General features: G+C 48.6%; 53 protein-coding genes and 1 pseudogene. 29 read left to right on the top strand and 25 right to left on the bottom strand.

Annotated features, from left to right (window positions below; genetic code table 11):
- From BZG77_RS15165 to BZG77_RS11000, 4 genes are all read right to left on the bottom strand, one after another.
- Nucleotides 1-92 (bottom strand): transposase (locus tag BZG77_RS15165; RefSeq protein WP_338012824.1); only part of this gene is annotated, 92 nt, incomplete at its 3' end.
- Between the two features lie 43 nt (nucleotides 93-135).
- Nucleotides 136-924, bottom strand: a complete 789-nt coding sequence (locus BZG77_RS11015; protein WP_077647275.1) for a tyrosine-type recombinase/integrase — start codon at nucleotides 922-924, stop codon at nucleotides 136-138.
- 371 nt (nucleotides 925-1295) lie between these two features.
- Complete coding sequence (locus tag BZG77_RS11005) at nucleotides 1296-1802, bottom strand: GNAT family N-acetyltransferase (RefSeq protein ID WP_077647274.1); 507 nt, start codon at nucleotides 1800-1802, stop codon at nucleotides 1296-1298.
- Complete coding sequence (locus BZG77_RS11000; RefSeq protein ID WP_021023794.1) at nucleotides 1793-2059, bottom strand: type II toxin-antitoxin system TacA family antitoxin; 267 nt, start codon at nucleotides 2057-2059, stop codon at nucleotides 1793-1795. The genes BZG77_RS11005 and BZG77_RS11000 overlap by 10 nt, the downstream gene beginning before the upstream one ends.
- Before the next feature lie 224 nt (nucleotides 2060-2283).
- Between BZG77_RS11000 and BZG77_RS10995 the strand changes: the two genes are divergently transcribed.
- Genes BZG77_RS10995 through BZG77_RS10970 form a run of 6 tightly spaced genes read left to right on the top strand, consistent with a single transcriptional unit; the run spans nucleotide 2284 to nucleotide 7159 of the window.
- A complete protein-coding gene (locus tag BZG77_RS10995; protein ID WP_108743983.1) occupies nucleotides 2284-3060 on the top strand; it encodes a DUF3450 domain-containing protein in 777 nt (258 codons plus the stop codon).
- Entirely contained in the window at nucleotides 3057-4406 is a 1350-nt protein-coding gene (locus BZG77_RS10990; RefSeq protein WP_077460840.1) for a MotA/TolQ/ExbB proton channel family protein, read from the top strand. Before BZG77_RS10995 ends, BZG77_RS10990 begins: the two co-directional genes overlap by 4 nt.
- On the top strand, nucleotides 4403-4951 hold the full coding sequence (locus BZG77_RS10985) for a MotA/TolQ/ExbB proton channel family protein (protein WP_077460841.1): 549 nt from the start codon (nucleotides 4403-4405) through the stop codon (nucleotides 4949-4951). Before BZG77_RS10990 ends, BZG77_RS10985 begins: the two co-directional genes overlap by 4 nt.
- The gene (locus BZG77_RS10980; protein WP_021023790.1) at nucleotides 4951-5358 is read left to right on the top strand and encodes an ExbD/TolR family protein; all 408 of its coding nucleotides are present in this window, start codon (nucleotides 4951-4953) and stop codon (nucleotides 5356-5358) included. The genes BZG77_RS10985 and BZG77_RS10980 overlap by 1 nt, the downstream gene beginning before the upstream one ends.
- Nucleotides 5355-5987, top strand: coding sequence for an energy transducer TonB (locus tag BZG77_RS10975; RefSeq protein ID WP_077647272.1), 633 nt, complete (start codon nucleotides 5355-5357; stop codon nucleotides 5985-5987). The genes BZG77_RS10980 and BZG77_RS10975 overlap by 4 nt, the downstream gene beginning before the upstream one ends.
- Nucleotides 5987-7159, top strand: coding sequence for a tetratricopeptide repeat protein (locus BZG77_RS10970; RefSeq protein WP_077647271.1), 1173 nt, complete (start codon nucleotides 5987-5989; stop codon nucleotides 7157-7159). The genes BZG77_RS10975 and BZG77_RS10970 overlap by 1 nt, the downstream gene beginning before the upstream one ends.
- 146 nt (nucleotides 7160-7305) lie before the next feature.
- Here the strand turns inward: BZG77_RS10970 and cspE are convergent, their stop codons facing one another.
- The 4 genes from cspE to BZG77_RS10950 form a co-directional block, all read right to left on the bottom strand.
- Nucleotides 7306-7518, bottom strand: a complete 213-nt coding sequence (gene cspE / locus BZG77_RS10965) for a transcription antiterminator/RNA stability regulator CspE (RefSeq protein ID WP_021023787.1) — start codon at nucleotides 7516-7518, stop codon at nucleotides 7306-7308.
- A gap of 318 nt (nucleotides 7519-7836) precedes the next feature.
- Nucleotides 7837-9831, bottom strand: a complete 1995-nt coding sequence (tkt, locus tag BZG77_RS10960; protein ID WP_077647270.1) for a transketolase — start codon at nucleotides 9829-9831, stop codon at nucleotides 7837-7839.
- Between the two features lie 98 nt (nucleotides 9832-9929).
- Nucleotides 9930-10880: a transaldolase gene (tal, locus tag BZG77_RS10955; protein ID WP_077647269.1), complete on the bottom strand. Its 951-nt coding sequence runs from the start codon at nucleotides 10878-10880 to the stop codon at nucleotides 9930-9932.
- A gap of 180 nt (nucleotides 10881-11060) precedes the next feature.
- The gene (locus BZG77_RS10950; RefSeq protein WP_077460847.1) at nucleotides 11061-12077 is read right to left on the bottom strand and encodes a sugar-binding transcriptional regulator; all 1017 of its coding nucleotides are present in this window, start codon (nucleotides 12075-12077) and stop codon (nucleotides 11061-11063) included.
- A 353-nt stretch (nucleotides 12078-12430) separates the two neighbouring features.
- On the opposite strand from BZG77_RS10950, the gene BZG77_RS10945 reads away from it, so the two are divergent.
- Nucleotides 12431-15004 (top strand): EAL domain-containing protein, encoded by a 2574-nt coding sequence (locus tag BZG77_RS10945; RefSeq protein ID WP_077647268.1) that lies wholly within the window; start codon nucleotides 12431-12433, stop codon nucleotides 15002-15004.
- 99 nt (nucleotides 15005-15103) lie between these two features.
- On the opposite strand, the gene murQ is transcribed toward BZG77_RS10945, so the two are convergent.
- On the bottom strand, nucleotides 15104-16027 hold the full coding sequence (gene murQ / locus BZG77_RS10940; RefSeq protein WP_077647267.1) for an N-acetylmuramic acid 6-phosphate etherase: 924 nt from the start codon (nucleotides 16025-16027) through the stop codon (nucleotides 15104-15106).
- A gap of 9 nt (nucleotides 16028-16036) precedes the next feature.
- A complete protein-coding gene (locus BZG77_RS10935) occupies nucleotides 16037-17149 on the bottom strand; it encodes an anhydro-N-acetylmuramic acid kinase (RefSeq protein ID WP_077647266.1) in 1113 nt (370 codons plus the stop codon).
- Nucleotides 17150-17292: 143 nt separating this feature from the next.
- Here BZG77_RS10935 and nagZ point away from each other — a divergent pair, with 143 nt between their 5' ends.
- Complete coding sequence (gene nagZ / locus BZG77_RS10930) at nucleotides 17293-18297, top strand: beta-N-acetylhexosaminidase (RefSeq protein ID WP_077647265.1); 1005 nt, start codon at nucleotides 17293-17295, stop codon at nucleotides 18295-18297.
- Between the two features lie 84 nt (nucleotides 18298-18381).
- Here the strand turns inward: nagZ and BZG77_RS14845 are convergent, their stop codons facing one another.
- The 5 genes from BZG77_RS14845 to BZG77_RS10910 form a co-directional block, all read right to left on the bottom strand.
- Nucleotides 18382-18558, bottom strand: coding sequence for a hypothetical protein (locus tag BZG77_RS14845; protein ID WP_158009955.1), 177 nt, complete (start codon nucleotides 18556-18558; stop codon nucleotides 18382-18384).
- Nucleotides 18559-18698: 140 nt separating this feature from the next.
- Entirely contained in the window at nucleotides 18699-19553 is an 855-nt protein-coding gene (gene hdfR / locus BZG77_RS10925) for an HTH-type transcriptional regulator HdfR (RefSeq protein ID WP_077647264.1), read from the bottom strand.
- A 121-nt stretch (nucleotides 19554-19674) separates the two neighbouring features.
- Complete coding sequence (locus BZG77_RS10920) at nucleotides 19675-21141, bottom strand: lactate dehydrogenase (RefSeq protein WP_077647276.1); 1467 nt, start codon at nucleotides 21139-21141, stop codon at nucleotides 19675-19677.
- An 18-nt stretch (nucleotides 21142-21159) separates the two neighbouring features.
- Nucleotides 21160-21870, bottom strand: coding sequence for a purine-nucleoside phosphorylase (gene deoD / locus BZG77_RS10915; protein ID WP_077460852.1), 711 nt, complete (start codon nucleotides 21868-21870; stop codon nucleotides 21160-21162).
- Nucleotides 21871-21882: 12 nt separating this feature from the next.
- The gene (locus tag BZG77_RS10910) at nucleotides 21883-22062 is read right to left on the bottom strand and encodes a XapX domain-containing protein (RefSeq protein WP_077647263.1); all 180 of its coding nucleotides are present in this window, start codon (nucleotides 22060-22062) and stop codon (nucleotides 21883-21885) included.
- A 481-nt stretch (nucleotides 22063-22543) separates the two neighbouring features.
- On the opposite strand from BZG77_RS10910, the gene BZG77_RS10905 reads away from it, so the two are divergent.
- From BZG77_RS10905 to BZG77_RS10890, 4 genes are all read left to right on the top strand, one after another.
- The gene (locus BZG77_RS10905; protein ID WP_021023773.1) at nucleotides 22544-23458 is read left to right on the top strand and encodes a siderophore ABC transporter substrate-binding protein; all 915 of its coding nucleotides are present in this window, start codon (nucleotides 22544-22546) and stop codon (nucleotides 23456-23458) included.
- A gap of 136 nt (nucleotides 23459-23594) precedes the next feature.
- Nucleotides 23595-24515 carry an ABC transporter permease gene (locus tag BZG77_RS10900; RefSeq protein WP_025744503.1) on the top strand — a complete coding sequence of 307 codons (921 nt, stop codon included), beginning with the start codon at nucleotides 23595-23597 and terminating at the stop codon, nucleotides 24513-24515.
- Nucleotides 24508-25455 carry an iron chelate uptake ABC transporter family permease subunit gene (locus tag BZG77_RS10895; protein ID WP_021023771.1) on the top strand — a complete coding sequence of 316 codons (948 nt, stop codon included), beginning with the start codon at nucleotides 24508-24510 and terminating at the stop codon, nucleotides 25453-25455. Before BZG77_RS10900 ends, BZG77_RS10895 begins: the two co-directional genes overlap by 8 nt.
- A 5-nt stretch (nucleotides 25456-25460) precedes the next feature.
- Nucleotides 25461-26249: an iron ABC transporter ATP-binding protein gene (locus BZG77_RS10890; protein ID WP_077460853.1), complete on the top strand. Its 789-nt coding sequence runs from the start codon at nucleotides 25461-25463 to the stop codon at nucleotides 26247-26249.
- Between the two features lie 38 nt (nucleotides 26250-26287).
- Here BZG77_RS10890 and yddG read toward each other — a convergent pair whose 3' ends face one another.
- On the bottom strand, nucleotides 26288-27202 hold the full coding sequence (yddG, locus tag BZG77_RS10885) for an aromatic amino acid DMT transporter YddG (protein WP_077647262.1): 915 nt from the start codon (nucleotides 27200-27202) through the stop codon (nucleotides 26288-26290).
- Nucleotides 27203-27258: 56 nt separating this feature from the next.
- On the bottom strand, nucleotides 27259-31002 hold the full coding sequence (locus BZG77_RS10880; RefSeq protein ID WP_077647261.1) for an EAL domain-containing protein: 3744 nt from the start codon (nucleotides 31000-31002) through the stop codon (nucleotides 27259-27261).
- A 338-nt stretch (nucleotides 31003-31340) separates the two neighbouring features.
- On the opposite strand from BZG77_RS10880, the gene BZG77_RS10875 reads away from it, so the two are divergent.
- Together BZG77_RS10875 and BZG77_RS10870 are read left to right on the top strand one after the other, a co-directional pair.
- Nucleotides 31341-32936, top strand: coding sequence for a methyl-accepting chemotaxis protein (locus BZG77_RS10875; RefSeq protein WP_274532602.1), 1596 nt, complete (start codon nucleotides 31341-31343; stop codon nucleotides 32934-32936).
- 16 nt (nucleotides 32937-32952) lie between these two features.
- A complete protein-coding gene (locus BZG77_RS10870) occupies nucleotides 32953-33699 on the top strand; it encodes an SDR family oxidoreductase (protein WP_021023766.1) in 747 nt (248 codons plus the stop codon).
- Nucleotides 33700-33791: 92 nt separating this feature from the next.
- Here BZG77_RS10870 and BZG77_RS10865 read toward each other — a convergent pair whose 3' ends face one another.
- The gene (locus tag BZG77_RS10865) at nucleotides 33792-34301 is read right to left on the bottom strand and encodes an outer membrane beta-barrel protein (RefSeq protein WP_021023765.1); all 510 of its coding nucleotides are present in this window, start codon (nucleotides 34299-34301) and stop codon (nucleotides 33792-33794) included.
- A gap of 220 nt (nucleotides 34302-34521) precedes the next feature.
- Here BZG77_RS10865 and BZG77_RS10860 point away from each other — a divergent pair, with 220 nt between their 5' ends.
- The 5 genes from BZG77_RS10860 to BZG77_RS10840 all read left to right on the top strand — a co-directional run bounded on the left by BZG77_RS10860 (nucleotide 34522) and on the right by BZG77_RS10840 (nucleotide 39773).
- Entirely contained in the window at nucleotides 34522-35109 is a 588-nt protein-coding gene (locus BZG77_RS10860) for a nucleoside triphosphate pyrophosphohydrolase family protein (RefSeq protein ID WP_077647259.1), read from the top strand.
- Nucleotides 35110-35457: 348 nt separating this feature from the next.
- Nucleotides 35458-36231: an enoyl-ACP reductase FabI gene (gene fabI / locus BZG77_RS10855; protein ID WP_077647258.1), complete on the top strand. Its 774-nt coding sequence runs from the start codon at nucleotides 35458-35460 to the stop codon at nucleotides 36229-36231.
- Between the two features lie 43 nt (nucleotides 36232-36274).
- Entirely contained in the window at nucleotides 36275-37696 is a 1422-nt protein-coding gene (locus tag BZG77_RS10850; protein ID WP_077647257.1) for a bifunctional enoyl-CoA hydratase/phosphate acetyltransferase, read from the top strand.
- A 3-nt stretch (nucleotides 37697-37699) separates the two neighbouring features.
- Nucleotides 37700-38893 (top strand): acetate/propionate family kinase, encoded by a 1194-nt coding sequence (locus tag BZG77_RS10845; protein ID WP_077647256.1) that lies wholly within the window; start codon nucleotides 37700-37702, stop codon nucleotides 38891-38893.
- Nucleotides 38894-39083: 190 nt separating this feature from the next.
- Complete coding sequence (locus tag BZG77_RS10840; protein WP_077647255.1) at nucleotides 39084-39773, top strand: hypothetical protein; 690 nt, start codon at nucleotides 39084-39086, stop codon at nucleotides 39771-39773.
- Nucleotides 39774-39790: 17 nt separating this feature from the next.
- On the opposite strand, the gene BZG77_RS10835 is transcribed toward BZG77_RS10840, so the two are convergent.
- A complete protein-coding gene (locus BZG77_RS10835; protein ID WP_077647254.1) occupies nucleotides 39791-40498 on the bottom strand; it encodes an SDR family oxidoreductase in 708 nt (235 codons plus the stop codon).
- A 34-nt stretch (nucleotides 40499-40532) separates the two neighbouring features.
- Nucleotides 40533-41264, bottom strand: a complete 732-nt coding sequence (gene fabG / locus BZG77_RS10830) for a 3-oxoacyl-ACP reductase FabG (protein WP_077647253.1) — start codon at nucleotides 41262-41264, stop codon at nucleotides 40533-40535.
- A 207-nt stretch (nucleotides 41265-41471) separates the two neighbouring features.
- Between fabG and BZG77_RS10825 the strand changes: the two genes are divergently transcribed.
- The 4 genes from BZG77_RS10825 to BZG77_RS10810 all read left to right on the top strand — a co-directional run bounded on the left by BZG77_RS10825 (nucleotide 41472) and on the right by BZG77_RS10810 (nucleotide 46901).
- On the top strand, nucleotides 41472-41816 hold the full coding sequence (locus BZG77_RS10825; protein WP_077647252.1) for a hypothetical protein: 345 nt from the start codon (nucleotides 41472-41474) through the stop codon (nucleotides 41814-41816).
- A gap of 415 nt (nucleotides 41817-42231) precedes the next feature.
- Nucleotides 42232-43317: a 4-hydroxyphenylpyruvate dioxygenase gene (hppD, locus tag BZG77_RS10820; protein ID WP_077460864.1), complete on the top strand. Its 1086-nt coding sequence runs from the start codon at nucleotides 42232-42234 to the stop codon at nucleotides 43315-43317.
- A gap of 144 nt (nucleotides 43318-43461) precedes the next feature.
- Entirely contained in the window at nucleotides 43462-45732 is a 2271-nt protein-coding gene (locus BZG77_RS10815) for a response regulator (protein WP_077647251.1), read from the top strand.
- A 161-nt stretch (nucleotides 45733-45893) separates the two neighbouring features.
- On the top strand, nucleotides 45894-46901 hold the full coding sequence (locus BZG77_RS10810; protein ID WP_077647250.1) for a sphingomyelin phosphodiesterase: 1008 nt from the start codon (nucleotides 45894-45896) through the stop codon (nucleotides 46899-46901).
- A gap of 79 nt (nucleotides 46902-46980) precedes the next feature.
- On the opposite strand, the gene BZG77_RS10805 is transcribed toward BZG77_RS10810, so the two are convergent.
- Complete coding sequence (locus tag BZG77_RS10805) at nucleotides 46981-47877, bottom strand: MFS transporter (protein WP_274532601.1); 897 nt, start codon at nucleotides 47875-47877, stop codon at nucleotides 46981-46983.
- Between BZG77_RS10805 and BZG77_RS14740 the strand changes: the two genes are divergently transcribed.
- The 4 genes and pseudogenes from BZG77_RS14740 to BZG77_RS10795 all read left to right on the top strand — a co-directional run.
- Complete coding sequence (locus BZG77_RS14740; RefSeq protein WP_108743981.1) at nucleotides 47857-48303, top strand: hypothetical protein; 447 nt, start codon at nucleotides 47857-47859, stop codon at nucleotides 48301-48303. The genes BZG77_RS10805 and BZG77_RS14740 overlap by 21 nt on opposite strands.
- Before the next feature lie 20 nt (nucleotides 48304-48323).
- A complete protein-coding gene (locus BZG77_RS15245; protein ID WP_108743980.1) occupies nucleotides 48324-48770 on the top strand; it encodes an IS3 family transposase in 447 nt (148 codons plus the stop codon).
- Entirely contained in the window at nucleotides 48701-49141 is a 441-nt protein-coding gene (locus BZG77_RS15240) for a DDE-type integrase/transposase/recombinase (protein ID WP_108743979.1), read from the top strand. Before BZG77_RS15245 ends, BZG77_RS15240 begins: the two co-directional genes overlap by 70 nt.
- Nucleotides 49086-49480 (top strand): annotated as a pseudogene (locus tag BZG77_RS10795) (transposase); the annotation flags it as partial. The gene BZG77_RS15240 and the pseudogene BZG77_RS10795, both read left to right, overlap by 56 nt.
- Nucleotides 49481-49568: 88 nt before the next feature.
- On the opposite strand, the gene BZG77_RS10790 reads toward BZG77_RS10795, so the two are convergent.
- Both BZG77_RS10790 and BZG77_RS10785 read right to left on the bottom strand, forming a co-directional pair.
- Entirely contained in the window at nucleotides 49569-49874 is a 306-nt protein-coding gene (locus BZG77_RS10790) for a DUF496 family protein (protein WP_077647248.1), read from the bottom strand.
- A 281-nt stretch (nucleotides 49875-50155) separates the two neighbouring features.
- A complete protein-coding gene (locus BZG77_RS10785) occupies nucleotides 50156-51085 on the bottom strand; it encodes a chemotaxis protein CheV (protein WP_025744876.1) in 930 nt (309 codons plus the stop codon).
- Nucleotides 51086-51500: 415 nt separating this feature from the next.
- Here BZG77_RS10785 and BZG77_RS10780 point away from each other — a divergent pair, with 415 nt between their 5' ends.
- Nucleotides 51501-52445, top strand: a complete 945-nt coding sequence (locus BZG77_RS10780) for a chemotaxis protein CheV (RefSeq protein WP_077647247.1) — start codon at nucleotides 51501-51503, stop codon at nucleotides 52443-52445.
- Nucleotides 52446-52925: 480 nt separating this feature from the next.
- The gene (locus BZG77_RS10775) at nucleotides 52926-54284 is read left to right on the top strand and encodes a hypothetical protein (RefSeq protein WP_077647246.1); all 1359 of its coding nucleotides are present in this window, start codon (nucleotides 52926-52928) and stop codon (nucleotides 54282-54284) included.
- Here the strand turns inward: BZG77_RS10775 and BZG77_RS10770 are convergent, their stop codons facing one another.
- Both BZG77_RS10770 and BZG77_RS10765 read right to left on the bottom strand, forming a co-directional pair.
- Nucleotides 54285-56210 (bottom strand): putative bifunctional diguanylate cyclase/phosphodiesterase, encoded by a 1926-nt coding sequence (locus tag BZG77_RS10770; RefSeq protein ID WP_077647245.1) that lies wholly within the window; start codon nucleotides 56208-56210, stop codon nucleotides 54285-54287.
- Between the two features lie 89 nt (nucleotides 56211-56299).
- The gene (locus BZG77_RS10765) at nucleotides 56300-56698 is read right to left on the bottom strand and encodes an oxidoreductase (RefSeq protein WP_108743982.1); all 399 of its coding nucleotides are present in this window, start codon (nucleotides 56696-56698) and stop codon (nucleotides 56300-56302) included.
- Nucleotides 56699-56958: the final 260 nt, after the last annotated feature.

Here is a 56958-nt window from a genome sequence, read left to right as displayed (position 1 = left end):
GCTTCGATAATCGTGTAGTTTTGTTCGAGAACAAGCTCAGCGGCTTCACGTTTAAATTCAGCGCTGAAAGTACGTCTTGTGCGTTTGGTCATGGTTTCACCTGTCATGCTATGAGGCGTATCTTAACACCTCTAATCAGGTGGCCAAATTCACTATGCCACTACACTTGCTGGCGCGTCGGCTCGGAAACACATAGTCTGAACCACAACCTCGGATTTTTAACTCTTCTAACCAGGTAACGACTACTGGCGCTAAAGGAATATCTAACGCAACGCCGGTTTTACTGCGCTCTTTAGGGAGCATCCATACCCCTGCTTCTAAATCAAACTCTTGCCACTTCGCTTCACATAGCTCTGATTTTCGAACCCCCAAGCAAACCAATAACGCACAAGCTAGATAGTTATCGCGACCAAAACTAGCTTGATATGCCTTTGCCGTAGAAAAAAACTGGTTTAGTTCCTCTGGGGTCAAGGCTCTATCCTTGCTGTGCTCAACACCACCAGCGTCTCTTACTGTAAAAGCTGCCGCTGGGTTGCCGTTCATAAGATCGAGTTTGATGGCATGGTTAAAGAGTTGTTTACAGTAACCTAATGCATCATTCGCTATTGTAGGCCTGCCGGAATTTGTAATCGCATTAATAGTAAAACGAATATCWCGCGCTGTGACTTGGTCCAGTAAGATCTCACCAATATGCGGCGCAATATCTTTTGTGTAGATGCGTTTAGGAATATCGGGGTATTTGAGACGTTTAACGAGAGTGGGGTACCAATCTTCGAAAAGGTCGTTCACTGTTTTTATTTGTACTTGTTGGACTCGTTTTCGTTGCAAGAGCGGGTCATACCCATCCCGCAGTTGTTTCATCTTGGCGGCAGCGTCTAATCGAGCATCCTGGAGCGATACATCGCGTACCTTCCCGATACTCATCTCTCGTCGCTTTTACCTCGTTCCCACGCTCCGGCGTGGGAATGCATATGGAGTGTGAATCATGGGGAGAAGCCGCTATAAAATCACCGAGCCTCACTTACCGCACTTCGTCACCTTGACCGTGCTGCACTGGATCCCGGTATTCACGCGCCCGGTCACTGTCAATATCTTGCTGCGCGCAATGTTAAACAAATTCTGGATCAATTGGCGTTTTATAAAAAAGCCCACAAAGGTGACCGCGCTTATCAGTTTTGGCAGGAGCGTGGGAACGAGAGAAAACACCTCGGAAAAAACAGCGTATTGATCACTCGTTCCTACTCTCTGGCGTGACAATGCATAAGGAGTTTGAATCATGGCAGCGAGTCATCACCTCAGTCTATGGACAATGATTTTTCGATATCACAGATGCGTGCCATGAGTACTAAAGGGTCAAACGTTGACGCTTTGAAGCCAAATTTTTTGTAGAACGTTTGCGCACTGGTATCAATGGCATGAACTAAAATGCCCGCGCCACCAACAGCGTTCATTGCTTGTATTGAGCGAATGATACAATCTTTTAAAAGACCGGCCGCAATGCCTTGACCTTGATAGGCGTTATCCACCCCAAGCCTTGCTAAAATCACCATAGGAATCGGGTCAGGGCTATTTCTCCGTAGTGAGCTAAATGCGTGCTCTCTCGATACTGAACCCATGGCAATGGCATAGTACCCAATCACTTGGTGGGCTGCTGTGTCATTGGCAACATACACTCTCGCGGTTCCGCGCTTTTGGCTCTTTAACGCCTGTTTTCTTAACCATGTATCGAGTGCTTCAATGCCACATTGAAAGGCATTAATCTGGTGCTCATCAGTCAGTAGTGTGGGGGCACTTATTCCCAAGGCGCTTTCCTATTGAACAGATCCTTCACGCCTTCAAGCGCTCGCGGCTCTGCACGAAGTTCGTTGTCGAAAGCTTCAAACGCCTTTGCTTCAAGGACAAAATCCCGTTGTTCGGCCAGTATGCTATGCGCTTCATTAAGCGCTGCTTGCTGAATGAATACGGTTCTATCGACTTTTTTCAAACTTGCCGCAGCATCGATAATGTCTCTTACCGATGGCTGTACCCGCATGTTGATTGGCGCTGTTTTTGTGGCCATAACACCATCCTGTGTATCTATTTAATATACACTCTAAATGGTTTTTGTATATAGTCAATAGATATACGTTGTCATTTACGGATAAGCCGCAATATTCTCCGAGCTCCTTTACTGCTAGGCTAGATCTTTTTCGCCAAACTCGGTACATTACACGCAAATAGAAACTATTCTCACTTTTGTTTGGGGCGAAAGCCCTGTCATTAAGCATGTTTGCAGATATCACCATGATAAAATCGTCTTCTTCTCGCCTTGCTTGGGGAGTGGCCGCTTGTTTGGCCCTGACGCCCGTTGCCAGTGCGGATCAGCTCGAACAGGCGCAAGCCATCGAGGGTAACACCACCCAAGAAGCGGCTCAGTCGCAATCTCGTATTAACCGCCGCGCGGACAGCAGTTTAGCCATGCGCCAAGAAATTGAACAAATCCAGGCGCAAATCAGTAACCTCGAAATCTACCGCGATCACTTACAAAATTTAGTCAGCAACCAACAGGCAGAAGCACAAAGCCTGCGCGATCAAATCACCGAGATCAAAGAGACGCGTCAAGGCATTGTGCCGTTGATGTATCGCATGCTCGGCGGGCTTGAGCAGTGGCTTGCTAACGACATTCCGCTCAAAGCCGATCAACGTCAAGCACGTGTTGAAAAACTGAAGGCGATGATGGGCCGCGCCGATGTGGCGGACTCAGAAAAATTCCGTCGTATTCTTGAGGCATATCAGATAGAGCGTGATTACGGCAGCAAACTCGATGCCTACCAAGATACCATTGCGCTTAACGGCCGCGATCATCAAGTGGATGTCTTGCATCTGGGCCGTGTGTCGCTGGTGGCGCGTCGCCTCGATGGTCAGCAGCATTGGGTGTGGAGCACCCGCGATGAAACCTGGGTCGAGCTAGATGCTAGCGCCGGTGAAGCGGTGGATAAGGCCTTTGCGGTGGCACAAAAACAAGTGGCCCCGTCGTTGTTATCTTTGCCATTAAGTGCCAACCAAGGGGTGAAATCATGAGCTGGAAAACCCTGATTGCCGCCGCCTGTTTGGTCGCGGTTGCCCCTTTGACTCACGCCGATGATTTGGTCGGACAAACCGAGCAAGCTCAGCAGCAGGCACGTGAGCACAACCAAGCGCGTGAAGCACAATTTGCGATGACGGAACGAGAGCTGCGCCAAAAGCGTGATCAGCTCAAGGCAACCCGGAATGCGCTGGAGACGGAAACCGAAAAACTCAGTGATACTTTTAGTGACAACGAGCAGCAATTGGCGTCGTTGGAAGACAAACTTCGCTTAGAGTCGGGCAGTTTAGGTGAGCTATTTGGCGTGGTGCGCCAAGCGAGTAAAACTATTCAAACCGATGGCGTGTCCAGCTATGTGGCGATCACTCAGCCGGCATTTAATCAAACCGTCTCGGATATTGTCGCGGCCGATACATTGCCATCACTCAAGCAGCTCAATGCCCTATGGCAAGGGATGCTGACCCAAATGCAAACCAGCGGTGAGCTGCAAACCGTGTCGTTACCGGTGGTAAATGCGCAAGGTGTGGCATCGGAGCAAGCGGTGGTGCGTGTGGGCAACGTCGGCTTAGTGAATGATCAAGGTTACCTAAATTGGCAAACCGATCGCCAAGTCGCCGTGCCGTATCGTGCCCAACCGGACAATACGTTAACCACGTCAACCCTTGAGCAAGCGGTGTCTTCAGTGGGTGAGACGGTACTGATTGATCCGGCCCGTGGTACGTTGCTCGGCCAGCTAGAAAACGCGCCGAGCCTGGGCGATCGCTTCGCACAAGGCGGCTTTGTTGCCAAAGTGATTGCCACCTTGTTGGCCGTCGGCTTGCTCATTGCGCTATACCGCGGGGCAGTGTTGCTGTCGATTCATGCCAAAATGCATCGCCAATTGAAGCACCCAGACACCCCCGAGGATAACCCGCTTGGCCGTGTGCTTAAGGTCTATCACGATGCGCCCCAGCGTGATGTCGAATCGCTCGAGTTACGCTTACTTGAAGCGGTGGTCGATGAGCAGCACGGCTGTGAAAAAGGCCTGTCGATGCTCAAACTCTTGGCGGCGCTTGCCCCTATGCTAGGCCTGTTGGGGACGGTGACAGGGATGATCGAAACCTTCCAGGTGATCACCCAGTTTGGTAATGGTGATCCGAAAGTCATGGCCGATGGGATCTCAATGGCCCTGGTGACCACGGTATTGGGTCTGATTGCGGCGATTCCCTTGCTGTTGGCGCATAATATTCTCAGCGGGCAGGCGGACCATATTCGCGGCATGCTCGAAAAACAAAGCATTAGTTTAGTCGCCGAGCAAGCGGAAACCACAGACAATCAGGCGGCAATCGGACCAACGGCATGATAGACGTCGAGTTATTCTCACAGCTGAATCAGCAAGACTTGGGGAGCACCTTGCGCCACTTTATGGCGGAAGGTGGCCCGGTGTTGTGGTGGCTCGGGGCGGTCGTGTTTGTGTGTTGGTTGCTGGTGATTGAACGGCTGTTGTATTTGTTCTCTCGCTTTCCCGCACAGCGTGATGCATGGGTGCGTGCTTGGCAGGCGCGCGCCGATCAGCGCTCTTGGTATGCCCGAGCCATTCGTCAAGGGGTCTTGTTTCAAGCCCAGCAAGAGTTGGGGCGCTATTTAGGATTTATTAAAGCCTTGGTGGCGATTTGCCCGATGCTCGGATTGCTTGGCACGGTGACCGGTATGATCTCTGTGTTTGATGTGATGGCAAGTCAAGGCACTAGCGACCCACGTTTGATGGCATCAGGGATCTCCATGGCAACCTTACCCACCATGGCGGGAATGGTTGCGGCCTTAGCTGGGATGTTTGCCCATGCTCGTTTAGTTAAAGCCTGTCAGCGCCGCGAAATTGCGCTCGAGCAGGCGCTTCGGAGTCAGTAATGCGATTGATTCGAGCCCAAAAACAGCGCGAAGAAGCGCAAGTTGATTTAACCTCCATGTTGGACATTGTGTTCATCATGTTGATCTTTTTTATTGTCACCAGCTCATTTGTGCGCGAGTCAGGCGTTGAAGTGAACCGTCCAGAAGCGAGTCACGCCACCAGCCAGAAAGAGGCCGGTATATTTATTGCGGTGACGGCCTCTAACGAGATCTATATCGATAAACGTCTCGTGGATGTTGAGCGTGTTGAAGCCACGCTAGAGCACTTATTGCTGGATAAACCGGATGCGTCTTTGGTGATTCAGGCTGATGAACTGGCGTATAATGGCACGGTCGTTAAGGTGATGGATGCGGCAAAAGGGGCGGGGATTGGCAGTATTGCGTTGGCAACGGAGTCACCGCAATGAAGCGATGGTTGATTTCAATGCCGGTGGCGTTGGTATTTACCTTAGGGCTTTTTATGTTGATGGCATTGATGGTAGGTCATAGCAGTCAACGTCCGCAGGAAACATCGTCGTCAACGCGCATCGATATTTTTATGCAAGAGCCGGATACCGAGGTGCAGCGTCGCCAGCGAACTGTGCCAGAGCGGCCTAAACCGCCCGAAGTGCCTGACACGCCCACGCCGGTGACGCAGACGCAATCGCAGTCTACCCCATCACCACAGCCTGATATGCCTAATTTGGATCTGCAAAGTGGGATCCAAGGGGTGATGGTACAAGCGCCTTCATTGGGTGAGCTAAATCTGAATACCGGCCCCAATAACCAACAAGCGATGCCATTGTTCCGGGTGGAGCCCAATTACCCGCCGCGTGCGATGCGCCGAAACTTAGAAGGCTATGTGGTGGTGCGTTTTACCATTGGTCCATCGGGTCGCCCGCAAGATTTAACAGTGGTCGATGCCAATCCACCGCGTGTGTTTGAACGTGAGGCATTACGTGCACTACGGAAGTGGAAATATGAGCCGAAAGTGGTCGACGGTAATGCGGTGGCGCAACCCGGGCAACAGGTCAAATTGGAGTTTAATTTACGCTGATGTGGAAAAGACTATTTATTGGCGCGTTGCTATTGATGTCGGTGCCTGCTGCCGCGCAGCTTTCGCCATCGGTGGCACGCGCGATTGAAAAAGCACAAACTCTTGAGCAAGATGCAAAACTGGGTGAAGCCATTGCGCTGCTCGATAATTTGAGTGTCAGTCGGGCGTATGACAAAGCGTTTGTGGATCGCTCATTAGGGGTGTTTTATTGGCAATATGGCAATAATGACCAAGCCATTGTGTATATTCAGCGTGCGGTGGACAGTGAGCAGCTGCAAGATGCACAAGCGTGGCAAACCAAGCGCATGTTAGCCGATTTATTGCTGATCGATGGCCAGTATGCGTCGGCGCTGCAATATTACTATCCGTTGGCTCGCGCGATCCCCAAAGAAAAGGCGGATCAAAGTGAAGATGTGTGGCTGCGCATTATGCAGGCACATTATCAGCGCGAACAGTGGAGCCAGGTATTAAAGGCGTATCCCGATTATCAAGGTGTGGTCACAAGCACTGCCAGTGTATCGGCCTTATCACTTAAATTAGGGGCTCAGCTTCAGCTTGAGCAATGGCGTGGTGCCACACCGACGCTGAAAGCGTTGATTAAGCGCGAGCCTGACAATAAGCAGTGGTGGCGGCAACTGGCCGGAAACTATGTGCGATTGCAACAGCCAAAAGAGGCAATTAGCACTTACTTACTGGCGCAGCGCCAAGGTATTACCCTTGAGCCAAGCGAACAGCGTACGGTTGCCCAGCTCTATGCCAATGAGGGCGTACCAGAGCGTGCGGCGCAATGGCTAAAACGTTTACCCGCCTCAGAGCAAGATGCGCAAACGCTGGCGCAACAGGCAAGCCTTTGGCAGCAGGCTCGGGAATGGCCACAAGCGATCGGGGCATGGAAACAGGCGGTGAAAAAAGACAGCCAATACCACTGGCAACTCGCGTTAATGCAGATCCAACAAGGTGAGTATCAGCAAGCGCTTACTTCGCTTGAGCATGCTGGTAAAGGCGCTTCGGACAAAGATATTGCGTTGGCTAAAGTCCAAGCTCACTACAAACTGAAGCAGTATGAGCAGGCACTGAAACAAGCGCGTCTTGCCAAACAGATTGCGCCGGATGATGCAGTAGAAAGTTGGGTGACCTTTTTGAAAAAGCGTCAACAAATGCAGAAGAGCTAACAAAAACTAACTAACAAAAAGCCCCAGCCATTTGGCATACTGCCTGGCTGGGGCTTTTTGGTTTTGTGTCGATATACGGGCTATTCCCGAATCATAGACACAAAAAAAGGACGCCTAGGCGCCCTTTATCAATCAGACTCGGTTTCTTATGCTACAGAAACGTCAGACGCCTGTGGGCCTTTTTGGCCTTGCTCAACGGTGAAGTTCACACGTTGGCCTTCAGTAAGGGTTTTGAAACCGTCACCAACGATAGCACGGAAGTGTACAAACACGTCCTTTTCACCGTTGTCACGAGTAATGAAACCGAAACCTTTCTCTTCGTTAAACCACTTTACGATACCAGTTGCTTGATTAGACATAATCATTCTCTCTTAAATTACAAAAAATAGGATAGCTTTGAACGGAGTCGATGACATGTCTAGAAGCGAAAGTGGGTAACGTTAGAAACTCTATAATATTGATAATAGCGCAGCTTATGTTGACTTTTACTTGATGAATCATTGACGCTCCGTGTTCCAGAGCTGACACCACAATACAGCAATCCACCCACATGTAAAGCCTTTATGATCATTTTTATCAGATTGTAGAGTGAGTGCCTTAACGGGGGTAGGGGAAGCCAAAAAAGGCCAGTCATCGTTGACTGGCCTTAGCAGGGTTAACGTGCAATCAGTGTGCTGTTAAGACAGCAGCTCTTCTGCGGTGTTAACCACGTTTTCAACGGTAAAGCCGAACATCTTGAACAGCTCGTCAGCGGGCGCGGATTCACCGAAGGTGGTCATCCCGATGATGCGACCGTCTAGGCCAACGTATTTGTACCAGTAGTCAGCAATACCCGCCTCAATGGCGATACGGGCGGTGACGTTTGATGGCAATACCGACTCGCGATAAGCGGCGTCTTGCTTATCAAACAAGTCAGTGCTTGGCATAGAAACCACACGGACTTGCTTGCCTGCTTCGCTTAGCTGAGCCGCTGATTCAACAGCCAGCTCTACTTCAGAGCCAGTCGCAATAAAGATCAGGTCAGGTGTTCCTGCACAATCTTTGAGGATATAACCGCCTTTGGCAATGTTCGCCAATTGGGTCTCGTCACGCGCTTGCTGAGCCAGGCCTTGACGCGAGAAGATCAGCGCACTTGGGCCGTCTTTACGCTCTACCGCCGCTTTCCAAGCTACTGCCGATTCGACTTGGTCACAAGGGCGCCAGGTGCTCATGTTCGGTGTCTGGCGCAGGTTAGCCATTTGCTCGACCGGCTGGTGAGTTGGGCCATCTTCACCCAAGCCAATTGAGTCGTGGGTGTAAACCTGAATGTTCTGCGTTTTCATCAGTGCCGCCATGCGCATGGCGTTACGCGCGTATTCCATAAACATCAAGAAGGTTGCGCCGTAAGGGACAAAGCCACCGTGCAGAGCAATACCGTTGATAATGGCGGTCATGCCGAACTCGCGCACACCATAGTGCAGGTAGTTGCCGCTCGCGTCGTCTGCGGTGATCGCTTTCGAGCCTGACCACATGGTCAAGTTAGACGGTGCCAAGTCGGCTGAGCCACCGAGCAGTTCTGGCAGCAGTTTGCCGAACGCTTCTAAGACGTTTTGCGACGCTTTACGTGATGCGATCTTAGCTGGATTGGCTTGCAGATCCGCAATCAGTTTTTGAGTTTCGCTGTCCCAGTTGCTTGGCAGTTCACCGTTCATACGACGGGTAAACTCGGCGGCAAGCTCAGGGTATTGTGCTTGATATGCGGCAAACTGCTCGTTCCAAGCGGCTTCTTTAGCTGCGCCGGCTTCTTTGGCGTCCCACTGTGCATAGATGTCTTGTGGGATCTCGAAAGGCGCGTGCTCCCAACCCAGGCATTCACGTGTAGCTTGGATTTCGTCATCACCCAGCGGCGCGCCGTGACAATCGTGGCTGCCTGATTTATTTGGCGAGCCATAACCGATGGTGGTTTTGGTGCAGATCAGCGTCGGTTTGCCGGTTTCGGCTTTCGCCGCTTCAATAGCTGCTTGAATCGCATCCGCATCGTGGCCATCGACAGCGGGGATCACATGCCAACCGTAAGATTCAAAACGCTTCGCGGTGTCGTCAGAGAACCAACCCTCAACGTGACCGTCGATTGAGATGCCGTTGTCATCCCAGAATGCGATCAATTTACCGAGACCTAGCGTGCCCGCCAGTGAGCACGATTCGTGAGAGATGCCTTCCATCAAGCAGCCATCACCCAAGAATGCGTAGGTGTGGTGATCGACGATGTTGTGACCGTCACGGTTAAACTGTGCTGCCAGTGCTTTTTCAGCAACGGCCATACCGACCGCGTTAGTGATCCCTTGGCCAAGTGGACCGGTTGTGGTCTCGATGCCAGGGGCATAACCATACTCTGGGTGACCCGGTGTTTTTGAGTGCAACTGACGGAATTGCTTCAGATCGTCGATAGCAAGATCGTAGCCAGTCAGGTGCAGCAATGAATAAATCAGCATTGAGCCATGGCCGTTTGAAAGCACAAAGCGATCACGGTTAGCCCAATCTGGGTTTTGTGGGTTGTGATTCATGTGGTCACGCCACAGTACTTCGGCGATATCGGCCATGCCCATTGGGGCGCCTGGGTGACCAGATTTGGCTTTTTGAACACCGTCCATCGAAAGGGCGCGGATGGCGTTGGCTAACATTTTGCGTTCCATGTGTTTACCTACAGGTTGAACAGGTGAAATAGAAGAAAACGATATCATAAAAGCGGCCTAAACCGCTTTTATTGTGTTAAATCACGCTTTGGGTTGGATCACAGTTGTTCGCGAATCATGTCTTCAAGTTTACCTTGATCGACCGCGAAGTTTCGGATGCCTTCAGCAAGTTTTTCGATAGCCATCGGATCTTGGTTGTGTTCCCACAAGAATTCCGCATGGGTCATGGCTGCTGGGCGTTGCTCGGTGGCGCCTGTGTCTTTTAGCTTCACAGGCATATCGCCTTCAGTATCGCTTAGTTCTTGCAACAGTTGTGGGCTGATCGTGAGGCGGTCACAGCCGGCTAATTCTAGGATCTCACCGGCGTTGCGGAAGCTTGCACCCATCACAACGGTGTCGTAGCCGTGTGCTTTGTAGTAGTTGTAAATGGTGGTAACGGACTTCACGCCTGGGTCTTCTGCAGGCTCAAAGTCACGGCCTTCTTTGGCTTTGTACCAATCCATAATACGGCCAACAAATGGTGAAATCAGGTAAGCGCCGGCTTCTGCGCAGGCACGTGCTTGTGCGAACGAGAATAATAGCGTCAGGTTACAATTGATACCTTCTTTTTCCAGGATTTCAGCGGCACGAATGCCTTCCCAGGTTGACGCCAGTTTGATCAGGATACGATCGTTGCTGATCCCCGCTTCGTTGTACATGCTAATCAGTTTACGTGCTTTAGCAACGCTTGCATCGGTGTCATAGGATAAACGGGCATCGACTTCTGTGGAGATGCGACCCGGAATGACATTAAGGATTTCTTTACCGATGTTTACTGCGAGGCGGTCACAGGTATCGGCGACTTGTTGGTCGACATCACTGCTGTGTGATTTCGCATACGCAATCGCTTCATCAATCAATGGCGCATACTCTTTGATTTGCGCGGCTTTCAGGATCAGCGAAGGGTTGGTGGTTGCGTCTTGCGGTTGGTACTTTTTAATCGCTTCGATATCGCCTGTGTCTGCGACAACGGTGGTTAGGGCTCGGAGTTGGTCCAGTTTGTTGCTCATCTTCACTCACCTTCTTTACGTGGTAGGCCCAGACGCCGAGTTACGTGCTAACGCTTGATCTGAATATGAACAGATGCAACGCGTCTGAGCAAATGATGTGACGATCTTTGAGTTTTTTACGCCACTTGTCAATTGTATTGCGATATAAAGAGAGTTACGTCTCACTCTTTTGTCACGAATTTACTCATCCTGTTGAAATGTGAACACGCTTTCATCAGGTGCAGGCTCCGACATATTCAGCAGGGCCATTGCGCAGCTTGCACTGGTCGCGAGTACATCGATAACGCCCGTTCTCAGCGCACCGAGTATCGATAAGGCTTTGCGACTCTCGCTCGCCATGGCAATAACACTCGGAATACGTGCCAAATCTGGCATCGCCAGTCCAACCACACGGCCACGCATCAGGTTATCCGTAGGTTGTCCGTCAAGTCGGAAGAAATCAAAACCGCCGATGTCTCCGACAATACCATGATTCACCCGTGCTTCAACAAACTCGCGTGCGGTAAAGCAACCCAATTTGACCATATGACTATTCTCATCCATATCGCCAATGCCGACCAGTGCAAACTCTGCTTTTCTGGCTTGGTTCAAGGTTTCACTGATATTCGGATGGGACACGAACACCTGTTGAATCGACTCATTATCCACATACGCTGGGGCGTATAGGGTTTCACTGCTCCCCCCAAACTTTTTGGCTAATCGTCGACAGATATGATCGGCATTAAACGCGTCACCGCTGCGGTGTGTGCCGCCTATTGCGCAAACAAACCGGGCTTGACGATGCGAGACAACACCCGGATGATCGGCGACCGCTGCGACATTTTGACCTTGGCCCACCGCAACCACCATGCCATCGTTAAGGTTACCGTCAAGATAAGAGGATACCAAGGTCGCGACTTGTGTACGTTGTTCTTCGGCGCTCGGTTGGTCGAGTGAAATTAAGGCGCGTTTAAGGTTAAACCTGGCCATCAATCGCTGTTCGAGCTGGGCACTGTGTACGGGATGGAATTTGACCGTGATTTCTACAATACCTTCTTCACGCGCTTTACGTAAAAGACGGCTTACTTTGGGGCGACTGATTTTATATTTGCGAGCAATTTCTTCCTGAGTCGCGCTTTGTTGATAGTACAAAATGGCGATTTCAGTTAATAAGTCGGTGTCTTCGTGATAGTGATCAGGGGGCGTTGATATGCTCATGCTCGATGGTCTCGCGACTGAACGGTACCTTAGGTTGCGTTTAAAGGCACGATGAATGCAATGCTTACCAGTATACGCCTGTTATATAAATCGAACAAATGTTCTGTTGTGATACCAATGTTCATAAGCTGTCACGGTGCTCGGTGCTCGGTTATCGATTGGCGAGAATATCGTTGAAATCGCAAGCAAACGAGAATGCGTGGTGTGCTCTGTTTGAAAAAGTAGCCATTGCTATCTAAGTTTATTAGTGCTCGTTCAAACAAAACTACTAGAGGTTGTGTAGAAGAGACTCGCGGCTACGTAGAAAAATAGCATGATGGCGAGCTTGTCTTTGGCTAAGGGAGTGTGGCTTGATGCACGCACTACAATCACGACAACCCCTGATCTGGGGGGCGACATTGCTCGCATTACTCGCCTTGAGTACGTTCGGGGTGTGGATTGCTGATCTCAGTGAGGGTACGACCGAAGAGCAGCCTCTTCTTGACGTAAACTATAGTTACTTTGTTGACGAGACGAACGAGCTATCACTGGATTATGTAATGGCACATGCCCCTTTCACGTCGGTATCAGAGCCAACCCACATTCCATGGAAATTAGCTTACCAAACGTACTGGATCAACATCGGCTTTGACTATACGGGCCTCACTGAGCGGCCGATACATGTGATCACTGATAACCCTTCAATTGATTATCTTGACGCTTATCACGTCCTCGATGGTGAACAGATTCGCTCGCGTGTAAAAGCTGGCGATATTACACCAGAAAGACTGAACCGCTTGCCCTTGCCGTCCTCTGTGCCCGTGACCTTGCTCCCTGAGCATGCTAATCAGCTTTTGATCAAAGTAACGTCACGAGATATGGCAACCATGCCACTATGGGTGATGGATCATGGGCGCTATGACCATTTCGCCAAATCACTACATTTGGTATGGGGCGGATTTATGAGTTTTGCCATGCTGATGGCACTCTATAGCGCCGGTGTCTATGTATACAGTCGGCAGCGCGTGTACTTAATTTATGTGTTTGCAACTGTGTTGAGTGCGTTAGTGGTGAGTGTGAATCATGGCTTTAGTCGTTACTTTTTCCCTGATTTTATCCAGATATTTATCAGTAATCACTTGGTGGCACTCACTGTTTGTTTATTAACGGTCGGGTTATGGTTTACCTATTTTTTCTTAGATTTTACGCGTAGTCCTATTCATCAACGCGCGCGATCTCTATTTTTAATCACGACGGGTGGGCTGCTCGGTCTCGCATTACTGAGCTTTATTACGCCGGCTTATATGTCTGCCTCTTTTGTTCTCATTGCACAAATCCCAGTCTACGGAGTGATTATTTATTACTTGTGGCAGCAATGGCAGCCGAGTAAATACTGGTTGTTTCTATTTATTTTGTGTTGGCTACCCGCAATGGCTGGCGGACTGACATTCTACGCACTGATGCTGAATTACATTGAGTACACTCTGTTGTCAAGTTATGTCTTGATGCTAGCGCTTGCGCTAACCATGATTCTATTTTCTCTGGCGCTTGCCGAGCGGTTTCGTTTTCAAAGGATGCAGGAAATGCGAGCGCTGACGCATGATACCTTGAGTTGCCTTCCTAATAACAACGTATTGCACATGGTGATCAGCGACCTCATTAGCCGCAACAACAATTTCAATTTGTGTTGTTTATCGATTGATAACTATAGCAATTTATTACCTTACCTAGATGAAAGTGCACGCGATGAATATATCAATGCGATTGCTGCACGTATGAATGACACCTTAGCGGTTCAGCCGGTACAAGCGATCAAAACGGACAGTGATATGCCCAACCACCGCCTGGGCTGCCTAAAAGAAGGGGTGTTTGCTTTTTTAATTGAGGATGTGGATCTCAAGACGTGTGACCAGGTGCTAACTGCTGTGGTTGATAGCTTAAATGGTGATTTATGCGTGGGATCCTTTGTTACGCAAGTCAATGTGCGTATCGGTGTTTGTCACTATCCAACCGATGGTGATCATCCAGGGTTACTCATTAGCCGAGCGCTAAATGCCATTGACCAGCACCGCCGTTTTGCTGGCAACTATGCGCACTTTAATTCCCATGAACAGCGAGACCATCAGTTACATGTCTCGCTCGTCACGGATTTAAGAGATGCGATTGAGAATGATGGGTTGGAGCTCTATCACCAACCGCAAATTGATTTACGCACAGGCTCTATCCATGGCTCAGAGGTGCTGGCACGTTGGACGCACCCAGAGTATGGCCAGATATCGCCTGAGGTGTTTGTACGAATGGCCGAGGACGTCGGGATTATTAATAGTCTTACCCTTTGGGTGATTAAGCGTGCTTTTCAGCAGCAAGCGCAGCTTATTAACCGTGGCCACTGTCGCCGGCTTTCAGTCAACATTAGTGCGTCTGATATCTATATCCCTGATTTGGCCAATCATGTGGTTGAATTGGCTCGAGAGTATCATATACCCACGAATTTAATTTCACTTGAACTGACCGAATCGATCATGGTGGAAGATTACAATTGGCTCAAGCAGTTGATTGAAGATCTATCGGCAAATGGTATTGAAGTCTCTACCGATGATTACGGGACAGGGTATTCGTCTTTGTACTTTCTATCTCAATTGCCTTTTACTGAGCTTAAGATTGACCGCAGCTTTGTGCGAGATCTTCCCAAAAGTAGCCGCCACCAAAGTATTGTTCGTGCAACCACCGATATGGCGCGATCGTTAGGGGTGATGGTGGTTGCCGAAGGGGTTGAGAGTGAAGAGGCCGAGAGCTTGCTTCGGCGTTATGGTGTGGCCGTTTCGCAGGGCTACTACTATTCACGCCCCTTACCGTTTAGCCAATACCAAGCGTACGTGGAACGTATGGACAGTGCGCAGCCGAGTACAGTAATACGTGAACGAAATCGGCGCTCTACCTCTGGATAAGTGGAGCTCAAAAAGCGTAAGCTGTTTGCGAGGCTGTCGTTTACTAGCGCTGTCATTTGCAAGCGCTATTGTTCGCAAAAGCGACGTATATTATGAGGATCAGCGTTGTGGTGTCATCGCGAGTGCATCGCGTAAATGTCCTTTGGCTTGCTCAAGGTGCTTTCTTGCTAAATGTGGATCCTGCCCGGTTAACACCATAAAAATGGCTACCTTAACCTCACCGTCGGCATGGGACAGAGCCTGAACCGCGGTCGCTTCATCACAACCTGTCGCTTCCATCACGATCAGGGTTGAGCGTGTCACCAGTTTTTGATTGGTGGCTTTTACATCGACCATTAAGTTTTGATAACACTTACCGATTTTGACCATGGCGGCAGTGGTTAATAGGTTTAGTACTAACTTTTGCGCGGTGCCAGACTTCATACGGGTTGAGCCGGTGAGCGCTTCTGGGCCGACCTCGGGCGTTATCGCGATATCAGCATACGCATTGATCGCGGCGTTGGGGTTACATGATAAGGCGATGGTGACAGCACCTTGTTGCTTAGCAAATTCAAGCGCGCCGACCACATACGGCGTTCGGCCACTGGCGGCAATACCGACGACAACATCTTTCGAACTGATGTGTTGGGCGTCTAGATCCGCGACACCTGCCTTTGGATCATCTTCCGCTCCCTCTTGGGCGATAAACATCGCTTTTTCGCCTCCGGCAATAAGGCCAATTACCTGTTCATGTCCGACCCCGAATGTAGGCGGGCACTCAACGGCATCTAATACACCCAGGCGTCCACTGGTGCCCGCGCCAATATAGATAAGCCGGCCTCCCGCGTTAAACCCGGTTACGATGTGGTCGACAGCGTCAGCGATAGCGGGAAGTTGTGATTGGACTGCAAGTGCGACGCCTTGGTCTTCGGCATTAATCATAGTCACCAAGCCAAGTGTATCTTGCTGATCGAGTCCGTAAGTGTGGGGATTACGCGTTTCGGATAATAAATGCTTGAGTTGTTCGACGCTGGGGGGTGTCATTGATATTCCTTAATAGGGTAGATAGATGGCACCTAAGCAACACGCTTGGCTGGCGCCGGTCACGGCAGGGACGTTGCCAGGCTGGTGGTTGAGTGTTTGTTTAGCAAGCCATGCAAAGGCAATGGCTTCCATATCGTCACAACGGATCCCGACTTCATCGGTTTGAGCGATTGCCCAGTTGGGCATGGCTTGTTGCAGCGCGAGCATTAACGTTTGATTATGTGCTCCCCCACCACAAACAAAGATGCGTCCGCGCTTTAGCGGTCGTATGGCTATGGCGATACTCTCAACGGTGAGTGCCAACAGTGTTGCTTGTACCTGATCGGGGGAGAGCGAAAACGCGAGCAACTGACGGTCGAGCCAGTCGAGGTTAAAATATTCTCGACCTGTGCTTTTGGGCGCAGGGCGAGAAAAGTAAGCGTCCGACAGTAGCCGGTGGAGCAGGGGCTGATAAGGCGCACAGCTTGCCGCCCATTCACCATCTCGATCATAGGCTTGATGACGATGTCGTTGTGTCCACGCATCCATTAGCATGTTACCGGGTCCGGTGTCGTAGCCATCTAAAGGATGATCAGGGCATATCATTGAGACATTGGCGATGCCGCCGATATTGACCACCGCAGTCGGTTGTTCGCTATCGGAAAAGTAATCGTTATGAAATGCGGGCACCAGTGGTGCACCCTGGCCACCATACGCCATATCTTTGCGACGAAAATCGGCAACAGTGGTGATACCGGTTCGAGCGGCAATCACATTGGCGTCGCCAAGTTGCATGGTAAACGGATAATCCCCACTTGGCTGGTGATACACCGTTTGTCCATGACACCCTATCGCGGCGACATGCTCAGGCAATAAGGCGGCGTGTTCGAGCAAGGTATTAATCGCCGCGGCATAACATTCGCCTAAGCGACGATCGAGCTCACCGAGGGTTGTCACTGACACAGGCTGACCTCGGCTTAACGTAATCACCGTGGCTTTGATGTCTTGCGGTATCGGATCACTGTGTCGCGCAATTGACTCGACCTGACCGGCTTGGGTAAACCTGACAGCGACGGCATCGATATTATCTAAACTGGTTCCTGACATGACACCAATATAGATATCGGCTCCAGAGTATGACATGTGGCTGTTCCTTGCATAATGACGACGGTACGATAGCAGTAATGCGCAATGGGTATACACAAACAGCGAGTATAAACAGATTGCGATATCTCGCAAAGTGCTTGATTATTCGTCTGTGATAAACGCAGGATGAAGGAGACATAATGGGACCCGTTTGGCTCGATGTGCACGCAGAGCAAATCGATAATGAAGAGAAAGAAATTCTCGCGCATCCGAGCGTCGGTGGCGTGATTTTGTTTGCCCGCAACTATTACGATTCCGCGCAGCTTCGCGCACTGACACAGGCTATTCGTGCGGCGGCAGGCCGAGATATCTTAATTGGTGTGGATCAAGAAGGCGGACGCGTTCAACGCTTTCGAGAGGCGTTTACGCCGATCCCGGCCGCACAGTCTTATCATGCACTTGGTGCAGCCACAGAGATGGCTGAGCAAGCCGGATGGTTGATGGCCGCCGAGTTAATTGCGCATGGGATTGATTTGAGCTTTGCACCTGTGCTTGATCGCGGCTTTGCGTGCGCTGCCATTAAAGATCGCGCGTTCGGTGAAGAACAACAGGTGGTGACGCAATACGCCAGCGCCTTTTCAATGGGTATGCGCCGTGCCGGCATGGCAACGACCGGGAAGCATTTTCCGGGGCATGGTGCTGTGTTAGAAGACTCTCATTTAGTCACCCCTGAAGATCCGCGTGATATTCTGCAGTCGTCTGATTTCGCTATTTTTAAAGCGTTTATTGAACAAGGCTTATTGGATGCGGTTATGCCTGCGCATGTGGTCTATCCGCAGCATGATACACAGCCTGCCAGTGGCTCACGCTATTGGCTAACTCATATTTTGCGTCAGCAACTTGGATTTAAAGGGATTATCTTCTCGGATGACTTAAGCATGGGTGGGGCGCATGTGTTTGGTGATGCCCCTTCTCGTGCTAAGGCAGCACTGGATGCAGGGTGTGATATGACGCTGATCTGCAATGATCGCGCAAGTGCGGTGTCGGTTTTAGATGCGTTACCGATTCAATCCGTGCCAATGGCAGATGCACTCCGCGTACGGACGCCGATTGATTGGCAGACACTCAAGCAAAACCCACTGTGGCAAACGACGCATGCCGTATTAACGGCGTTCAATACCCATTGGCGAACGATGCAAGCCTAACACCGTCTCGGTGATAAGTGGCAACAAAAAGGCAACGCCGACGCGTTGCCTTTTTTAATTTTGACGACAAACGTATCAACGCAGTTAGCGGTCATCACCGAAGTAGCTGTCCTCTTGCTGAGGTCGGTGCGCGCGTTTGCTTTGACGTTTTTTGCCTTTTTTACCGTGTGACATATCGTCATCAAAATCGTCGTGGTGGCGAGATTTAAACTTCTCTTTTTGTTGAGAGCCGTGTTTTAACCATTGATCCCACTGTGCCATGGTGGTGCTTTCCTAACGCTTGTTGATTTTTAAGGCTACGTGTAGCCGGATGATTAGGCAGTATGTTGTTGCCTAACAATTTTAAGATAGCCGAAAAATGCCCCACCGACTAGTGAAATTCGCCGCAAACGACCGTTTTTTTAACCGGCGTAAAGCTGACCGTTTGATTCTATTAACTGACTGATTAAATTGCTTTTATCGTTGCTCGTCAGCCAGATAAGGTGAAGAGGATGGGTAAGCGCTTGTACTTTATCAACTAAATGAAGTCGCTTGCTGTCTAGGTACTGTTGAATCGCCAAGGAAGGCAGAAATGCGATGCCGCCATGTGTGAGCAAATAGTTTAACGCTAGGTGGCACGACTGGGTATGTAACACCGGTGGGCGCTGTAACTGCGCTATTTGGCTTTGTGCACTCGCAAATTGTGTGCCCCAGTCAAGATAGATAAGCGGTAGCTCATCACTCTTATCCAGATGAAGATGAGCGACGTGGCTGACCAACTGTAATTGATAATTGCCAAGGTGATGAGACTGCAGCCCTTCAAGTTTTGGTAACTCTGACGTTAGGCCCGCGTCGATGCGCTTCTCAATTAAATGGCGAGCGAGTAATTGCCTTGGCGTTGATTCAGCACGGAGTAGCCAGTCGGTATGGTCTGCACCTATCTGATTTATCCATGCGCTTACGCCATCAAGCTCCCATAACATCGGTGACGCCCCAAATGTTAATTGGGTACTGGCGGCTTGTATGGCACTGACATCGTGTTGCGCACGTTGCCAAGTTTGCAGCATAGTTTCTGCATAGGGAAATAAACGCTCACCTGCTTCTGTGAGGCGAACATTATTGCGCTGACGAATAAACAGTGCGGTGCCTAACTGCGTTTCAAGTTGGCGAATACGAAAGCTGACTGCGGATTGGGTCAGATAAAGATTATCCGCCGCATGACCGAAATGGCGGGTCTTGCTGACTTCAATAAATGTACGCAGCAGTTGAATATCCAATACCTATATCCTCGTGACTGGCTTTTTAGTATCGAGATCAATAACGCGAAACATCGGTATCGTCAAGGAAGACGACACAGACGCTAGGTTGAACTATCGATAACTATCGGGCGGCGAGACGTTAAAGCATGAGATCCGCAAGTGTGAGCGGACGATCGGTTAATCCAAGACGCTGAGCAGGTGTGACGTGGGCGTGATCTTGCCAACACAAATTGTGCCAGGCACGGTAAATATCAAGTAACGGCAGTAACCCTCCAGGGCGTAAACGGCGTCGTGGTTCATTAACCAACAGTGCAAATTGCTGATGGAAGTGTTGTTGATATTTCTTCATCGCATCACAGCTTGCATGGGTTAACCAATAGGCTTCTCTGCCCTTATTTTGCCCATGATCGCAAATGGCTTTGCTCCCTGCACCGCTGCGCGTAAACGCCCAGCGATCGCGCCACCAACTGAGTAACACAATATCAATTTTTTCTGGCTCTGAGCCGGGTTGCCAATAAGGATCTTGCTCGACATAAACATGGCTAACCCGTTTGTCGCGAATATCGGCCTCGAAAACGGATAAACAAGCCGAGCGCAATAAGGGCTCCTGCGGAGAAAACACCACAATGTGTTGCCAATGATCAATAAAAGGCTTGAGGTTTAAATAATGGGCATAGGTGGTGTATTGAGGACGAATCAGCGTACCACGATTAGGGTAAATAAAGTGCAACGGCTGGGTGTAAGGGTCTTCCACATTTGAGCGTGAAAACACCTCTCGGTATTTTGCGTCAACGCGACCCAGTAAGCCGTCAGGGCGTGTTGTTGGCTCCGAGCGCTGGCCTGCATTGGTGGTCGCCATAAAGCGGCAAGCGTCTTGATACGGATCATGATGCTCGGCGAGATGGTCATGATCATACGAATGATAGTTGACATCTTGAAGCAAAATATAGCCGCTATGCGCCTCTCCGGTCGCTAGCCATTGTACGCCATTTTCGCTGTTAGGTTGCAGCGGTGCATGAACACTCGCGAGGTGGCCTGTTGAGGTATCAGATAAAAAGCGTGTGTCGTACGCGGCAAGTTTTTGTCGACAACGCGCAGCTATTTGATTCAGGTGATCATAAAAGGTCTTTGGGTTGAGAGAAAGCCGACGACAGATCTCTCGCACGGTATGGCCCGTGAAAAGGAAGGCCAGCAACTTTTGTTGCAGCTCACTCTTTTTGTTAATCCCAGACCAACGGTCGACAAAGGTACTTTGACAGCCTTTACACCGATAACGTTGTCTATCGCCGCTGTAGCCAAAGGCATGGTAACAGTGACGGTAGGTTAAGACTGGCTTACCTAAGTGCTCACAGGCGGGGTTGGTACAGGCACATAGTCCATCTGCATGGAGTTGACGTTGGGCTATCAACTCGGCATGAACTTGCTGGTTGTTGAGCAGAGGAGGAAACGCCCCGCATTCTCGGCATACTAGCGTTGGGCGTGCCGGATTAGAGCGCTGAACCAAATAATCTTGCTCATCCATTGACCCGAAGTTAGGACAGGTCAAGGTTTTACAAAAATTCAGCTGCAATTGACCGGCAGCGGGTGGCAATTTACCGCTTGGCACGTTTCCTCCAACCCACATTTACAGGTTGATCGCGGTCTCGAGCGAGACAGTCATCATTTCATTAAACGACTTTTGACGCTCATCTGAGCTCAGTGCTTCACCACGAATAATGTGGTCAGACACGGTCAGGATGGTGAGAGCACGCGCGTTTAGCTCTGCAGCGACACCGTAGATACCCGCTGCTTCCATATCAACGGCAAGAATGCCAAGTTTGTCCATTTTGTTGAACAGATCGGCTTCTGGGCTGTAAAAAAGATCCGCAGAGAATACGTTACCAACGCGCACAGAGACGTTTTGTTTACGCGCTTCACCAACGGCAGTTTCCATAAGATGGAAATCACAAATAGCGGCGAAGTCATGATCGGCAAAACGGGTGCGGTTTACTTTTGAGTCGGTGGAAGCGCCTTGTGCAACGATCACGTCCATCAGTTTGACATCATCTTTTACTGCGCCACAGCTGCCGACGCGAATGACGTTTTTAACACCGTAATCTTTGATCAGCTCATGGACGTAGATGGAGCACGATGGGATACCCATACCGTGACCCATTACCGATACTTTTTTGCCTTTGTAAGTGCCGGTGTAACCAAACATATTACGGACGTCAGTGACCAGTTCCGCGTTTTCTAGAAAGTTTTCGGCAATGTACTGCGCGCGCAGTGGATCACCTGGCATCAGGACTGTTTCAGCAAATGCGCCGTCTGCAGCGTTAATATGTGGGGTAGCCATAGTGTGCTCCAATTATCTAAAGTTACGAGAAAAGCGTTCGATCACGGCTTGATAAGCCATGCCGCCAAGGTAGATACCAACGATGCCCATGATCCCAGAAATCACCGGGGGAGCAGGCAAGGGTAACTTGATCGCGCTGAATAAAAAGCCAACAATGGCGCCAGCGACGACCGCAAGTAAAATTTCGTTCATTATAACCCTCAAACAACTCGTTAGATGCAGTTCAGCTCAATCCGGTACCGAATTTGCGACAGTCTTAGCTGTCTTTAATTATCGTTTCAGTCATACCGCTCGAGATGAGTCTAGTGTATGTAACCAGCCCATATATCCGCGCGATCTTGATCACAACTATATCCATGTTAACCCGTAAACCGGCCAATGATTACTAAATATGTTGATAGTGTCGGTGCAATCGCTTGCGTTGTAACCAAATAGGTCCGATTGGATGGTTTATTCGCGGATAAAAACGGGCAATAGACACAACACTGGCTGATATCTGTCTTTATTTTGCGCAAGATCAAAACAGTTTTAGTAACTGACGCCCTTATCATGATGGTGTGTTGATCCGGCTTTATCAATAGAGTTATGAATATGAATAATTCTCACTTCTATTCGTGACTTAGCGTTTTAATTGCGTTAGCATGCTGCCATCAATTTTTGCGAGGAAAGGGCTATGCAAGCTTTTCGTTCATTTTTCCAATTCATTCTTTTAACCGTTTCTTTGGTATTAAGTGGTCACGCTGCTGCAAAAACCATCCATCATGCCATGGGCACCGTTGAGATTGACGGTGTGCCGCAGCGTGTGGTTGTGCTTGGGCAAGGCAGCCTCGATGTGCTTGACCGCCTGGGGGTTGAACCTGTAGGCGTGGTGAAATCATTGATGCCAGATTACTTAGCAAAAACTTACCAAGATGATAAGTATGTGGCGGTAGGGACTGTTAAAGAGCCTGATTATGAGGCAATCTTTACGGCAAAACCGGATTTGATCATCGCAGAGGCGCGTATGGCGTCGCTGATGAGTGAATTAGAAGAAATTGCGCCAACCATTATGTTCCAAGCCGATTATGACCATTATTGGCAGAGTGTTCAGCAAAACTGGCGCATGCTGGGTAATGTCTTCGACAAACAAGAAAAAGTGGAAGCCATTATCGACCAGGTAAATACCAAAATTGCACAAACACATGAAAAAGCGGTGGCAGATAACTTCAACGCGCTTATGGTGATGAGCAACGGTAGTAAAGTGGCGATGTTTGGTGAGAAAAGCCGCTTTGGTCTGGTTTTTGACGAGCTGGGACTAAAACCTGCGAAAAGTGATGACGTAGAAGTGGCTGGATCTCACGGCAACCTGATTTCTTTTGAATACATTGCCGATGCCAATCCAGATGTGTTGCTGGTGCTTGATCGTGAGCAAGCGATTGGTGAGGGACAGGGAAAAGCTAAAGCGCGTTTCGATAATCCATTGGTGAATAAGACACCGGCGCACCAAAATCAACGTATCAGCTACTTAGATCCAACCGCTTGGTATATCACCATGGCTGGGATGACGGCGATGGATAAAATGATCGACGATGTCAATCGTGTACTTTAATCGTTTTTGATGACTCATCGCTTTCTTTATAGATTGCTTTTTTACAGATAAAAGTTGACCCGGGCTTCTCCCGGGTCTTTGTGGTTTCAGACCCAACGGTAGTCGTGTTGTGAAGTATCTTTCTATTCCTATCCTTATGGTGCTGGCGCTATTGTCGATATCTATCGGTGTCGCCCACGTTTCTTTGGATAGTTTGTGGGCCGGTGATTCAGAAGCCTGGACCATTTTTACCACCAGCCGTATTCCGCGCCTGCTGGCTATTTGTCTTGCCGGGGCTGGGTTGAGTGTGGCCGGCCTGATTATGCAGCAGATTTGTCAAAACCGCTTTGCCTCCCCAGATACCACGGGCACTATTGATTGTGCGCTGCTTGGCTATGTGGTTACGCTCGTGGTTTTTAGTGGTGCAAACCAATGGCTTGACCTGACCGTGATTGTCGGTACGGCGATGGCAGGTACTTGGCTATTTGTCCGTTTCTTACAGCGCCTCAAATTTAAAAATACCGTACTTGTTCCTTTGATCGGGATTATGTACGGCAACGTGGTTTCGTCTCTTACTCAGTTCCTGGCTTACAAATACGATTTGATTCAAACCTTACAAGCGTGGACGGTGGCCAATTTTTCATCGGTGTTGGCGGGGAATTATGAAATCTTGTTTGTTGCCATGCCTGTATGTGCCGTGGCCTATGCCTATGCGAGCCAATTTAGCGCCGCCAGTATTGGAGAAAGCTTCGCCAAGAATATTGGTTTGGATTATCAAAAAGTGGTGCTGTTTGGTGTCATGGTGGTTGCCTTGTTGTCGTCGGCCGTGGTGATGATCGTCGGTGTGATCCCTTTTCTTGGCCTGATTGTGCCGAATGTTGTCTCATTGTTCATGGGCGATAACATTAAGCGTAATTTGCCTTGGACCGCCTTTTGGGGGGTGGTACTGGTCTTAAGTTGCGATATTTTAGGCCGCGTAATTATCTTCCCTTATGAAGTCCCTATTGCCATGATTATTTCGATTTTGGGTGGCGTGGTCTTTATCTACTTAGTGATGAGGGATAAAGCCAATGCGTGATGGRCTCAAACTTTCTCTTGTTGCGGTAGGCGTTTTACTGGTCGCCGGTTATTTCTTAGGGCATGGCCTTACCGCGGATAATTATGCTTACTTTCTTTCTAGGCGTACACCGAAGGTGCTTTCGATTGCGCTGGCAGCGATCGCAATATCGGCCTCTTCATTAGTGTTTCAAACCATCACCAATAATCGAATATTGACGCCCTCAATTCTTGGCTTTGATAGTTTGTACGTCTTATTGCAGACCCTGTTACTGGTGATCTTCGGTTCAACCAGTCTGTTTTTGGTGAATGCCTATTTAAACTTTGCGGTGAGTGTGGCATTGATGACGGTGACGGCGAGCGTACTATTTACGCTTTATTTTCGTCGGCATCGCGCTAACGTCTATACCTTGCTGTTAATTGGTATCGTGCTCGGGAGTGTGTTTGGCAGTGTTAGCCAGTTTTTCACCTTATTAGTTGACCCCAGTGAATTTGCGGTACTTCAAGATGCCATGTTTGCCAGTTTCAACAATGCGAATCGCGATCTGGTGTATATCAGTGTGCCGGTGTTAGGGCTGTGTTTGTTGGCGCTTTACCGCTATGCCAATCAGCTGGATGTTTGCTTACTTGGTGAAGATAATGCCACCAGTTTAGGCGTCGATATGCGCGGACTCACACTGAAGGTGATGGTGATCATCGCCATCATGATTGCGGTATCGACGGCTTTGGTCGGGCCTGTATTGTTCTTTGGTTTGATTGTGGTCAGCCTTGCCCGGCAAATGTTTGTGAGCTATCAGCATCGTTTTTTGATTCTTGCGACCAGTGTGTTGGCAGTTTTTTTGTTGTTAACCGGTCAGTATGTTGTTGAGCAGTGGTTCGGGTTTGAAACCACTGTCAGTGTGATTATTAACTTTGTTGGTGGAAGCTACTTCTTGTACCTGCTAACGAAAAACAAGTTTTAACCATTATGATTGAATTAATTGGATTGTCGAAAGCCTACGGGCAAACCCAGGTGGTAAATCAGGCCAGTGCGTTGTTCCCGCCGGGTAAAGTGACCGCGATAATTGGTCCAAATGGTGCGGGGAAAAGTACGCTGCTCTCTATGGCGAGTCGACTCACTGACAGTGATGCAGGTGAAGTCTTGATTGGCGATAAACCGCTCAGTGAATGGAGCAATGAGGCATTAGCAAAAAGGCTGGCGGTGTTGCGGCAGGCGAATAATGTCAATATGCGCTTTCGTGTTCGTGAGCTCGTGGCATTTGGTCGTTTTCCCCACTCTAAAGGGCGACTGACTGCAGATGATGATACGGTGATTGATGAAGCGTTAGCTCAATTAGGGTTAACGGAGTTACAAGACCGCTTTATTGATCAATTAAGTGGGGGCCAACGGCAGATGGCATTCATCGCGATGGTGGTGGCACAAAACACCGATTATATCTTTCTCGATGAACCGCTTAATAATCTCGATATTCGTCACTCGGTGGCGATCATGAAGACGGTCAGAGACCTGGCACATCGATATAACAAGGCCGTGGTGGTCGTGATGCACGATATTAACTTTAGCGCTTGTTATGCGGACAATATGGTCGCGATGAAAGACGGCGAAGTGGTATCGAGCGGTCCCGTTGATGAGGTGGTGACCAAGCCAGTGATGGAGCGTATTTACGAGATTGAGTTTGAGGTTGAACAAATCAATGGTCAGCGTATTTGCCTCTATTATGGCGCGGCAACACCGGCGTTAGCTTTGGCACAGTAAACTGTATCCAGCCGCAAGAGCGGCTGGATACATCGTCACTAGTGTGATTTAGCGGTACTCGAGGTCTTGTTGCTGGTGGTCGGCGCTCGCGTCAGCCACCAGCTTGCCAATGAGCCGAGTGTCACCATCGCCACGCCTTGCCAGAAGGAGAGCGTCAGCTCGGTCGACAAGAGAATCGCTGATAAAAACGTTGATAGGATCGGGATAAAATAAGACAAGGTTGCTAAGAACACCAAATTGCCCTTAAGAATACCAAGGTTCCACAGCCCGTAACCTCCTCCCATTGCCACACCGGCCACGAGCACATAAACTGCCTCCGACCAAGAACCGGAAAGCGCAGGCGCATCAGAGAGTGCAAAACCGACCCAGAGTGTGATGGCCGTTGCTATAAAGAACCACGTGATGCCGTTTTTTCCCTGCGCACTCATGCGGGTCAGATTACAATATATGGCCCAAATGATGGCGCCACTGAAAGCCAGAATATAGCTCAATGGGTTTGAGTGAATATTGGCGACTAAATGATGCCAAGAAACCCCCTGTTTGCCGCCGACTGTCCAGATAACGCCTAAAAACGCGATCATTAAGGCAGGATAAAGCCAAAGGCTGACTTTTTGGCGAGTAATAAGCACGGAAAAGAAGACGGTTAAGCACGGCCACAAATAGTTAATGACGCCCATTTCGATCGCTTGTGTGCGCGTATTAGCCCATGCTAGGGATAACGACAAGCATAATTCGTAGACCACGAATAACACGCCGCCGACAATTAAGTAGCGACGTGGAAAATCGCTGAGTTTGGGCGTACCGACAAAAACCACTAAGCAGAGAGCCGCGATAGTATAAATGGCGGCAGCGCCACCTACAGGGCCAAGTAATTCGGTCACGTGGCGGATCAATGCGACATTGCTGCTCCACAGTAGGATTGCACCACACCCTGCAAGCGTGTATTGATTCATAACAGGCAGTCCAAGCAAAAAGCTTAAATTGCCTATCTTTTCGGCGTCTCGCAACCCTATTCAGCGTCTTTTTGTTTGTTCGATACTTTGTTGGCAAGCAAGGTATCAAGTGACGTGGGATAGTCGATTAAAAACCCTTGCACATAATGAATGCCGATCTCTTGTACGCGCGCGAGTTTTTCTTCATCAGACACCCACTCCGCGACAGTTTTATACCCCATGGTGTCACAGATACTGACGATAGATTCGAGGATCACTCGGTCAATGTCGTTTTCGTTATCGGTGAGGTTGGCAACGAACTGGCCATCCACTTTCACGACATCAACGTTGAAGAGTTTCAAGTAATGGAAAGAACATAGGCCGGCGCCAAAATCATCTAGTGCGATGTTAGCCCCATAGGCGCGTAACTCATCGATAAATGAAACGGCGGTATTTAAGTGACTAATTAAGGCTGATTCTGTGATCTCGAAGCACAAGCGCTCAGCGGGAAAGACAGATGAGGCTAACAGGGCTTTCAAATGTGTTTGGAACTTGGGATCGCTGATTGAGTGCGCGGATAGGTTGAGATTAAATTTAAGGCCAGAGTCGGCCAATTCTTGGGCGCGAGTATTGAGCACATAGTTGGCCACCCACGCATCAATGTCACGAATGTAACCAAAGGCCTCTGCGGCGGGGATAAATTGCCCCGGATTCATGATATTGCCATCCGTGTCAATCATCCGCACTAATAGCTCATACCAGTGTTCAATGGTTGCTCCTTTCGCGGGAGCGACTTGTTGACCATATAGGGTAAATCGATCCTCAGCCAATGCGCGGGTAATTTTTCCGACCATTTGCATATCGTTGTGGCGGCCTTGGGCGAAGCCTGATATATCGTTATAGTCGACGATTTGTCCACGGCCCGCTGACTTCGCTTCATACATGGCAACGTCAGCGCGGCTCATTAAGTCGGACAGAGTTAAGGGGTCATAACCGATATTGACTAAGCCGACACTAGCACTGATGGTGAAAATCCGCTCTTCATAAGAAAAAGAGAGATTCTCGAGGCGACTGATTAAATCGGCAATTGTCTGTTTGGCATCCCGCATATTGCAGTGTGTGAGGAGGACTGCAAATTCGTCGCCGCCGAGTCGTGCAACGGTGTCATCACTGCGAACATTATCAGCCAATGCTCGAGACACTTGGCAGAGAACATCGTCGCCCGCATGGTGGCCGACAGAATCGTTGATGATTTTGAACAGGTCGAGATCGACAAAGGCAAGTACCGACGGGGTATCGTCATGGTGTTGTGTAAGGTGCTTTTCCATGATGGTTTCAAAGGCCCGGCGGTTCGGTAAATGTGTCAGTGGATCGTGGTTAGCGTTGTAGTCGAGTTGCGCCATTAACGCATGTTCTTCAGACACATCACGTAAAATATACACATAGCCTTTATGACTGGTTAACGGCGATACTGCCACGGAGACATAGACGCGATCCCCATTAGCTAACACAAGCTGATAGGCATCTTTTATCTGTGTTTCAAAAAAGGTCGCGGTTTGGTTGTTATGTAAACTCGAGAGCAGCACGCGCTGTTGTTGACGATATAGTTGGAAAATGTCGTCGATGGTTTGTCCAAGGGGTCGATCATCCTCATTGAGAGTCAGTCGCTGTGCCGTATGGTTGAGATAGGCCAAATGACCTTGGTCGTCGGTGGTGATTACGGCATCGTTGATGGAATTCATCACTACGTTTAATTGTTCGCGCTCTTGGGCAAGGGTTTGGTTGAGTTCATTGATTTCAGTATTGTCCCAGTTGGCGCCAATCAATCGTATGGTATTGCCGCTATTATCGATTTGTACACTGGCAAGGGCACGCAGGTAACGCGTTCGACCGTGAGTATCGAGAATCCGGAATTGGGTATCGATACGTTGTTGATATTTTAGGGCTTTGCCGAGTATGCGCTTGACCCTATCGGCATCATCTGGATGTAGGCGATGTTGCCAAGTCACCAATGTTTCTTTACCGTCAGAGACGGGCATATCGTAGAGCGCATACATCTGCGCATCCCATTCGAGCGTAACGTCTGCGACGTTGTACTCCCAAATACCAATGTTAGCCGCTTTGGTCGCGGCTCCAAGGCGGCGGCGTAAGGTATCGGTTTGTTGGTTGGCTAGGTGCTGTTCGGTGACATCGATTACCGTACTGAGTACGGTTTCTCTCTCTTCACCGGTTTGTCGCGCCGACGCTTGCCGTAGATATCGGTAATCGCCCTGATCATTTTGAAAGCGAAATACTTCGATCATACGATCAGTACGCTCTTCAACCAGCAGGCGCATGGCTTGCTCCCAACCGTGTAAATCGTCAGGATGGATTCGGGCGATCCAGGCTTGGTAGGTTTGGATGCTATTTGCACTGATCCCCAATAGTGGCGCTGACCAACCTGAAAACAGAATAACGCCAGTATGAACATTCAATTCAAATACGGCGAGTTTGTTGATATCTAAAGCAAAACGCCAACGTTCTAGCCAGCGTTTTTGCTCTCTCTGTGCCGCTTTCAGTGCATTAATGTCTTCGACTTGGCTGATGAGATGCGTCACATGGCCGGCATGTTTGTCACGGACCGCAGTGACAGAGAGCCTTCCCCATACCTGCTCCCCATCCGCGCGCAGGAAGCGCTTCTCCAGCCGTTTATTATCGGTATGACCCATGATCAGTTCATTAAAATAGTCTTTTAATGCCGCTTGATCGTGCTCGCGGGTAAAAATAGAAACATGGGAGCCAAGCAATACACGCGGTTCACAGGCAAAAAACTGCGCAAGGCTCGCGTTAGCGTCTTGAACGATGCCGCGAGGGTCGAGTATGGCCATACCAATAAGGGAGTTATGCATTGCTTGGGTTAATAACGCATGTTGCTCCAGATGATGCTTTTGATGACGTCGATAGCTATATGCGAATTGTGTCATTATCACCCCGACCATCATGGCGGCACCAGCCATCGCCATGCGAGACAGTGAGGCTTTTTGATCCGCTTCTACTTGAAATGTCAGTGCACCGAGGGCGGATAAAATGTCAAAGCTTAGTAATGTTAACGCGATACAGCCTAAGCCGATCAGGCGGTTTTGCAGTGTTGCCGCCAACAAAAACAGCGCTGTTAGCGCCAAAAACGGGTGAGGTGAAAGATATAACAACAGGCTGATTGCACTGATCGCGGCCAAGCACAGGGCTATCAAGGCGATCCAAAACGTGCTCGATTTCGCAAGTCGATCATTAGGTCGTTCGCTGAGGTTCTCTTTGATGACTAACAAGAGAGGAAATAGGGCGACAAAACCGACAAACTCGCTAATAAACCACCGCAGTAGCAAGTAATCGAACGGTTGATGGGTTCCTATTGACTGAACACTGGCACCGAGTGTCGCACCAAATAGAGAGCTGATGATAAGCGTGGGCGCCAAACCTCGAATAAAGGGCCACATACTCTCGAACGGGTTACCGTAACGTTTGCGCATTAATCGGTAAATGGTGCAACCTAATCCGGCGGTTGAAGTGTTGACAGCCGCCATGCTGGCACTGAGTGAAGCAGGAATCCCCATCATGGTATCGGCATAAAAAACGCCGGTGAAAAAGCCTGCGGCTGCGACAAGCCTCACGTAGCCTGAAAAGCAGCTAAACCCGAATGCGCCGGCAGCCGAGACGTACCAAATCACGGCGAATTGTTCGCTTTCTGGCAGCACCGCTAATGAGAACCATACCAGCGAAAAGCTCATCGTGACTAAAATAAAAAAGGCCTGAATCGATTGGCGAATTCGTCGATGGAGGATCATGGTTCTCTCATTAATAACAATAATCTAGGGAGAGCTTAGCGCATTTTGCGTGGGATTTAATCACGTTTGTGGTAATTATCATACAAAGACACTCTCGATGTTTATGAGTCGCATTTATTTTTGTATCGCAACTGCGTCGCAACAGTTAATCCCCAAGATGTTAGACATACGGCTTTAGTCTAAATTTGATCGTGTTCACCGCGATGACCCAAAAAATATGGCATCTGTAATGGACCAAGGCTGAAAGTCTCTCGGTATTAGCAGGTGTCTGTAACCGTTAGGTTTTTAGCGTACTGAGTATGCTAATCCGTTCTAAAGATAAGGATTATAGGTGGAAAATGACAAGGATCGTAGTGGATAACAAAATGGGATTTTGGGTTGCATTTGGCGTCGTTTGTGCGCTGTCTATATTTGGAGGATGGGTTGTAGTATCGGCGCAATTTACATGGGTTGTGTTGATATTGGCCTGTCAAGCTGTGGGCATAGGTCTTGCCGTAAAGCTCTATCTGTTCCCGCGACACGAGCAAGAATCTGTAGTTGAAAACGCTACACTAGACATTCCTACTGAAACCGTTGGACGATTAGCAACGCGTGCCACAATGAACGCGATGACGGCCGCAGAAGTCTCGCATCGCTCTGACATTTTAACGGGTCGTTTGACAGAGCAGTTTTCTGCGGTGGTAGAGATTACCGATAAAGCGCAACATATTGAGCAAACTCTTTCGCGTGCTTGCCAAGTCGAGACTGAATCGGTTGAGCAAGTGACTCGTATGCGGGATCTTAGTCAGCAGGGTGTAAATGAACTGACCGCATCCATTGCTGAGATGCGAGATATTAACCAAAAAACCGCCGAAACGGTTGCGCGAATTGAAGCTCTGGACGCCAACGTCAATAAAGTCAGTGCCGTCGCACAAGTTATTGATGATATCGCCGAACAAACAAACTTGCTGGCATTAAATGCCGCAATAGAAGCCGCTCGAGCTGGTGAGCAGGGGCGTGGTTTTGCGGTGGTGGCTGATGAAGTACGACAGCTTGCGCAGCGGACTTCACAGAGCACRAGTGAAGTCGCGACAATCATAAAACACATTATGGCAGAGTCGAGTAATGTGATGGCACATATTCAAGCCTTGTCATCCGATGTCGAGTCAGGCACTGAAAATGTTGAGCGTGTCGGGCACATTTTAACCGAGCTTTCTTCGGGAGCCGATCAGGTTGAAGAAGCGGTAAAAGAGATAGCCCATGGGTCATCACAGAATAGCGCCAGTTTAGAACAAATTGCATCGGCGCTGGTACAGGTCCGATCTGGACTTGAAATCAGTGATGAGCAAGTCACGGTCTTGAGTAAAGAAGCCGAGGGATTAATGGATACCGCAGAAAAAACCAATGCGGTTTTTGCTGAGCTCTCCGATGCTAGCCCTCATCAGCGTTTTTTCAAAGCGGCGAGTGTATGTCGAGATCGGATTGAAGCGGCTTTTGAACAGGCCCTTGCGAAGGGCGAGATTAGTCCTTCCGATTTGTTTGACCGCCACTATCAACCCATTGCCAATACGCATCCACAAAAATACACCACCCGTTTCGATACGTTTTGTGATCGATTATTACCGCCGATTCAAGAGCCTATTTTGGACATCGATGACAATATTGTTTACGTGATAGCCAATGACACGAACGGTTATGTTCCCACGCATAATCAACGTTTTTGTCAGCCATTAACCGGTGATTATGCGCAAGATATCACCGGTAACCGGACTAAACGCTTATTTGATGACCGTACAGGTAGGCGTTGTGGGCAACATACTGATACCATGCTGCTGCAAACCTATAAGCGCGATACCGGTGAAGTCATGCATGACCTTTCTGTCCCGCTCTTTGTTGCAGGTAAACATTGGGGCGCAGTGAGAATGGGATACTACCCACCGGTATCAGCAGAATGAGCGAAAAGGAGTAGCAATGAATCCAGTTGCGATTGTAACCGGGGCAAGTGGCGGCATTGGCCGCGAGACGGCGAAGTTATTGGCACAGCGTGGTTATGCCATTTGCATCAACTATTTGAGCAACAGTGAATCTGCTTTTGCGCTTGTTGATGAACTTCAAGCGATTGGAGTAAACGCGATCGCCGTTCAGGCCGATGTGTCGAGTGAAGAAGGTGTCAAGCGGTTGTTCAGTGAAGCGGATAACCGCTTAGGGAATATCACCGCATTGGTGAATAATGCCGGTATCATGTTGCCGCAATCGTCTGTCAGCGGTATGGATGCGGAGCGGATCAACGCGATGTTTCAAGCCAATGTTACCAGTGCCTTTTTGTGCTGCCGAGAGGCGGTGCATCGCATGGCGCAATCTCGTGGTGGTAACGGCGGCGCTATCGTTAATGTTTCCTCCGCAGCGGTTAAAACCGGATCACCCAATGAATACGTTGATTATGCCGCGACCAAAGCCGCATTAGACACACTGACTATGGGGCTAGCGAAAGAAGTGGGCCGTGAAGGGATTCGTGTCAACGCAGTGCGCCCAGGTCCAATTGATACCAATATGCATGCGGCAGGAGGAGAGCCTGATCGTGTCGCGCGTGTGGCTGATAATATCCCGCTTGGTCGTGGGGGGTCGACGCTGGAAGTAGCAGAAATGATTGCTTGGCTGCTGTCAGATAATGCATCTTATTCGACGGGTAGTTTATTTGATGTTGCTGGTGGCATGTAGTCTGCCGTATTTCGATGCTATCACCGCGCGTTATGTCGCGCGGTGGTAATCTATATCGTAACGACCGTTGTTTGGCACCCTGCTATGAGCGGTTAAAAGCCGATACTGGTACCGACACTCACGGAGCTCGTTTCGGCATCGCCGCGATCGGCATAGGTGAGCTCAAAGTTCATTTTAGGTCCGACAGTCGGTTGTAACTCAAAGCCAACCGTGCCGCTGGCGCCCCAACCGATGTCTTTATCCGTCCCAAATTCGGTTTGATAGTAGTTTCCCCCACCACGCAGATAGACACTGCCGATCGTCATAGGGAAGTTAACTTGTACGCCAACGGGAATATAGGTGGACGTCAACGTTGTTTCTGTACCATTGGCGTTATCAAAGTCGGCACTAGTTTCACCATACCCTGAATACAGGCTGGTATAATCGGTCAGCCGCCACGTGCCATTCACTTCCCAGGTGTGACCTGTCTCTGTTTGAGAACCGTATTTAACATCGGTAACACTGGCGCTAGCGCCGATACTGAGTGGCGATGTTTGGGCCTGTGCTGCTGTGGCGAGTAACATGCCCGCACAAAGCGTAGCAAGCGATAAGCGTTTGGTCATAATAACAATCCTTTTGGCCGAGATTCGCCTGACGTGTCTTCTCATTATAAAACGGTAACGGCGAGCAGACACCAAGCTTGAGTAATATTTGCGCTGTAGCGCTAGGTCATATTAAAGAATCTGCGCAATCGATTTTAACTCCCCGCTAGCAGTGCTATTGTATTGCCCCTTGTGTACCAGCATGACGCCATGCGTGTTTGTTTCTCAAAGGGCTTTAAACATGAAATTTGCAGTTCTCGATCAAGCGATTTACGACCACCTTTACCGTGATATTGAAGCCTTTCGAATCACGTTTGACTTGCCTTGTAACGATCCAACCTCATTAGACGACAAAGCAGATGATCTTCATACGGCATTGGCGGTTGAGGAGATGACCGAACTGGCTGAGGCTGACTCACTGGTTGAACAAGTTGATGCTATCGTCGACAGTGTTTATGTCCTCATGGGACGCGCCGTACAGATGGGGTCGCGCGGGTATCGTGATCAACTTGAAGTCAGTTATATGATTGATATTTTAATGCAAATTGCTAATCGACTCGGGATCGATTTCATAACCTGTTGGGACGAAGTGCATAGCAGTAATATGAGTAAAGTTTGCCGCGATGCGCAGGCTTTCGCGGACACCCAAGCCTACTATGAGAAAAAAGGCATTGAGGTTGTGGCAAGCCCCAAAGATGACGGGATTATTGCCAAATGCGCAACAGATGTGACGGTTGACGGTAAATTGATTCGTCAAGGTAAGGTCATGAAGTCCGTGTACTATCGCCCAGCTGATCTTGCAAAATGTGTAATGGCTGAATTGGCTTAAATTCACGCGATATACGCTAGCATAACGCCGCTTTTTCTATAAAAAGCGGCGTTTTTTCGTCATGGGCTCAGAGCTCATTTATCACACGCCTACTTAAATTGAGTAAAAGCTCTCCATTGAGCTTATTGTGCAGGCGTGTCATTAAAGTCTTGCAAAAGTGTCTTTTTTTCTTACAAAGATTGCTTCTCATTTCATCTATAATTTTGCCTTTAGTCCTGATTTGGGTCTAAGTTAAAAGCTTGTGAGTCCTCTAAAGTAGGCAGCACATTTTTTAGTGTAACAGCTCTATGTGTTGAAAGCCTTACGTGGAGCGCCTCACGCTTTCGTTATAAATCTAGGGAGAACATCGTGGAACATCCTTTCTCACTTGAAGGTAAAGTCGGCATTGTGGCGGGCCTGGCGAATGAAAATAGCATTGCCTTTGGCTGCGCCCAAGCGTTACACCAAGCAGGCGCAGACGTACTGGTGACGTATGGGTCACCGAAGGCAGAGCGCTTTGTCACCCCCCTGAAGCCGTCAATGGGGGATCCTGAAATGATGTTGTGTGATGTGCAAGATGACCACCAATTGGATGCGCTATTTGCGCGTGCCAAAGAAAAATGGGGGCGGATTGATTTTGTTGTTCACTCGATCGCGTTTGCGCCGTTAGATGATTTACACGGTCGGGTGGTGGATTGCTCTCGAGAAGGCTTTTCGCTCGCGATGGATATTTCCTGCCACTCGTTCATTCGCATGGCTAAGCGGGCAGAGCCTCTTATGTCAGCTGGGGGCACATTATTTAACATGTCGTACTATGGCGCAGAAAAAGTCGTGGATAATTACAACTTGATGGGACCGGTTAAAGCCGCACTCGAATCGACCACGCGCTATCTCGCCGCTGAACTTGGGCCGCAAGGTATCCGTGTTCATGCCATTTCTCCAGGCCCAATTCGTACGCGTGCCGCCTCTGGATTAAAAGAATTTGAAGCGTTGGCGGTAGACGGTGAAACGCGATCGCCGCTACGTCGACTGGCAAGGGTACAGGATGTGGGGAATGCGGTTGTTTATCTTACCGCTGATGCAGGGCGTGTACTGACAGGGCTAACGCACTACGTCGACGCCGGTCATCATCTTCGTTTTTAAATCAGCGTATTTTTCGACGTTATAGACGATTAAGGAGCTTACTATGACAGGGACACATAACGAGGAGGTCATCGAGAATAAGACGTACGATGAAATTTCAATCGGTGATGAGGCGTTTTTAGAAAAACGTTTAACCATGGAGGACATTAAGCTTTTTGCGATAATGTCCGGTGATGTCAATCCTGCTCATGTGGATGATGACTTTGCCAAAAGCAGCCGTTTCCAAGAGATTATTGCCCATGGCATGTGGGGCGGCGCATTGATATCAACGGTGCTCGGTACCAAGTTACCCGGGCCTGGGACGGTTTATGTAGGCCAAACGTTGGCCTTTAAAGCACCGGTCATGCTTGGAGATGTACTTCGAGTAATCGTACGTGTCGACCAAATGGACGATAAACGCCATCATATTGTGTTTGCCTGTCGCTGCGAAAATCAACGCGGCGATACCGTCATCGAAGGCGAAGCACGCGTATTAGCTCCCACTAAAAAAGTAAGCCGTCAACGGACAGTCATGCCAGAAGTGCGCTTGTCTGAGCGCGGGCAGTTACACGCGATTCTTACCGCAGCGGATCATCCCGATCCCATGCATACGGCGGTTGTCCACCCCGTTGATGACAGTTCTATTCGTGGCGCGGTTGCGTCGGCAAAACAGCAACTAACCATTCCAACGCTAGTGGGGCCAAGAGATAAAATTCTCGCCGCTGCAGATACCGCCGAAGTGGATATTCAGGACTTCGAAATTGTCGATACTCCGCATAGTCACGCGGCTGCAGAGCGCGCCGTGCAAATGGCACGAGCGGGTCAAATTGAAGCATTAATGAAAGGCGCGTTGCATACTGACGAATTGTTGCACGAGGTTGTCAAACGTGAGGGAGGATTGCGTACTGAACGTTGTTTAAGCCATGTAATGGCATTCGATGTTCCGACCTATCCAAGACCGTTATTTATTACCGATGCTGCGATCAATATTTACCCAGGGCTCGCGCAAAAGCGCGATATCATTCAAAACGCGATTGAGCTGGCGCATGCGATCGGGAACCCCCATCCGCGGGTGGCCATATTATCAGCCGTTGAAACGATTAATCCGAAGTTGAATGCGACGATTGATGCTGCCGCGCTGTGCAAAATGGCTGAACGCGGTCAGATCACGGGTGGGGTCCTTGATGGCCCACTGGCCTTTGATAGTGCCGTTTCTGAGGACTCGCGTGCAACAAAAGGTATTGAGTCGCCAGTGGCAGGGCGTGCTGATATCTTGATGGCTCCCGACCTAGAAGCGGCCAATATGCTGATGAAACAACTCAGCTATCTTGCCGATGCCAAAGGCGCCGGTGTCGTGGTGGGCGCAAGAGTGCCCATTATGTTAACCAGTCGAGCCGATGACGCTTTAACGCGAATAGCGTCAAGCGCGCTAGCGTTATTACTGGCGGACTATCAACGAAAATCGCTCGATAAGTCGCGTGTCTAGTGGATGATGAAAAATATACTCGTAATCAATAGTGGTTCGTCGAGCCTAAAGTTTGCGTTGTTCGACGCTGGCGCAATGTCTAATTCTGACAACACGGATCAGCAAGTGTGTGTATTTCGGGGGCAGTTCTCTGGACTAGGGACAGAACGAACCGCGGTGATCATGCATGCCGGGAATCATGCCTATGCCACTGCTCCGGCTGAGGCCAACGATCATCAGGCGGCTATTATGTCGTTACTCGATTGGTTAGGGCAGCATAATGTGCTCGAACGCCTCATTGCGGTCGGACATCGTGTGGTTCATGGGGGGATGCACTATGATTGTGCCACCCGCCTGGACCCGGATAAAGTGACGCTACTGGACGCATTGACGTCTTTGGCGCCATTGCATCAACCTTATAGCCTCGCACCCATTCGAGCGCTAGACGAGCGATTGCCAGGTACGCCTCAAATTGCCTGCTTCGATACCGCCTTTCATGCGAAGCAGCCTCTAGAGGCTCGCCAATTTGCGTTGCCTTATGCGATGTACGATCGCGGCTTTCAACGGTACGGTTTTCATGGGCTTTCCTATGATTATATTTGCCGTTGCTTACCTTCCATGATTCCTAATTATGATCCCCAAGCACGTGTGATTGTGGCCCACTTGGGTAACGGTGCCAGCTTATGTGCGATCCAAGCAGGACAGAGTATTGCATCGACCATGGGGTTTACAGCGCTAGAAGGGTTACCCATGGGGACGCGCAGTGGCGCAATTGATGCCGGATTGGTTTTACACCTCATCGGTGAAGAAGGAATGACGGTCGCTGAGGTGAGCAAACTCCTTTACAAGGAGTCTGGCCTGTTAGGCTTGTCTGGGATCAGCAGTGATATGCAAACATTATTACGTAGTGATAAACCCAGAGCCCAGCAGGCGATCGACCATTATTGTTATCGTATCGCCCGAGAGATCGGGAGTTTGACTGCCGCCTTGGGAGGACTCGATCATTTGGTGTTTACGGCGGGTGTTGGCGAGCATGCAGCACCCGTACGAGACAGTGTCGTGCGCCAATGTGGTTGGCTTGGCATCAGGTTAGATGCATCGGCGAATCAACTGAACCAAATCTGTATCTCAGCCGCTGACAGTGAGGTGGGCGTTTGGGTGATCCCGACCGATGAAGAACGCGTGATCGCGATGGATTGCCTTGATTTATTGCGTTGACACTAGGCTATTCAGAGGCAAGAAAACGATTTTCTCAATCTTGTTCTTCTTACGCGTGATGCTGCAGTCGAAAAGGGAATGCTCGAAAAAGCTAAAAATGTGATATCCCGTACAAAGTTATCTCTTTCAGTCTACGACTGGGCGTGACATGCGTATCCTTAGCGCCAATAAAGGATGTAAGGATAGCACTATGATGCGCGGGTTTTGGGTGGGGTTATTGATACTCAGCCTAACAGGATGTGCACAAAAGCTGAGACGGCCGTTTGATATAAAAAATCTTGCGAAATCAGATATGGATTTGATTACCGATATTCATATCGCCGAAATTCGTCAGATCACCGAACGACTATTGATCAAACTCTATAAACGTAACCCCAGAGAGCTAAAAAAAGTGCCCGGAATGACCATCGACCAACGCGTTCACCAGCTAATCGCGGAGCAGCGTCCCCATAGTGGATTCCGTGAGCTGGGTGGAATGGACGGCATTGCATTGTTGCCGCTGGCATTTTCTACTGAGTTCGAGGGTGATCGTGTATTCGCACTGATGGCCGGTGTCACTGGGATGATAAGCGCTAGCTACAATCACCAGACTGAGTTCTTCTTACTCGATGATATTGATCAGCAAAAGCTTTACAACTGTGCACGTAATCTTGAAAAAATTGCGTGGCTGTTAAATAACCGTCGTGATGATCAAGGTCATTTGCTGTTGCTCAGTAACGGCATGAATGCAAATGGTGTCCCCAATTATAGTTATGAGCGCTTACTGAGTCAGATTATCTTGATCCAAGATATGATGGCACTGATGGTGGCGGACAGTACCAATCGTAATATCAATCAAGTGGTACACAGTATGGCCTCTATGACCTTTTTCCCGATTTGAACGCCACCGCTACAGGCCTACCACGCAATGGTGTTGCCTTGATAATCTAAAAAGTGTCCGCTTTGGCTGTCGGTGAGTGTATCGAGAACTTGCTTGAGCCCTTGCGCCGAGATGTCGGGGGTAATCAGCGCATTAGGACCGCCCATTTGGGTTTGTACCCAGCCAGGGTGTAGGGCGACGGTGCGAATCCCTTTTGGTCGTAAATCAATTGATAAGCTTTTGACGACTGCGTTTAGAGCGGCTTTGGAGCTTCTGTAGATATAACCCCCTCCTGATTGATTATCGCTCATACTCCCCACCTTTGATGAGATGAAGGCGAAAATAGGGGTATGTCCGCTATTGTTGGCAAGCGTGAGATGTGGGATAAACGACTCAGCCATGACTAGTGGCGCGATGGTATTGACCGCTAACACCTCTCGCCACGCCTCTGTGTCCGTTTCTCCTAGCTGATAGCCTTTGGGACCATATTGACCGGCATTATTGATTAGTAAGTGAATGGGCGTGTCACTGAGGTTTGATGCAAGTTGTTGCACTGCGGCGTGGTCTGTCACGTCCAAAGCCTGTATTGTCAGTGAGGCATAATGATTTTTTAGCGTCATTAAATGCGGCGCGGAACTCGGAAAGCGGCAACAAGCAATAACACGCCAGCCATGTTCAAGATACCGCTCGGTAAGGGCTAAGCCGATTCCGCGATTCGCGCCAGTGATAAGAAGTGTCGGGATCATAAAACGCTCAATGTTGTAGATGGAGATCACGTCATTATATGACTAATCCACCATCAACTTTAAGTGTTTGACCTGTGATAAAGCTCGCGTTGTCGCTGGCAAGAAAACTGATCGCATTCGCGATGTCTTGTGCGGTACCCATTCGCCCTAGTGGTGTCTTCCCTTTCATCATGTCGATGACTTTATCTGGTAAGTTGGCGGTCATAGGCGTTTCGATAAATCCAGGTGCGACACAGTTGGCGCGAATTTGTGCGCCATGACGAGCGAGCTCTTTTGACCAGGTTTTTGTCATTGCGATGACACCTCCTTTTGATGCGGCATAGTTGGTTTGGCCAATATTGCCATCGGTACCGACCACTGACGATAAACTGACAATCGCGCCATACTCTTGAGCGAGCATCAGCGGTGCTATCGCCTGTGTCATGGTAAATACCCCTTTAAGATTCACATCAATGACAGCATCCCAATCCTCTTCGCTCATTTTGGTTAGCAAATTATCACGCGTGATCCCTGCGTTGTTAACGAGCACATCGATGGCTGCGTTGTGTTGGTGCAACGTCTGCACCCAGCTGGCGACAGCGTCTCTGTGGCAGACATCGAGCGCCACGGGTTTTATTACGGCATGGTTTTGCCAGTCTTGCATGTTATCTACAGTCCGGTCTAGCGCGTAAACGGTGTGTGCTCCCTGTTCGACAAATGTCTCGACGATGGAACGGCCAATACCTTGAGCGGCTCCTGTAATGACACAGTGTTTACCGGTCAGCATAGTTTTTCTCCTTGTTGTATTGATCAATAGGTTCTTGGGCAGTTGGTCATCTAAGCCTTTGCTTCTTCTCGCAACGTTGCGCCACTGAAAGATCAGCGTGCAACAACTGGGCCAAAGGCAAGTGTCTTAAGCATACATTGTGATATCAATCTGAGGAGAAATAGGCTAAAATTTAATCAAGATGTCACCTAGTTTAAGAAAGGACCTATGCCGACGTCAATCAACTCGCAACCTTTGTCGCAGCAATATATGCAGCGTCAACGTGACCGTCAGGATGATCAGGTCAACGGCGGTCTCAATAACGCGATGAGTGTGCAAGAACGGGCTGAAGTCATCCGTCAAGAGCGGGAGGAGCAAAAAGAGACTGCCGCATCGGGTGAGCAGCGCGAGGATAAACGCGACTATCAAGCTTTAATTGATCGTGTTGCTGAGCAAGAGGCGCAAAAGACAAAAGCGGACGCGTACAATCAGCAGCAACAGGCATTGATGGACCAAGTTCAAAAAACGGTTACCCCCAACGCACAGCAAACCAGCTATAGCTTGAAGGTTTAAAGCTTGAAGATTTAAACCTTGATGGCAGACGGTGTTCAACAGGATCCCACCTGTAGACAGCTGGTTTCCCAACATTCTGCTCATCGGAAGCCATTACCAATCGGCCACGCCTCTCTTGCCTACTTGGTTGGTCGTCGCTCTTCGTAGCGTCGGTGCGTTTATCTGAAATGCCCCGCCCTTTCTCCTGTTTTTGTTTCTTCAATGTAAGCAAAGTGTATAGAGATTATTGAGTCTCTTTACATACCGTTTTGTTTTATAGAATTGATAAAAAACAACTTTTTTAGGTCTTCCCTTTCCTGTTCAGTAAGTATTACAGTATTGGTTAACAGTATTGTAACGGCCTGAGCGTGCTGGATCACTAGTGCTTACTTTGGTGTCATGCTATTCCTACTGGCATCAACAAGGAGGAACCATTATGACATCCACACTGCAAAAACCGGTAAAAACCATTAACCCATTAGGGACAGATGGGTTTGAATTTGTGGAATATACCGCCCCCGATCAAGCCGGTATTGATGCGTTGAAAAGTCTATTCTCATTGATGGGTTTTGCTGAAATTGCCAAGCACAAACACAAGCATGTTTGGCTGTATCGCCAAGGCGATACCAACTTTATTGTTAATGGCGAACCCGAGTCTCAGGCACAAAGCTTTGCAGAGCATCATGGCGCGAGCGTGAATGCGATGGCATTCCGTGTGCAAGATGCTGTTCATGCAATTGCTTACGCGGCAAAACAAGGTGCCAAAGTGGTTGAGCCCAATATCGGTCCGATGGAGCTTAGCATCCCGGCGGTATATGGCATTGGCGACTCGTTACTCTACTTTGTTGATCGTTACGGTGATCAGAGTATTTACGAGGTTGACTTCGACTTCTATCCTGATTGGCAAGCGCGCCTTAAAGAAGCCGATGCAGGATTGAAGGTTATCGATCACCTGACGCACAATGTCGATATTGGCAACATGGATGTATGGGCTGATTTCTATGATCGTATCGCCAATTTCAAAGAGATCCGCTTTTTCGACATCGAAGGCAAAAAAACAGGGCTGAAATCTCGTGCATTGACTGCTCCGTGCGGAAAAATCCGTATTCCGATTAACGAATCCAGTGATGATAAGTCACAAATTGCCGAGTACCTAAAAGCGTACAATGGTGAGGGTATTCAGCACATTGCAATGACGACAGAGAATATCTATCAAACAGTACGCACGCTGCGAGATCGGGGGATGGCGTTTATGGATACGCCAGAGACCTATTATGAGCAAGTGAATCAGCGTGTTAGCGGTCACGAAGAAAATATTGATGAGCTCCGTGATACTCGTGTTCTGATTGATGGTGACGCGGATACTGGCATCTTGCTACAGATTTTTACCAATACAGTTATTGGTCCTGTTTTCTTTGAAATTATCCAGCGTAAAGGCAATCAAGGCTTTGGTGAGGGTAACTTTAAGGCCCTGTTCGAATCGATTGAGCTTGATCAAATACGTCGCGGCGTGTTGGATTGATCGCTCAGAAAATAAAACCCTTCGCGCTCTTTAACCGGAGCGCTTTTTTGTCTACCTTTCCTTGTATCTAGCCGGATATTTTTCGCCCCAACGACGAACGGGCTCTATGCTTATAGGGCAAGCTCTTCTATTAAATAGGTGATTATGAAAGCAGGCAAAGCCATTTTACGCCATTCCTTATCAGTATCGTTGATGACGAAGCTGGCGTTATGCTGGGTAATACTCATCGCCTTTTTCGCATCACTATTACTTTTTGCCGATTATCAATYCCATAAATCTCAGGTCCAGCGCGTGTTACAAGATGTTGGCAGCCGTGATGTCCGCACCATGACTGATCACCTATGGCGAGTAGAAACACAAGCATTTGAACAACAAATTGAACAACTTATTGCACAACCAGAAATCGATTATATACACGTTTATGATGCTGACAGCACACAAATTGAACGTGGTGTAGAGCCAACTCAACAATCGATCCAGATGAGTTGGCCATTAATTGCCAAAAAAGAAGGCAATGAATATGTACTTGGCCAGCTTGATGTGGCCTCGAACTATACCGCATTACGTGCTTATCTAGGAGAGAGTGCGAAGTGGGCGTTTCTAGGTTGGTTGGGGGTTTCAGGGCTGGGCGTGATAGCGTCAATGTGGATAGTGCAACGGTATCTCACCACGCCATTATCGGCTCTGCACCAACAGGTGAATCAATGGGACAACGGCTTACCAAATCAAATCAGTGTCCCACCAGAATGTCGCGGTTGGTGGGGGTTTGAGGCGCGCTACAATGCTATGGTCACTCAATTTCGCCAAACGCTATCGCGGGTTGAGAACGAGAAGCTGGATGCCGAAAAGGCTAGCCACAAAAAAAGCGAGTTTCTGGCTAACATGAGCCATGAAATCCGTACGCCAATGAACGGCATTATCGGGATGGCATCGCTGCTGAAAAGTACGCGTTTGAATGATGAACAACAAGAGTTCGTCGAAATGCTAGAAACCTCCTCGATGTCGTTACTGGATGTGATTAACGATATCTTGGACTTCTCTAAAATAGAGGCGGGTAAGTTAGAGTTAGAATCATTAGAGCTCAATGTATTTGAGTTGGGTAAAGATCTGGAAAACTTGTTCACGCTGAGAGCTAAAGAGAAACACTTACAGTTTGGCTGTGAGATTGACCCAGAGATATCGCCCTTGCTAATTGGTGACACACCGCGATTACGCCAAGTGATGATCAACCTAGTCGGGAATGCGATTAAATTCACTGAACAAGGCGACGTCGCCGTTTCGATTACCAAAGTTCTTGATGAGGGAAACGCTTGTGTACTTCGTTTTCAAGTGAAAGATACTGGACCTGGTGTCCCGATTGAAGCGCAAAATCGTATCTTTGGTAAGTTTGAGCAAGGCGACGCCTCAGCAGCAACCGCAGGTGGTACTGGGTTAGGCCTCGCGATTTCTCAGCAAATTGTCAACCTGATGGGGGGGCGAATCACCCTAGAAAGTGAAGTGGATGTGGGCAGCCTATTCTCTTTCTCGGCGCGCTTTGAATGTGCAGATGTGCCGCTTGCGACGCCCGTAGAGGCGTATTTATTCGCGGGCGCGCCAATGCTACTGGTTGATGACAGTCGTCTTAATATGCGGATTACAACCGCGCAACTGAGTAATCTCGGCTGTCAAGTAACCTGTTGTATGCATCCCGATGATGCGTTGCCGCTTATTAAAGAACGGCTTGATAGCCAATCTCCATTTAAAGTCGTTTTGCTTGATAAGATCATGCCCAAAATGGATGGCTTTAGTCTCGCCGAGCAAATTGTCACTGAATTGGGTGAGAGAAGTCCAGCCATTATCATGCTGACGGCTGCGCCCTATGTGATTGATAGACCGCGCATCGAGCGATCAGGTATTGAAGGTTATCTTGGACGCCCTTATCAATTTAATGATTTAAAAGCTAATTTAGTTCGGATCCTTCAACAAAGACAGCCCACGTTGGGTATTGTGCGTTCAACAGGAAAGGGGACATCACTGGCAGGGCTACATGTCCTCGTGGTTGAGGATTCCAAAGTTAATCAACGCGTTACAGAAGCTATGTTGACGCAGTTAGGCATCAATGTGCGATCAGCGGATAACGGCGAGCAAGCGTTAGCCCTTTGGAGCAGTCAGCCTTTTGACGCCATTTTCATGGACTGCCAAATGCCGGTCATGGACGGCTATGAGGCGGCAGCACTGATCAGGCGTAAAGCGTCTCGCACGGACCGAATCCCCATTATTGCATTAACTGCTAACGCAACAGCAGAAGATAAAGAAGCATGCTTAGCGGCTGGCATGGATGATTATATTGCTAAGCCTGTTCGACAACACGAACTAGCGACCATGTTAAGAAAGCATACGTTTACCACAGACACACAACTATTGACCAAAGAGTAAGCGAAATAGTCAGCGCTGTTACGCAAGTGTGATTTTAGTTACAAATATACCATAAAATACGAAGGATTCTTGGTGTGGTCTAACCTCTTTTCGTTAGGGTTCTAATCTTTGAGTGGGCTTGGCCCAAAATATAATTAGAAAGCAAAACGCAAAGAGGAAATATGAACAGAAAAAAACTGTTTTCAGGGGCAGCGGCTTTATTGCTGAGTGTCAGCGCTCATGCTGGCGAACTTAACGTGATGGCTTATAACATCATGCAGTTGAGCAACCTACAAGATTGGGATCAAGCAGAACGAGCGGCTCGTTTACCGACTGCGATTGCCGACATGGATACCCAGCCCGACATCATTTTGGTTAGCGAAGCCTTCAACGCTGAAGCAGAGCAAGCAATGAACCAACTTGCCAACCTATATCCTTACCAAACGCCCAATGTGGGGCAAGATTGCAGTGGTGAGGGTTGGGATGCATTAACAGGAGATTGCTCTAACTCTCCTTTCGTCGTGCGGGGTGGCGTCACCATTATTTCCAAGTATCCGATTTTGACCCAGCAAGCGCACATTTATAATAACAGTTTACGGGGCAGCTGGGACTATCAAGCAAATAAGGGGTTTGCGTACGCTAAGATCGATAAAAATGGCGAGATCTTCCATTTGATAGGTACGCACTTACAAGCCACGCATGATGGCATGTCTGATGAAGAACACGAGGTTCGTTTAGGGCAACTTGGCGAGATTAAACAATTTATTAACAACAAAGACATACCGACTGACGAACCCGTGATTGTCGGCGGAGATATGAATGTGGAATGGAGCCGTCAAGATGAAATTAAGGATATGAAAGCGGCACTTAATGGTGCACTGCGCTTCTCTGAGCCTGAAGTGACCTCTTTCTCCGCTGAACATAACTGGTTTACTAAAGCAAACGCGTATCACTTTGAGTATGATCTGAATTACAACACGACATTAGATTATATTTTATGGAGTCGCGATCATGGCAAGCCTGTTAACCAGCCGCAAATGCAGGTTGTGCGCTTAAAAGCCAAGGATAGCTGGTACTGGGATTACTTAGAAGGTGAGTGGCCACAAGAAGCAGGACAAACCTATCATGATGGTTACTACAATGAGCTTTCTGATCACTATCCGGTAATGATTCAGTTTAAATATCAATAGTGTGATTGAGTGATCTCATTCAGTTTTTGCCGGAAAAACGGCAAAAACTCGCTGGAAAAAACGGTGAGCCTTAGTTGGTTCACTGTTTATATGCTGCATTTAATATGCCCAGTAGCACCATGGTTGCAAGACTGACCTTCCCCGGTTCATTGTCGAGCCTTTGCATCGCTTGGCTAGTATAGGCAGGGATCAGCAACGCACAGGCTCCTGATATTACGAGCATAGCAACGATTAATGCGCCCAGGGTAGGGAGTAAAAGTAAGCCATAACCTGCAACTAAGCTGATTGCGCCGATGCCCAGCATGTGGTCGATGCTTAGACGCTGTTTTTTTACCACCAACACTTGTACGGTGAGTGTTGCAATGCCGCTTAAGGTAAGCAAATAGCTCATCATCTGGCTAACTTTACTGGCAGACCATTCGGTGATGGTATGGAGTATTAGCGTGAGGTTGTATTGCAATAGGGCAATTGCTGCACACACGGTGAGTCCATATCCCATATAGGGCCAAATAGCTTTTGGCGCCAGCCACTGACTGACACGCGAGCTTGATGTATATTTCTGGCCCTCACGGTGAGGCATGAGGCTGATAACCAATGTGGCGATTAATGGGCCGGCCAAGCGACCGAGACTTAAACCAATACTGATTGAGGTGATCGCTTGCATGCGGCGTGCCTCGCCAACGAGTAACACGGCCCAATGCTGATTGGCGGGAACCATGCCCGCTACGGTTAAGCCATACACGACTCTTGCCATCAGCGCTAATGCTAACCAAGGCCATTGGTTGAGGCTGTTTTGCGCGCCCAGCGTGGCGATCAGTAACAGGACAAAGCTAATAGCCATGCCGATTAAGGCTTGAAGAACCATAAATTTGGGGCCGTACTGATCGCTTATACGCCCCCAAAAATTGGACAGGTGCCTAAGCTCTGAATCATCACCTCCAGAAGGAGGAGAATCATGAGCAAGAAACGTAAGCAATACAGCGCATCATTTAAGTCCAAAGTCGCCCTGGCCGCGCTCAAGGGAGACCAGACCACATCCGAAATCGCCGCCCGGTTCCAGATCCACCTGACTATGGCCAGCGCTTGGAAGCGCGAGCTACTGGAGAATGCCTCGGACCTGTTCGAAGGCAATAAAAAATCTGGCAAGCAATCCGATGAACACAGTACTGACGAGCTTTATCGCGAGATTGGCCGACTGACGGTGGAATCCGCCCGGTTCCAGATCCACCTGACTATGGCCAGCGCTTGGAAGCGCGAGCTACTGGAGAATGCCTCGGACCTGTTCGAAGGCAATAAAAAATCTGGCAAGCAATCCGATGAACACAGTACTGACGAGCTTTATCGCGAGATTGGCCGACTGACGGTGGAACGCGATTTTTTGTCACGCAAGCTCGATCAGTAAGCCGTCAACAACGGTTGGCGATGATCGAGCATGGTCACTCTCAGATCAGTCTTGTGCGCCAGTGCGAGCTGCTCTCGGTGTACTATATCTCTCGTGCACAGTGTCAGGAGGATCTAGATTTGATGTATTTAATCGATAAGCAACACCTCAACACGCCGTACTATGGCTCTCGCAAGATGCGAGTCCACCTGGAACGTCAGGGCTACCGGATAAAGCGAAAGCGGGTTCAACGTTTGATGCGCACTATCGGCATCCAGGCGGTGTACCCACGCCCCAGAACCAGCATTCCTGGCGATGGACACAAGATTTATCCGTACCTACTTAACGGGCTGAAGATCGACCGTCCCAACCAGGTGTGGGCGACGACATCAGCTATATCCCACTGGCCAAGGGCTTCATGTACCTTGTCGCCATTATCGACTGGTATAGCCGTAAAGTATTGTCCTGGCGGGTCTCCAACACCCTAGACACCAACTTTTGTATCGATGCCTTGGAGGAAGCCTTACAGCGCTATGGAGCCCCTGAGATCTTCAACACCGATCAAGGTGCACAGTTTACCAGTGAAGCTTTCACAGACGTTCTCAAAGAGCATGGCATCCAGATCAGGATGGACGGTAAAGGCTGCTACCATGATAATATATTCGTGGAACGGCTTTGGCGTAGCGTCAAACACGAGTGCGTCTACCTCACAGCCTTCGAAAATGGGCAGCACTTGAAACAGGCGCTCCACCGGTACTTCCGGCATTACAATCAGACTCGGTACCACCAAACCCTTGATTACCAAACGCCCTTCTCGAACGAAGAACACGTTCAAGAAAAAACACTTCACTTACGATAAGAAAACCGACACATATCGTTGCCCCAAAGGGCAAACGCTTATCTATAAAACAACCACAAGAGCCGGTTATCGTACTTATCACTCAGACCCAAAGCAGTGTGCGTTCTGTCCGGTTAGAAACGACTGTACGCAAAGTAAAACCGTGCAAAAGATTATCACGCGTCATCTTTACACTGATGCAGTAGAGCGTGCCAATGAAATGCGACTGCTCAATACATCAAGAAGATAGCGTTGGTGGTGAGCTATCTGGGAAAATGTGGCTTTAACATGGCGGATATAAGGCAAATACTGGCTTCTATCCACCAATTTGGGCGTTGGTTGGTAGTGACCACTCTCTAACAAAAAATATCGCGATCGCGGCCTACGGCCGCTTATCAAAAAGAACCCCGCCTTCTGGCGGGTTTCTTTACTCGGTTAAGCAACGGGATTATTTCCCACTCTTGCTTTGCTTGGTGAGCTCTTTGATGGTGCGGCTGATTTCACGGCGTTGCTTAGAAATCTCCGCGTTTTTGATGATGTGGTCATCGACGCGGTCTTCATAATCACCTTTCATGTTCTTGATGATTTCGACGATATCTCCGTACGACATTTCTGGTTGGATGTAATCCAACAAGTTTTCGAGTAAGACAACACGTTTTTGGTTGTCTCGGATTTTTTTGTCGTTGTCTTGGATTTCGCGTTTTAGCTTATTCTTTTGTCGTGAGTGTTTAACGATCTCGTATACGCTGGTCATCATAGTCGCCTTCTATTTTTTGAAGTATAAAAAATTAAACCACAAGCGCGGCAGCAAACCTAGCCTTTTTCCGCTTGAGGTGGAGAGTTTTTGGTCACTTGAGTCGCCGAGAGGGCGATAGAAGAGTCAGTATGAACCTTGATACTGAGATACCCTGAGGCGAACACCTTTTCGACCATCCTACATCTCGATGAACTTGTTTGATGGTGGCAAAGATAACAGGCTGGCATTGACAGTGTTATGACACATATCAATCCCAGCCATGGCCCGTCCGATGACCGTCAATAGTCGGTTGGGCTACCTTCTAACTTGACCGATGAACCCGATGTTTTCATCATGGCGCCGCGCAACATCGCTTGTACCAGCTCGGTGGCGTCAAACTTTGTGAGTGCTTCATGGGCGCCCACTTGTTTAGCACGATCAACGCTAATGTCACTGGACAATGAGGTATGCAGGATTAAGTATGCTTCTGCCAATTTATCATCATTACGTATTTCAAACGCCAGCTCGTAGCCATCGATGCCTGGCATTTCAATATCACTGACAATGATGTCAAACGGCTTGCCGGCTGATGCGGCGTTTTTCATCATTTGCAGCGCTTCTAGGCCGTTATTCGTCACAAAATAGGGGATATTAATACTATCCAATGCCTCAGAAAGCTGCCTTCTGGCGGTTAAGGAGTCATCGACTAGCAGGATATTCATCGGCTTGAGTTTCTCACGATCCACATCGGCTAAGATAGGATGGAGCTTGTCGGGATCGGATGGGAAAATATGCTCCATGATGTATTCCACATCAAGGAGCTGTACGAGTTTATCGTCGATGTGCATAACACCGGTTAAGAACGCGCGCGTTCCTAAGGTTTCGGGCGGCTCAGAAATAGAGCGCCAATCACATTCGCTGATTTTATCGATTCCACGTACCAAAAAACCCATCACGCGGCGTTGGCAATCCGTGACGATGATATAGCAGGACGCCCACTCGGACTTGGCAACAGGTTTATAGCCAATAGCTTTCGCCATATCAATCACGGGGGTGGCGATGCCACGAAAGCTGGTGGTCCCTATCACAGTTGGATGAGAGCCGGGCAAATCCGTGAGCGGCTGAAAAGGAATGATCTCCCGCACTTTTAGCGTACCAATCGCGAAAGATTGGGTGGCGGTGAGGCGGAACATCAACATGCCTTGTGCTTGATTAGCTTTGCTCTTCATAGCATCACTCTGCGTGTAATCGTCAATCGTTTAGTTATGGTAACAGCCTTAGCATTGTTCACCTATTCTTGTACAAGGATAGGGGCCGATTCGGGAAAAGATACATAATCCACCCTTATTGTCTCATGTTTGAAACTTATTGATAGTCTCATTTAATCGTGGTGTCAGCCACGCTTTTTCCTCACACCTTTTGTTAAAATCTGGGACTAAAACGGGTAAGCTGTAAGGCGCAAGGCACGCTTAATATGGGCAAATAGGTTGCCTGTCGCCATATCTTACCTAAAATAAGACTAGACTTTTTTTTGTCTCGGTGCCCAGAGCACAATAGAAAAGTTGTGAACAGCGACACGTCGATAAGCAAATATACGTGTCCGGATTCATGCGAATGAGCAGTAACACGACGGTTGAGTGAACTATGACCAATATTTTAGATTCGGTAGATTCGCGGACACGGCTGGTGGGTGAGAACCGCCTTGAGCTGTTAATGTTTTATCTAGGTTCTAGCCAACCTTTTGCCATCAACGTTTTTAAAGTCCGCGAAGTTATCAAGGTGCCTAAGCTCAACCAAATGCCGGGCTCGCATCCTAATATTCGTGGCGTGGCGATGATCCGAGGTAAATCGATCCCAGTGATTGACTTACGCCAGTCGATTGGTATGGGAACCATCGGGATGTCTGATGAGTGCAACGTCATCGTGACGGAATACAATCGCACTATTCAAGCCTTCTTGGTGGGTCAAGTGATTAATATCAAGAATATGGGCTGGGATGAAATCATGGAGCCGCCGGCTAGCTCAGGCCGTAATAATTATCTGACCGCGATTACCCGCCAAGACTTTGATGGACAAACTCGTTTGGTTGAGATTGTCGATGTAGAAAAAGTCTTGGCAGAAATTGTCGCCTATGAAGTCGGTGTGTCAGAAGATGTGCTTGATCCGCAAATTACGCCTTACATGGCCGGGCAGCGTGTATTGGTCGTGGATGACTCCTCGACGGCACGAGCGCAGGTCAGTGAAACACTGTCGCAGTTCGGCGTAGAGTGCATCATCAAGAAAAACGGTGTTGAAGCATTGAATTTGCTGAAGAGCTGGTGCGATGAAGGCAAAAATGTCAGTGACGAAATTTTGCTGATGATCACCGATGCAGAAATGCCAGAAATGGATGGCTACAAACTGACGCACGAAGTGCGTTCTGATAGCCGAATGAGTGACTTGTACATTGCACTAAATACCTCGTTGAGTGGCAGTTTTAACGAAGCAATGGTTGAGAAGGTGGGGTGTAATCGGTTTACCTCCAAATTCCAACCTGATCTTCTAGTGAATGTGGTACAGGAGCGCTTACGTCAGGTTGTGGCAAGCTAAATAGCCTTGGCGTCTGAGAATACACAAGCGGGCAGTGGCTCGCTTTTTTTTGTATAACGTTGTGAGAATCTGGCCACGTCCATTAATCGTTGGTCGCTAAAACGCATACTAGATATGGTGTTGGTTGAACTACATTTAGCGTTCGGGGCATAAAGTTATCTACCGTATCTGTGGATAACCTCGTTAATTTCTTTGTAAGTAATGGTAATACGTCAGGTAAGAGCGGGAAGGAAACCTAATTTGTACGTTCTGGTTAAAGTTTAACCATTTTGTTTTGGGCGGCGATAACGTCTCTAAACAGGATCTGCGTTTTTAAACAGATCCTAAGTTTTCAAACAGAATCTAGGCAAATATGCGATACTCGCGACACGAAGGTGAAGCGCCTGTTTCGTTAAAAGATCTTGCTTGGTTGGAACATAGCGCGGTCGCGTAACAGGTTTGGCGCGGCATAAACAGGGTGGCGTTCACAGGAGAGTAGTCGTGATCACGGTAGACAAACATGAAGGGCTGTCAGTTAGGATAGCGGTGCTTAATGAAGAAGTGAGTGCGCAAGAGGTGGCATTCTACCTTTTCGTGCCTGGCGAACTGAAGTTTGGTAAACATGTGCTGTCTGAAGACGATTTTTACTACCGCGTGCTTGCTAATAGTCGTACTTATTTCACGTCCCGCTATCACTTACCGCTCGTTCATGCCCGTCTAGCCAGTCGCGATAAACTCCCCACTGAGCAATATCGCGTCAGCTTGAGTCTTTATGCCTATCAATACGCCTTGTCACTGGAAAAAGCGACGCATGACTTTTTTGAGTCCGTATCAGGGCTTGATGACGCTGATGCTCTTGAGCAGTTAGAAGATACCATTGAAATGGCGGTTGAAATTTTACGTCGTTTACGCCGCTATAAACCGCAAGATACCAAACTGCTCAAGTACTATCATAACATTGATAACTACTTGTCATGGTTGACGGAACAACGTTTCCTCTCGCTACTTGCGCATATGCCTCGTGGGAACGTGTATAAAACGGTCCGCCAACAATTGATTGAGCTATGTCAGGCTGAAGAGGCGCATCGACTGGTTAATCGCTATAACTCGGATAAAGCGGTGCGCGATCCAACGCGCATGGTCAATAAGATGCGTTTAGCACGCCGATTGATTGAATTTCCTGTCACGATTCGACAAATTCCACAGACTTTGGGCAAAAATCTGAATAAGCTTGCTAAGGCTTCAGCGACCGCGTTTGTGATGCTCTTTGTGACCACAGTGATTATTCATGCTCGTCAGTACCTGGGAGAAATCACGTTGTCTTTTGTGCTTGCAATGGCAGGGATCTATGCATTACGTGAGATCTTTAAGGATGATTTGCGTGAAGCGCTTTGGCGGTGGATCCGTAGAGGTCGCCCCAAATGGCGTAAGCGCTTTATTGATCCGACGTCGAATAGGCAAATTGGACGACAGCTTGAATGGCTTGATTACCTTGATTATAACACCTTACCTGATGAGGTGAAAAAGCTACGCCGTGGTAAATTGCGTCAGCGAGAAGAAGCGGTTGTACGACTTAAGGTAAAAACACAACTAGAAACGACCCGTTTTTTATCGGGATACGACACCACCAGAGATGTATGGAAATTTGACTTTCGCTCTTTTTCTCGGTTAATGGACCGCGGTAGCCAACGCTTGTATCGCCTTAATGAAGGACAGGTGCTAAAAGATTCGGTGGAAAAACGGCATCAATTTAATCTGATCAGTTGTCAACGGATTAAAGGCCAGTCAACCGTTTATCAGCGCTGGAAAATCACAGTAAACAGGTCAAAAGTTGTTGATATTGAAGAGGTTTTTGATTGATTACTTGGGGGGTAATACGTTCTTCTGGTTCAGGTAATCAATACAAAATGCATAAAAGTCTATTGCTGATAGGGGTTTGGCGAAAAAATAACCCTGAAACTCATCGACTCCCATTTGCTGAAGGCTAGTTAACTGCTCCCTAGTTTCAACTCCCTCGGCGATCACATGAATACCAAGTTGGTGTGCCATGTGGCAAATGGTATCAACGAGCACTTGCTGTCGTGTTATATCTGCCATCCCAGTGACAAATGAGCGATCGACTTTGACTTTGACTTTGTCGAAGCTTAAATGATTGAGCACTGCCATGGACGACCAGCCGGTTCCAAAGTCGTCAAGCGCGATACGGATCCCGACATCACGAAGTTGGTTCATCAAAAGACTGAATCGACCGATATCATCAATGGTCATTGTTTCTGTGACTTCAAAAATGAGTTGTTTGCGTTGTTCTGGGTGTTTGGCGAAAATCGTTATTACATCAGCAATTAAGGACTCATTGAAAAATGAATCGGAAAGGTTAACGGCGATATCAATATGTGTATTGATACTTTGCCATTCTGTATTGAGCGCTTGATGAACTTGTTGCAGTATCCACTTACCTAAGCACTGCCCAAGCCCTGACTCTTCGGCGACATTTACGATAAATTCCGGGTTAATTGGCCCGTATTCAGGGTGATGCCAGTGAACTAAAGCCTCGCAACCTAATCGATGTGGATCCGCCGATATAATAGGCTGGAAAGCGACATAAAGCGCATCTTGGTATGGGTCTATCAAGTGGGCCTTTAATTCATCGCGGAGCCTACGACGTTGTTGCGCTTCTTGTTCATACTCCGTTTTAAAGGTGTCAATACTGTCTTTCGTGACAGGCGCTTGTTTGGCTCTCATTAAGGCAAGGTCAGCGTTATTAAGCAACTCATTGGCTAACTGCCAGTGACTGTTTCCCGAGTAGGTATCAACATCAAGACTTTTTGCGATACCTATTGCCAAGGACAATCGATGGCCTGGGTAAATACTGTCAATAGCACGACGTAGTGAGTCACATAATGGTTGGGTGAAAAAGCTGAGATGACGACCATCCGAATAAGCAAGCACTGCAAACTCATTGCTACTGATACGCGCACATGGATACCCATAAGGCAAACAAATGCTGTTTAACTGACTGGCAAGTGTTGTTAATGCCTTATCGCCTTGCTCATACCCCATCAAATCGTTGATGTCTTTAAAACGACGGATATCTATCAACAGTAAGGTATGGATACGGTTTCGCTGGACCGCTTTATACAGGCAGTCCAGAAGATAGTTGCGGTTGGGTAAGCCGGTGAGGCGATCCTGCCACGCCAATTCTTGTTGCTTGCTGCTGTTGCGATACAGGCGAAACGCAAAAAAAATCAATACTAATGTGAGTATGGACATTGCAGCGTTCATCACTTTGATTTTTTCATCGAGAAATGCGCGCTGTTCGATGGCGGCTGGACCCGTAAAGTTATTCACCATCAAGTTACGAATCTGGGGAAGCACAATATCTATTTCATTGAGCAAATTTTGAAGCCGTTCTCGATCACCGTTTAACACAGCCTGCTCATGTCGCTGAATGAGTCGAAAAGCGCGCTCCACGATAGGTTGGGCATTGAAAGCGCGTCGCATTGCCGCTGTTTCTCGACTATTTAAAAATGTATCGTACCGACTCCATAAGATGTCATAGGTAAGAAGCAGTGATTGTCTTGGGCTTGAATCATCGACAAGATAGAGTGCCAACTCATTTCGAAACTCGAGGGTCTCTAATTCCATTTGGGCAAGTGCCCAGGCAGACAGCTGGGTATGAAGTGTTTGTTTCGTATAGGCTTGATGAAATTGATAAAGCGCCGTCGCGGTCAAGAGTAGAGCCGTGAAGACAAAAATAACAAAAGTAATAAGTGGGCGCTTTACCATTCGACTTTGTACCTCATCAGCTCTCTATCTCAAGCGGTGTTAGCGGCTTTTTTTCGCTGCATTGTGCTTTTTAATATAGGCGCTGGACGCTACTCTTTTAACACTTCAACACGATTGACTTGCCATGCCATTCGGCTGTGTAGTACTTCGTTTTCAAGTTGGCTAAAGGACGAGAGAGGATAGATAACCCAAATGGGACCTTTGTCTCGAACCCGCATCCAGTCGCCATTCTTTTTAATCGCGAAGATGGGATTATATTTTTTGATATCGTCTCTCGGAATTGTCGCCCAATAATCATTCAACGCATAGGCTTTGAGGCTATGTGCGGGCTTATTCACCGTTTCTAACAGTTTTTGGGCAGAGACACCAAGAAAAACCTGTTCTCCTTCGGTCCATGGCGTTTGTGTTTTGATCGTGCGATCCGCCAGCTGAATGAGTTGTTCACGGGTTAGCGTTTGTTTTGCTACGTCACCGGATATCGTCAGCATTGGCGTAGCTTCAACACGTGATGCTAGCAATGCCAAGAATACTGTTGCTATCAAAAGAAAGTGTGTGCTGCACTTTTTATGCGACTGTGTCGTTGCACTCTCGATGGTTACCATGTTGTTCCTTCCTTTTGCTGTTATTTTTTAAACCTAGCTTGAACGGGTAACTTCCTCAAGAAAGTACGTATAAATCGCTAAGATGTCCTCAGTTATTATATGGAACGTAATAGAAGTCCTCAGTTATTATATGGAACGTAATAGAA

Origin of the sequence: Salinivibrio sp. IB643, assembly GCF_001996105.1 — a bacterium.
Lineage (GTDB): Bacteria > Pseudomonadota > Gammaproteobacteria > Enterobacterales > Vibrionaceae > Salinivibrio > Salinivibrio costicola.
The sequence above is the reverse complement of the archived record's forward strand: the minus strand, read 5'-3'. Positions and strand labels throughout refer to the sequence as shown.

What these genes read in the sequence shown, in the direction of transcription:
- BZG77_RS10950 (WP_077460847.1), bottom strand. Translation starts at nt 12,077, where the DNA reads ATGAGCATATCAACGCCCCCTGATCACTATCACGAAGACACCGACTTA.
- BZG77_RS10910 (WP_077647263.1), bottom strand. Translation starts at nt 22,062, where the DNA reads ATGAACGAAATTTTACTTGCGGTCGTCGCTGGCGCCATTGTTGGCTTT.
- BZG77_RS10845 (WP_077647256.1), top strand. Translation starts at nt 37,700, where the DNA reads ATGATGAAAAATATACTCGTAATCAATAGTGGTTCGTCGAGCCTAAAG.
- BZG77_RS10970 (WP_077647271.1), top strand. Translation starts at nt 5,987, where the DNA reads ATGTGGAAAAGACTATTTATTGGCGCGTTGCTATTGATGTCGGTGCCT.
- BZG77_RS10870 (WP_021023766.1), top strand. Translation starts at nt 32,953, where the DNA reads ATGAATCCAGTTGCGATTGTAACCGGGGCAAGTGGCGGCATTGGCCGC.
- BZG77_RS11000 (WP_021023794.1), bottom strand. Translation starts at nt 2,059, where the DNA reads ATGGCCACAAAAACAGCGCCAATCAACATGCGGGTACAGCCATCGGTA.
- fabG (WP_077647253.1), bottom strand. Translation starts at nt 41,264, where the DNA reads ATGCTGACCGGTAAACACTGTGTCATTACAGGAGCCGCTCAAGGTATT.
- BZG77_RS15245 (WP_108743980.1), top strand. Translation starts at nt 48,324, where the DNA reads ATGATCGAGCATGGTCACTCTCAGATCAGTCTTGTGCGCCAGTGCGAG.
- murQ (WP_077647267.1), bottom strand. Translation starts at nt 16,027, where the DNA reads ATGACACCCCCCAGCGTCGAACAACTCAAGCATTTATTATCCGAAACG.
- tkt (WP_077647270.1), bottom strand. Translation starts at nt 9,831, where the DNA reads ATGGAACGCAAAATGTTAGCCAACGCCATCCGCGCCCTTTCGATGGAC.
- BZG77_RS10785 (WP_025744876.1), bottom strand. Translation starts at nt 51,085, where the DNA reads ATGAAGAGCAAAGCTAATCAAGCACAAGGCATGTTGATGTTCCGCCTC.
- BZG77_RS10880 (WP_077647261.1), bottom strand. Translation starts at nt 31,002, where the DNA reads ATGATCCTCCATCGACGAATTCGCCAATCGATTCAGGCCTTTTTTATT.
- BZG77_RS10990 (WP_077460840.1), top strand. Translation starts at nt 3,057, where the DNA reads ATGAGCTGGAAAACCCTGATTGCCGCCGCCTGTTTGGTCGCGGTTGCC.
- BZG77_RS10780 (WP_077647247.1), top strand. Translation starts at nt 51,501, where the DNA reads ATGACCAATATTTTAGATTCGGTAGATTCGCGGACACGGCTGGTGGGT.
- BZG77_RS10975 (WP_077647272.1), top strand. Translation starts at nt 5,355, where the DNA reads ATGAAGCGATGGTTGATTTCAATGCCGGTGGCGTTGGTATTTACCTTA.
- BZG77_RS15240 (WP_108743979.1), top strand. Translation starts at nt 48,701, where the DNA reads ATGTACCTTGTCGCCATTATCGACTGGTATAGCCGTAAAGTATTGTCC.
- tal (WP_077647269.1), bottom strand. Translation starts at nt 10,880, where the DNA reads ATGAGCAACAAACTGGACCAACTCCGAGCCCTAACCACCGTTGTCGCA.
- BZG77_RS10935 (WP_077647266.1), bottom strand. Translation starts at nt 17,149, where the DNA reads ATGTCATACTCTGGAGCCGATATCTATATTGGTGTCATGTCAGGAACC.
- BZG77_RS10995 (WP_108743983.1), top strand. Translation starts at nt 2,284, where the DNA reads ATGATAAAATCGTCTTCTTCTCGCCTTGCTTGGGGAGTGGCCGCTTGT.
- BZG77_RS14740 (WP_108743981.1), top strand. Translation starts at nt 47,857, where the DNA reads ATGAGCAAGAAACGTAAGCAATACAGCGCATCATTTAAGTCCAAAGTC.
- BZG77_RS10835 (WP_077647254.1), bottom strand. Translation starts at nt 40,498, where the DNA reads ATGATCCCGACACTTCTTATCACTGGCGCGAATCGCGGAATCGGCTTA.
- nagZ (WP_077647265.1), top strand. Translation starts at nt 17,293, where the DNA reads ATGGGACCCGTTTGGCTCGATGTGCACGCAGAGCAAATCGATAATGAA.
- hppD (WP_077460864.1), top strand. Translation starts at nt 42,232, where the DNA reads ATGACATCCACACTGCAAAAACCGGTAAAAACCATTAACCCATTAGGG.
- cspE (WP_021023787.1), bottom strand. Translation starts at nt 7,518, where the DNA reads ATGTCTAATCAAGCAACTGGTATCGTAAAGTGGTTTAACGAAGAGAAA.
- BZG77_RS10865 (WP_021023765.1), bottom strand. Translation starts at nt 34,301, where the DNA reads ATGACCAAACGCTTATCGCTTGCTACGCTTTGTGCGGGCATGTTACTC.
- BZG77_RS10860 (WP_077647259.1), top strand. Translation starts at nt 34,522, where the DNA reads ATGAAATTTGCAGTTCTCGATCAAGCGATTTACGACCACCTTTACCGT.
- BZG77_RS10765 (WP_108743982.1), bottom strand. Translation starts at nt 56,698, where the DNA reads ATGCTGACGATATCCGGTGACGTAGCAAAACAAACGCTAACCCGTGAA.
- BZG77_RS10840 (WP_077647255.1), top strand. Translation starts at nt 39,084, where the DNA reads ATGATGCGCGGGTTTTGGGTGGGGTTATTGATACTCAGCCTAACAGGA.
- yddG (WP_077647262.1), bottom strand. Translation starts at nt 27,202, where the DNA reads ATGAATCAATACACGCTTGCAGGGTGTGGTGCAATCCTACTGTGGAGC.
- BZG77_RS10825 (WP_077647252.1), top strand. Translation starts at nt 41,472, where the DNA reads ATGCCGACGTCAATCAACTCGCAACCTTTGTCGCAGCAATATATGCAG.
- BZG77_RS10770 (WP_077647245.1), bottom strand. Translation starts at nt 56,210, where the DNA reads ATGGTAAAGCGCCCACTTATTACTTTTGTTATTTTTGTCTTCACGGCT.
- BZG77_RS10850 (WP_077647257.1), top strand. Translation starts at nt 36,275, where the DNA reads ATGACAGGGACACATAACGAGGAGGTCATCGAGAATAAGACGTACGAT.
- BZG77_RS10905 (WP_021023773.1), top strand. Translation starts at nt 22,544, where the DNA reads ATGCAAGCTTTTCGTTCATTTTTCCAATTCATTCTTTTAACCGTTTCT.
- BZG77_RS10890 (WP_077460853.1), top strand. Translation starts at nt 25,461, where the DNA reads ATGATTGAATTAATTGGATTGTCGAAAGCCTACGGGCAAACCCAGGTG.
- BZG77_RS10790 (WP_077647248.1), bottom strand. Translation starts at nt 49,874, where the DNA reads ATGACCAGCGTATACGAGATCGTTAAACACTCACGACAAAAGAATAAG.
- deoD (WP_077460852.1), bottom strand. Translation starts at nt 21,870, where the DNA reads ATGGCTACCCCACATATTAACGCTGCAGACGGCGCATTTGCTGAAACA.
- BZG77_RS10810 (WP_077647250.1), top strand. Translation starts at nt 45,894, where the DNA reads ATGAACAGAAAAAAACTGTTTTCAGGGGCAGCGGCTTTATTGCTGAGT.
- BZG77_RS10980 (WP_021023790.1), top strand. Translation starts at nt 4,951, where the DNA reads ATGCGATTGATTCGAGCCCAAAAACAGCGCGAAGAAGCGCAAGTTGAT.
- BZG77_RS14845 (WP_158009955.1), bottom strand. Translation starts at nt 18,558, where the DNA reads ATGGCACAGTGGGATCAATGGTTAAAACACGGCTCTCAACAAAAAGAG.
- BZG77_RS10945 (WP_077647268.1), top strand. Translation starts at nt 12,431, where the DNA reads ATGCACGCACTACAATCACGACAACCCCTGATCTGGGGGGCGACATTG.
- BZG77_RS10900 (WP_025744503.1), top strand. Translation starts at nt 23,595, where the DNA reads ATGGTGCTGGCGCTATTGTCGATATCTATCGGTGTCGCCCACGTTTCT.
- BZG77_RS10985 (WP_077460841.1), top strand. Translation starts at nt 4,403, where the DNA reads ATGATAGACGTCGAGTTATTCTCACAGCTGAATCAGCAAGACTTGGGG.